The organism is Streptomyces litchfieldiae (assembly GCF_031845365.1).
GTDB lineage: Bacteria > Actinomycetota > Actinomycetes > Streptomycetales > Streptomycetaceae > Streptomyces > Streptomyces litchfieldiae.
Genome location: NZ_JAVREL010000008.1, coordinates 225,660 through 283,330 on the forward strand (window position 1 = coordinate 225,660; position 57,671 = coordinate 283,330).

At 71.4% G+C, this 57,671-nt stretch carries 50 protein-coding genes and 3 pseudogenes (2 of these 53 cut by a window edge); 26 read left to right on the plus strand and 27 right to left on the minus strand.

Annotated features, from left to right (window positions below):
- The 9 genes and pseudogenes from dxs to acnA all read right to left on the minus strand — a co-directional run.
- A protein-coding gene (gene dxs, locus RM590_RS16285; RefSeq protein WP_311705291.1) for a 1-deoxy-D-xylulose-5-phosphate synthase crosses the window boundary here: on the minus strand, positions 1–407 show its start. It extends 1,516 nt beyond the left edge of the window; only the first 407 of its 1,923 coding nucleotides appear in the window; its start codon is at positions 405–407; its stop codon lies beyond the left edge, outside the window.
- A 144-nt stretch (positions 408–551) separates the two neighbouring features.
- Positions 552–1,829, minus strand: a complete 1,278-nt coding sequence (locus RM590_RS16290; protein WP_394813873.1) for a sugar ABC transporter permease — start codon at positions 1,827–1,829, stop codon at positions 552–554.
- Between the two features lie 86 nt (positions 1,830–1,915).
- Positions 1,916–2,689 (minus strand): annotated as a pseudogene (locus tag RM590_RS16295) (ATP-binding cassette domain-containing protein); the annotation flags it as partial.
- Between the two features lie 144 nt (positions 2,690–2,833).
- Complete coding sequence (locus tag RM590_RS16300) at positions 2,834–3,934, minus strand: sugar ABC transporter substrate-binding protein (RefSeq protein WP_311705292.1); 1,101 nt, start codon at positions 3,932–3,934, stop codon at positions 2,834–2,836.
- A 272-nt stretch (positions 3,935–4,206) separates the two neighbouring features.
- Complete coding sequence (locus RM590_RS16305) at positions 4,207–5,391, minus strand: ROK family transcriptional regulator (RefSeq protein ID WP_311705293.1); 1,185 nt, start codon at positions 5,389–5,391, stop codon at positions 4,207–4,209.
- Positions 5,392–5,557: 166 nt separating this feature from the next.
- Positions 5,558–6,421, minus strand: coding sequence for a carbohydrate ABC transporter permease (locus RM590_RS16310; RefSeq protein ID WP_311705294.1), 864 nt, complete (start codon positions 6,419–6,421; stop codon positions 5,558–5,560).
- 26 nt (positions 6,422–6,447) lie between these two features.
- On the minus strand, positions 6,448–7,473 hold the full coding sequence (locus tag RM590_RS16315; RefSeq protein ID WP_311705295.1) for a carbohydrate ABC transporter permease: 1,026 nt from the start codon (positions 7,471–7,473) through the stop codon (positions 6,448–6,450).
- Positions 7,474–7,489: 16 nt separating this feature from the next.
- Positions 7,490–8,908, minus strand: coding sequence for an N-acetylglucosamine/diacetylchitobiose ABC transporter substrate-binding protein (gene ngcE / locus RM590_RS16320; protein WP_311705296.1), 1,419 nt, complete (start codon positions 8,906–8,908; stop codon positions 7,490–7,492).
- A 200-nt stretch (positions 8,909–9,108) separates the two neighbouring features.
- Positions 9,109–11,829: an aconitate hydratase AcnA gene (acnA, locus tag RM590_RS16325; protein ID WP_311705297.1), complete on the minus strand. Its 2,721-nt coding sequence runs from the start codon at positions 11,827–11,829 to the stop codon at positions 9,109–9,111.
- Between the two features lie 311 nt (positions 11,830–12,140).
- Here acnA and RM590_RS16330 point away from each other — a divergent pair, with 311 nt between their 5' ends.
- Entirely contained in the window at positions 12,141–13,670 is a 1,530-nt protein-coding gene (locus RM590_RS16330) for a helix-turn-helix domain-containing protein (RefSeq protein ID WP_311705298.1), read from the plus strand.
- An 833-nt stretch (positions 13,671–14,503) separates the two neighbouring features.
- Complete coding sequence (locus tag RM590_RS16335) at positions 14,504–15,013, plus strand: MarR family winged helix-turn-helix transcriptional regulator (RefSeq protein WP_311705299.1); 510 nt, start codon at positions 14,504–14,506, stop codon at positions 15,011–15,013.
- 22 nt (positions 15,014–15,035) lie between these two features.
- Here the strand turns inward: RM590_RS16335 and RM590_RS16340 are convergent, their stop codons facing one another.
- From RM590_RS16340 to RM590_RS16360, 5 genes are all read right to left on the minus strand, one after another.
- On the minus strand, positions 15,036–15,461 hold the full coding sequence (locus RM590_RS16340) for a PPOX class F420-dependent oxidoreductase (protein ID WP_311705300.1): 426 nt from the start codon (positions 15,459–15,461) through the stop codon (positions 15,036–15,038).
- A 75-nt stretch (positions 15,462–15,536) separates the two neighbouring features.
- Positions 15,537–15,932, minus strand: coding sequence for a nuclear transport factor 2 family protein (locus RM590_RS16345; RefSeq protein WP_311705301.1), 396 nt, complete (start codon positions 15,930–15,932; stop codon positions 15,537–15,539).
- 25 nt (positions 15,933–15,957) lie between these two features.
- Entirely contained in the window at positions 15,958–16,740 is a 783-nt protein-coding gene (locus RM590_RS16350) for an MBL fold metallo-hydrolase (protein WP_311705302.1), read from the minus strand.
- Positions 16,741–16,872: 132 nt separating this feature from the next.
- On the minus strand, positions 16,873–17,115 hold the full coding sequence (locus RM590_RS16355) for a VOC family protein (protein ID WP_311705303.1): 243 nt from the start codon (positions 17,113–17,115) through the stop codon (positions 16,873–16,875).
- Between the two features lie 488 nt (positions 17,116–17,603).
- Positions 17,604–17,939, minus strand: coding sequence for a winged helix-turn-helix transcriptional regulator (locus RM590_RS16360; protein WP_311705304.1), 336 nt, complete (start codon positions 17,937–17,939; stop codon positions 17,604–17,606).
- A 63-nt stretch (positions 17,940–18,002) separates the two neighbouring features.
- On the opposite strand from RM590_RS16360, the gene RM590_RS16365 reads away from it, so the two are divergent.
- Entirely contained in the window at positions 18,003–18,845 is an 843-nt protein-coding gene (locus RM590_RS16365) for an NmrA family NAD(P)-binding protein (protein ID WP_311705305.1), read from the plus strand.
- Between the two features lie 530 nt (positions 18,846–19,375).
- Here RM590_RS16365 and RM590_RS16370 read toward each other — a convergent pair.
- Positions 19,376–20,440: a LacI family DNA-binding transcriptional regulator gene (locus RM590_RS16370; protein ID WP_311705353.1), complete on the minus strand. Its 1,065-nt coding sequence runs from the start codon at positions 20,438–20,440 to the stop codon at positions 19,376–19,378.
- Between the two features lie 216 nt (positions 20,441–20,656).
- Here RM590_RS16370 and RM590_RS16375 point away from each other — a divergent pair, with 216 nt between their 5' ends.
- The 3 genes from RM590_RS16375 to RM590_RS16385 all read left to right on the plus strand — a co-directional run bounded on the left by RM590_RS16375 (position 20,657) and on the right by RM590_RS16385 (position 25,409).
- A complete protein-coding gene (locus tag RM590_RS16375) occupies positions 20,657–22,219 on the plus strand; it encodes an alpha-L-arabinofuranosidase C-terminal domain-containing protein (RefSeq protein ID WP_311705306.1) in 1,563 nt (520 codons plus the stop codon).
- A gap of 915 nt (positions 22,220–23,134) precedes the next feature.
- Positions 23,135–24,109 (plus strand): TerC family protein, encoded by a 975-nt coding sequence (locus tag RM590_RS16380; protein WP_311705307.1) that lies wholly within the window; start codon positions 23,135–23,137, stop codon positions 24,107–24,109.
- Positions 24,110–25,103: 994 nt separating this feature from the next.
- Positions 25,104–25,409 carry a PadR family transcriptional regulator gene (locus tag RM590_RS16385; protein ID WP_311705308.1) on the plus strand — a complete coding sequence of 102 codons (306 nt, stop codon included), beginning with the start codon at positions 25,104–25,106 and terminating at the stop codon, positions 25,407–25,409.
- Positions 25,410–25,518: 109 nt separating this feature from the next.
- On the opposite strand, the pseudogene RM590_RS16390 reads toward RM590_RS16385, so the two are convergent.
- A pseudogene (locus RM590_RS16390) lies at positions 25,519–26,773 on the minus strand (APC family permease).
- 301 nt (positions 26,774–27,074) lie between these two features.
- On the opposite strand from RM590_RS16390, the gene RM590_RS16395 reads away from it, so the two are divergent.
- Positions 27,075–29,108 (plus strand): PhoX family protein, encoded by a 2,034-nt coding sequence (locus RM590_RS16395; RefSeq protein ID WP_311705309.1) that lies wholly within the window; start codon positions 27,075–27,077, stop codon positions 29,106–29,108.
- A gap of 59 nt (positions 29,109–29,167) precedes the next feature.
- Here the strand turns inward: RM590_RS16395 and RM590_RS16400 are convergent, their stop codons facing one another.
- From RM590_RS16400 to RM590_RS16410, 3 genes are read right to left on the minus strand one after another with little or no spacing between them, the layout of a single operon-like run.
- Complete coding sequence (locus RM590_RS16400) at positions 29,168–30,058, minus strand: MauE/DoxX family redox-associated membrane protein (protein ID WP_311705310.1); 891 nt, start codon at positions 30,056–30,058, stop codon at positions 29,168–29,170.
- Between the two features lie 15 nt (positions 30,059–30,073).
- Positions 30,074–30,715 carry a cell wall protein gene (locus RM590_RS16405; RefSeq protein ID WP_311705311.1) on the minus strand — a complete coding sequence of 214 codons (642 nt, stop codon included), beginning with the start codon at positions 30,713–30,715 and terminating at the stop codon, positions 30,074–30,076.
- Between the two features lie 20 nt (positions 30,716–30,735).
- Positions 30,736–31,161: an RlpA-like double-psi beta-barrel domain-containing protein gene (locus tag RM590_RS16410; protein WP_311705312.1), complete on the minus strand. Its 426-nt coding sequence runs from the start codon at positions 31,159–31,161 to the stop codon at positions 30,736–30,738.
- A gap of 399 nt (positions 31,162–31,560) precedes the next feature.
- Between RM590_RS16410 and RM590_RS16415 the strand changes: the two genes are divergently transcribed.
- Positions 31,561–31,836 (plus strand): hypothetical protein, encoded by a 276-nt coding sequence (locus tag RM590_RS16415; RefSeq protein WP_311705313.1) that lies wholly within the window; start codon positions 31,561–31,563, stop codon positions 31,834–31,836.
- A 27-nt stretch (positions 31,837–31,863) separates the two neighbouring features.
- Here RM590_RS16415 and RM590_RS16420 read toward each other — a convergent pair whose 3' ends face one another.
- Entirely contained in the window at positions 31,864–32,709 is an 846-nt protein-coding gene (locus RM590_RS16420) for a GNAT family N-acetyltransferase (RefSeq protein ID WP_311705314.1), read from the minus strand.
- 197 nt (positions 32,710–32,906) lie between these two features.
- Between RM590_RS16420 and RM590_RS16425 the strand changes: the two are divergent.
- Positions 32,907–33,116, plus strand: a pseudogene (locus RM590_RS16425) (DUF3099 domain-containing protein); the annotation flags it as partial.
- 4 nt (positions 33,117–33,120) lie between these two features.
- Here RM590_RS16425 and RM590_RS16430 read toward each other — a convergent pair.
- Positions 33,121–34,386, minus strand: a complete 1,266-nt coding sequence (locus tag RM590_RS16430; RefSeq protein ID WP_311705354.1) for an Nramp family divalent metal transporter — start codon at positions 34,384–34,386, stop codon at positions 33,121–33,123.
- 109 nt (positions 34,387–34,495) lie between these two features.
- Between RM590_RS16430 and RM590_RS16435 the strand changes: the two genes are divergently transcribed.
- The 11 genes from RM590_RS16435 to RM590_RS16485 all read left to right on the plus strand — a co-directional run bounded on the left by RM590_RS16435 (position 34,496) and on the right by RM590_RS16485 (position 47,310).
- Positions 34,496–35,335: an isocitrate lyase/PEP mutase family protein gene (locus RM590_RS16435; protein WP_394813874.1), complete on the plus strand. Its 840-nt coding sequence runs from the start codon at positions 34,496–34,498 to the stop codon at positions 35,333–35,335.
- 73 nt (positions 35,336–35,408) lie between these two features.
- Positions 35,409–36,161 carry a Clp protease N-terminal domain-containing protein gene (locus RM590_RS16440; protein ID WP_311705315.1) on the plus strand — a complete coding sequence of 251 codons (753 nt, stop codon included), beginning with the start codon at positions 35,409–35,411 and terminating at the stop codon, positions 36,159–36,161.
- Positions 36,162–36,215: 54 nt separating this feature from the next.
- A complete protein-coding gene (locus tag RM590_RS16445) occupies positions 36,216–37,694 on the plus strand; it encodes a 3' terminal RNA ribose 2'-O-methyltransferase Hen1 (RefSeq protein ID WP_311705316.1) in 1,479 nt (492 codons plus the stop codon).
- A complete protein-coding gene (locus RM590_RS16450) occupies positions 37,691–40,255 on the plus strand; it encodes a polynucleotide kinase-phosphatase (protein ID WP_311705317.1) in 2,565 nt (854 codons plus the stop codon). The genes RM590_RS16445 and RM590_RS16450 overlap by 4 nt, the downstream gene beginning before the upstream one ends.
- Before the next feature lie 202 nt (positions 40,256–40,457).
- A complete protein-coding gene (locus RM590_RS16455) occupies positions 40,458–41,783 on the plus strand; it encodes an ABC transporter substrate-binding protein (protein WP_311705318.1) in 1,326 nt (441 codons plus the stop codon).
- Entirely contained in the window at positions 41,780–42,712 is a 933-nt protein-coding gene (locus RM590_RS16460) for a carbohydrate ABC transporter permease (RefSeq protein WP_394813875.1), read from the plus strand. Before RM590_RS16455 ends, RM590_RS16460 begins: the two co-directional genes overlap by 4 nt.
- Complete coding sequence (locus RM590_RS16465; protein WP_311705319.1) at positions 42,709–43,611, plus strand: carbohydrate ABC transporter permease; 903 nt, start codon at positions 42,709–42,711, stop codon at positions 43,609–43,611. Before RM590_RS16460 ends, RM590_RS16465 begins: the two co-directional genes overlap by 4 nt.
- 8 nt (positions 43,612–43,619) lie before the next feature.
- Positions 43,620–44,525, plus strand: coding sequence for a 5-dehydro-4-deoxyglucarate dehydratase (locus RM590_RS16470; protein ID WP_311705320.1), 906 nt, complete (start codon positions 43,620–43,622; stop codon positions 44,523–44,525).
- 70 nt (positions 44,526–44,595) lie between these two features.
- Positions 44,596–45,837, plus strand: a complete 1,242-nt coding sequence (locus RM590_RS16475) for an arginine deiminase (protein WP_311705321.1) — start codon at positions 44,596–44,598, stop codon at positions 45,835–45,837.
- A 55-nt stretch (positions 45,838–45,892) separates the two neighbouring features.
- Entirely contained in the window at positions 45,893–46,807 is a 915-nt protein-coding gene (locus tag RM590_RS16480; protein WP_311705322.1) for a hypothetical protein, read from the plus strand.
- A 56-nt stretch (positions 46,808–46,863) separates the two neighbouring features.
- Entirely contained in the window at positions 46,864–47,310 is a 447-nt protein-coding gene (locus tag RM590_RS16485) for a hypothetical protein (RefSeq protein WP_311705323.1), read from the plus strand.
- 73 nt (positions 47,311–47,383) lie between these two features.
- Here RM590_RS16485 and thpR read toward each other — a convergent pair whose 3' ends face one another.
- Positions 47,384–47,947, minus strand: coding sequence for an RNA 2',3'-cyclic phosphodiesterase (gene thpR, locus RM590_RS16490; protein ID WP_311705357.1), 564 nt, complete (start codon positions 47,945–47,947; stop codon positions 47,384–47,386).
- Between the two features lie 82 nt (positions 47,948–48,029).
- Here thpR and RM590_RS16495 point away from each other — a divergent pair, with 82 nt between their 5' ends.
- The 5 genes from RM590_RS16495 (at position 48,030) to RM590_RS16515 (ending at position 53,240) form a co-directional block, all read left to right on the plus strand.
- Entirely contained in the window at positions 48,030–48,449 is a 420-nt protein-coding gene (locus tag RM590_RS16495) for an archease (RefSeq protein ID WP_311705324.1), read from the plus strand.
- Between the two features lie 10 nt (positions 48,450–48,459).
- Positions 48,460–49,890: an RtcB family protein gene (locus RM590_RS16500; RefSeq protein WP_311705325.1), complete on the plus strand. Its 1,431-nt coding sequence runs from the start codon at positions 48,460–48,462 to the stop codon at positions 49,888–49,890.
- 125 nt (positions 49,891–50,015) lie between these two features.
- Positions 50,016–51,014 carry an ornithine carbamoyltransferase gene (gene argF / locus RM590_RS16505; RefSeq protein ID WP_311705326.1) on the plus strand — a complete coding sequence of 333 codons (999 nt, stop codon included), beginning with the start codon at positions 50,016–50,018 and terminating at the stop codon, positions 51,012–51,014.
- A gap of 85 nt (positions 51,015–51,099) precedes the next feature.
- Entirely contained in the window at positions 51,100–52,278 is a 1,179-nt protein-coding gene (gene chrA, locus RM590_RS16510; RefSeq protein WP_311705327.1) for a chromate efflux transporter, read from the plus strand.
- A 317-nt stretch (positions 52,279–52,595) separates the two neighbouring features.
- Entirely contained in the window at positions 52,596–53,240 is a 645-nt protein-coding gene (locus RM590_RS16515) for a hypothetical protein (RefSeq protein ID WP_311705328.1), read from the plus strand.
- 33 nt (positions 53,241–53,273) lie between these two features.
- Here the strand turns inward: RM590_RS16515 and RM590_RS16520 are convergent, their stop codons facing one another.
- The 3 genes from RM590_RS16520 to RM590_RS16530 form a co-directional block, all read right to left on the minus strand.
- Positions 53,274–53,780, minus strand: a complete 507-nt coding sequence (locus RM590_RS16520) for a cysteine hydrolase family protein (RefSeq protein WP_311705329.1) — start codon at positions 53,778–53,780, stop codon at positions 53,274–53,276.
- 117 nt (positions 53,781–53,897) lie between these two features.
- A complete protein-coding gene (locus tag RM590_RS16525) occupies positions 53,898–54,326 on the minus strand; it encodes a hypothetical protein (RefSeq protein WP_311705330.1) in 429 nt (142 codons plus the stop codon).
- Between the two features lie 143 nt (positions 54,327–54,469).
- Positions 54,470–55,165 (minus strand): YqeB family protein, encoded by a 696-nt coding sequence (locus RM590_RS16530; RefSeq protein WP_311705331.1) that lies wholly within the window; start codon positions 55,163–55,165, stop codon positions 54,470–54,472.
- Between the two features lie 178 nt (positions 55,166–55,343).
- On the opposite strand from RM590_RS16530, the gene RM590_RS16535 reads away from it, so the two are divergent.
- Positions 55,344–55,844, plus strand: a complete 501-nt coding sequence (locus RM590_RS16535; protein WP_311705332.1) for an RICIN domain-containing protein — start codon at positions 55,344–55,346, stop codon at positions 55,842–55,844.
- A gap of 397 nt (positions 55,845–56,241) precedes the next feature.
- Here RM590_RS16535 and mmuM read toward each other — a convergent pair whose 3' ends face one another.
- The gene (gene mmuM / locus RM590_RS16540; protein WP_311705333.1) at positions 56,242–57,117 is read right to left on the minus strand and encodes a homocysteine S-methyltransferase; all 876 of its coding nucleotides are present in this window, start codon (positions 57,115–57,117) and stop codon (positions 56,242–56,244) included.
- Positions 57,114–57,671, minus strand: the 3' portion of a protein-coding gene (locus RM590_RS16545; protein WP_311705334.1) for an LLM class F420-dependent oxidoreductase. The gene runs 369 nt beyond the window's last position; the window shows 558 of its 927 coding nt (coding positions 370–927); the start codon falls outside the window, past its right edge; the stop codon is at positions 57,114–57,116. Before RM590_RS16545 ends, mmuM begins: the two co-directional genes overlap by 4 nt.

A 57,671-nucleotide genomic window follows, 5' to 3' on the forward strand; every position in this document is an offset into this window, starting at 1 on the left:
CTGCCGGTGCCGCGCAGCTCGTTGGCCTTGGCGAGGCCGTCGGCCCAGCCCAGCACGGTGGACGCGTGGCTGTTCTCGATGACGTCATGCTCGGACTCGGCGCGCGAGGGGTATCCCGACAGGCCGCCGCGGGCGCGCAGCGCGGAGAAGTCCCGCCGCCCGGTGAGCAGCTTGTGGACGTACGACTGGTGACCGGTGTCCCACAGGACGCGGTCGGTGGGCGAATCGAACACGCGGTGCAGGGCGATGGTGAGCTCGACGACACCGAGGTTGGGGCCCAGGTGACCGCCGGTGCGGGCGACGGCACCGATGAGGAAGGAGCGGATTTCCCCTGCCAGCTCGGTCAGTTGCTCGGGGGTGAATCGGTCGAGATCGCGCGGTCCCGAGATACGGGTCAGCAGCGGCACCGTTCCTCCTAGCGGTTGTGGCTCGTGAGGCCGTTTGACGAGTTTAGTGTCGTTCGCTGGCTTCATGGTCTCAGGATGCGAGATAGGTCACCAACGGCGTGACCCGGGCCGCGTAACGCGACCCGGGTCGTTGTGCGCGCCGGGTCAGGTGCGCCCGGCCGTGCGCTGGGTGCGCCGGGAGACGGAGTCCAGAACAACCGCGATCAGCAGGACGGCGCCCGTGATCATGTAGGAGATCTCACTCGACATGTTCATCAGATTGAGCCCGGTCTCGATGGACTGGATGACCAGCGTGCCGAGCAGCGCGGACCAGATCCAGCCCCGGCCGCCGAAGAGGCTGGTGCCGCCGATGACCGCGGCCGCGATCACGTTCATCAGCAGGTTGCCCGAGCCGAGGCTCTTGGCCGCGCCGCCGTTCTGGGCGGCCAGGAACAGGCCGCCGAACGCGGCCAGGGTGCCGGCGATGGTGAAGACGGTCAGCCGGACGCGTTCGACGTTGATGCCGGCCCGGCGGGCGGCCTCCGCGTTGCCGCCGACCGCGAAGATCTGCCGCCCGTAGGTGGTGCGGCGGACCATGAAGTCGGCCAGCAGCAGCACGGCCAGGAAGATCACCAGCGCCAGGGGCAGGCCGCGGTGCTGGTTGAGGGTGTAGGCCGTGATGAACGCCGCGGCGGCGACGAGCCCGCCGCGCAGCAGGATCTCGCTGCGCGGCCGGGTGGGCAGCCCGGCGCCCGCCCGGCGGCGCTCATGGCGCCACAGGGCCAGGACATAGCCGCCGGTGATGACGGCGGCCAGCGAGTAGGCGGCGGAGATGTCGCTGAAGTAGAAGCCGTAGATGTCGCGGACCAGGCTGTCGCGGGGGATGTTGAGGGTGCCCTCCTCGCCCATCACCCAGATCTGCACGCCGCTCCAGCCCAGGAAGCCGGCCAGGGTCACGACGAAGGCGGGGACGCCGATCCTGGCGAAGAAGAAGCCGTGGATGGTGCCGACGACGGCGCCGGCGGCCAGGGCCAGCAGGATGGCGAGCAGGTCGTTCACGCCGTGACTGACCGAGAGCACTCCCCAGATCGCGGCGGACAGACCGGCCATGGAGCCCACGGAGAGGTCGATCTCGCCCAGCAGGAGGACCAGCACGATGCCGACGGCCATGATGCCGGGGCCGGCGATGTAGATGGCGATGTTGCTGAGGTTGCGCGGGGTGAGGAAGGTGCCGGTCTCGACCTCGAAGATGATCGCGATGATGATGACGCCGAACACGACGGGGATCGAGCCGAGTTCGCCGCCGCGTATCCGGCGGCGGAAGTCCTCCAGGTAGCCGGCGAGCCCCTTCTCCCGCACCAGCAGCCGGGGGTCGGGGGCGATGTCGGCCGCCGGCGCCGGGTCGTTCTGCCGCGGCTCGGTGGCTGTCTTTCCGTCGCTCACGATGCCTCCTTCGGGCTGTCCGTGGTGTCGGGGGTCCCGGCCGCGTCACCGGTGGCCTCGGGGGTGCCCTCGGCCTCTTCGGTGGCGGCCTCCCGGGGGGTGCGGCGCTGCCGGCGGACGACGGCGTTGTCCGCGGCGCCCGTGATGGCGGAGATGATCTGCTCGCCGGAGGTGGTGGCGGCGGGAAAGACCCCGTTGTTGCGGCCCAGTCGCAGCACGACGATGTCGTCGGCGACGGCCTGGACGTCCGCCATGTTGTGGCTGATGAGGATGACGGCGAGCCCGCGGTCGCGCAACCGCTCGACCAGGTCGAGCACTTGGGCGGTCTGCTCGACGCCGAGGGCGGCGGTGGGCTCGTCCAGGATGACCACCTCGGGCGAGCCGACCAGGGCGCGGGCGATGGCCACGACCTGGCGCTGGCCGCCGGAGAGCGAGGCCACCGGGATGCGCACGCTGGGGATGCGGATGGACAGCGTGTCCAGCAGTTCCCGGGAGCGCCGCTCCATGGCGACCTGGTCAAGCACGTGTCGGTGGCGGATCTCGCGGCCGAGGAACAGGTTGGCGACGACGTCGAGGTTGTCGCACAGGGCCAGGTCCTGGTACACGGTGGCGATGCCCAGCTCCTGGGCGTCGTGGGGGCGGGTGATGCGGACGGGCTCGCCCTTCCAGGAGATCGTCCCGGAGTCGATGGGGTGGACTCCGGCGATCGTCTTGACGAGGGTGGACTTCCCGGCTCCGTTGTCGCCCACCAGGGCGGTCACTTCGCCGGGGCGGATCTCCAGATCGACGTCGGTCAGCGCCTGCACGGCGCCGAACCGCTTGGAGACGCCGCGCAGCGCCAGGACGGGTGCGGCGGTCAACTGAACCTCCTTGCGTGGGTGGGCCGGCTCGCCCTCCGCCGCCCGCGCGAGTGGTGGCGGCGGGCGGCGGAACGGGCGGGCCGGTGCCGGGACGTCCGGGCATGGACGGGTGACGGTCCCGGTGGGTGGGGCGTTTGCGCCGGATCAGCCGAGGCCGATCTCCTGGCACGCCTGGGCGTATTCGGCGGTGCAGATGTCCTCGACCGAGTAGAAGTCGTCGGCGACGACGGTGTCGGCGATGTTGTCCGCGGTGACGGCGACGGGGTCCAGCAGCGTGCTGGGGATGCCCTCGTCGGTCGGGCTGTCCACGCTGTCGGGGGTCAGGTCGGAGAAGTCCTCGCCGCGCATGAGGCGGACGGCGATCTCCGCGGTGATCTCCGCCTCGGGGCGCAGCGCCTTGTAGATCGTGAAGGTCTGCTCGCCCGTGACGATGCGCTGGAGGCCTGCGAGTTCGGCGTCCTGGCCGCCGACGGGGACGCCGGTGATGCCGGCGGCGTTGAGGGCGGTGACGACACCGGCGGCCATGCCGTCGTTGGCGACGTACACGCCGTCGAAGCCGTCGGGGCCCAGGGAGTCGATGGCGGCGGTCATCTCCTCGTTGGCGAGGGCGCCGTCCCAGCCCTCGATGTCCTGCTCGTAGACGACCTCGGTGGTGCCGTCGAGCACGGAGTGGGCGCCGTTCTTGAAGAGTTCGGCGTTGGGGTCGGTGGGCGAACCGTTGATCATGACGACGCGGGAGCCCTCGGCGTCCTCGCCCAGCGACTCCAGCATGGTCTCGCCCTGGAGCTGGCCGACGCGCTCGTTGTCGTAGGAGACGTACGCCTCGATGGGGCCTTCGGCCAGCCGGTCGTAGGCGACGACGGGAACGCCCTCGGCGGCCGCGTCCTCGACCCAGGACGCGGTGGCGGAGGCGTCCACGGGGTCGAGGATGATCACGTCCACGCCCTGGGTGAGCAACGCGTCGAACTGCCGCTTCTGGGCGTTGGTGTCGTTGCTCGCGTTGGAGTGCTCGACCTCGCAGTCCGGACAGAGTTCGGCGATCTTGTCCTCGATATACGGCCGGTCGAAGGTGTCGTACCGAGTGGTGACATCGTCCGGCAGGAGGAGACCAATGGTCCCGCCGCCGTCGCCGTTCGACTCTTCTTCGCCGTCGTCACCGCCGCCGGCCTCGCCACAGGCGGCGAGGGCAATCGTGAGGGCTATGGATGTGGCTCCGATTGCGAAAAGTCGCAGGTGTTGACGCATAGTTGCTTTCGCCTCCCGGTAGGGCCGCGCCGTCGCGGCCGTGGGTCGGCAGAGAGCTAACTCCGCACCCTCGCTTGTCGTCAATACATAAAGCCGGGAGCTATCAAACCGATACCTTCCCTTACGGCTGAAACGAAGGTTTCGGTGGCCAATTCCCGGACGGAAAAGGGCGCACTCGGCGTGGACTCCTGAGGGATTTTCTTTTCTTCTGTGCGTTTACTTTTTGATCGCCGAATGATCGCGAAGGGCGCTCGTTCCGGCGGGCGGGCCGCTCAGGCCGCGGCGCCCACCGGGCCGAGCAGCATGCCGTCACCCATCTCGCGCAGCACCAGCGCGAGCGCGCCCAGCACCTCGGCCCGGCCGCCCAGCGCCCCGGGCACCAGCGAGAGCTGACGCGCGGCGCTGGGGATGGCGTACCGGCCCACCGAGTCGCGGATCGGGCCGAGCGCGATCTCGCCCGCCTCGGCCAGGTCGCCGCCCAGGACGACGCGGCTGGGGTTGAGCAGGTTGCACAACTGGGCCACGCCGGTGCCGATGTGGCGGCCGATGTCGGCGATCACCCGCCGGCAGCCGGGGTCGCCCTCGCGGGCGAGCTGGACGACGCGGTGCATGGTCAGCTCCGGGCCGTGGCTGGCGTGCAGCAGGGGCAGCACGTGGCGGGCCGCGGTGAACGTCTCCAGGCAGCCGCGGTTGCCGCAGCGGCAGACCGGGCCGGACTCGTCCAGGGTGATGTGCCCGATCTCGCCCGCCGTGCCGCCCGGACCGCGGTAGATCTGGCCGTTGATCACCAGTCCGGCGCCCACGCCGCTGGCGACCTTGATGTAGGCCAGGTCCCCCGAGCCGCGCCCGCTGCCCCAGACCAGCTCGCCCAGCGCGCCGAGGTTGGCGTCGTTGTCCACGTGGACCCGGACGCCGGTGCGGGCGGCCAGCTCCTCGCGCGGGTTGGTGCCGCGCCAGCCCGGCAGGATCGCCGTGGAGCCCAGCGCGCCGGTCTCCACGTCGATCGGCCCGGGCACGCCGAGCCCAATGCCGATGATCTTGCTCCGGTCCACGCCCGCCATGGCGAGCAGCCGCCCGACCAGCTTCTCGGCGCGGTCGAAGCCCTGGTCGGCCGAGGCGTCCACGTCGAACGGCTCGGCCTCCTCGGCGAGCACCTGGTGGGCCAGGTTCCCCACGGCGACGCGCAGATGGGAGTGGCCGAAGTCGACGCCGACGACGATGCCCGCGTCGCTGGACAGCGAGACGCTGCGCGCCCGGCGGCCGCCGGCCGAGGTGGTGCGCACCTCGATCGTGCCCAGATCCTTCAATTCCCGAACAATGTTGGACACCGTGGCCGCGGACAGTCCGGTGGTCCGCGCGATGTCCGCCTGGGTCAGCGAACCAGCGGCACGCACGGCACGCACCACACGTTCCAGGTTGGCTCGGTGCAGCGAGGACTGCGACCCCGGAGTCTCCACGGCTCACTCCACTTCGGTCTGCGGGCGGGCGCCACGGTGGGCCCGCCGGCCGCTCCGACAGCGGTAGGAGACGGCGCCGGGCCCACTATATGAACTGAAGGGCTGGCGTGGGAGAACAGTGGGGAAACCGCTTGCGCCCGGGCCCCGGACGCGCTCCGCTTCCCGGCTACCGCACCGCTCCCGCCGTCAGCCCGCTCTGCACCTGCCGCTGGAAGGTGACGTAGACCACCAGCACGGGCAGCATCGCCATGGTCACGCCCGCGTAGAGCGCTCCCCAGTCGCCCTCGTAGCCCTGCTGGACCATGAGCGCGGCCAGGCCCTGCGGCAGCACCGCGTCGTCCGGGTCCCCGACGTTCAGCACCCGGGGCAGCACGAACTGGTTCCATTGCCCGAGGAAGTTGAAGATCCCGATACTGATCAGGCCGGGCTGGGCCATCGGCATCATGATCTGGAAGAACGTCCGGGAGTGCGAGGCGCCGTCCAGGGTGGCCGCCTCCTGCACCGCGGTGGGCAGGGTGCGGAAGAAGGACACCAGGAAGAACGTGGTGAACGGCAGCGAGTAGGCGATGTAGACGATGATCAGGCCCTGCCGGGTGTTCAGCAGCCCGAAGTTGTTCAGGATGAAGAACAGCGGGACCAGGGCCAGGAACACCGGGAACATCATCCCGCCGACGAACAGCAGGTGGATGAACCGGTTGCCGCGGAACGTGAAGCGGGCCAGCACATAGGCCGCCATGGAACCCAGCAGCATCGTCCCGGTCAGCGAACCCGCCAGGATGATCAGCGAGTTCACGGTGTAGCGGCCGATGTCGGCGTTGGTCCAGGCGTTGCTGAAGTTGTCCCACTCCAGGCTGGTGGGCAGGCCGAACGGGTCCGAGATCAGCTCCGAGTGGGGCCGGAGGCTGGAGATCACCACCCAGATCAGCGGCCCGGCGGCCATGATCACCCACAGCACCAGGAACGAGTGGGCGAAGACGTTGAGCACGCCGCCGGAGCGCTCTCCGGCAGCGGTGGGCCGCTGCTCGCTCATGCGAAGGTCTCCCCCAGGTGAGGCGTTCAGAACTCGATCCTTTCCCGTCGGCCCACGAGCATCATCAGCACCGCGAAGGCCAGAGTGACAAGGAAGAGGGCCACGCCGATGGCGGTGGCGTAGCCGGCCTGACCGTCCCGGAACGCCTTCTCGAAGAGATAGCTCGGCACGACGTCCATGCCGTGCTCCGGGATCATGACGTTGACCAGCGCGAACGAGTCGAGGGCCTGGATGCCCATGTAGATCCAGCCGGTCCGGATGGTGTCCCAGGTCAGCGGGAAGGTGATGCGGAAGAACGTCACCGACCGGCCGGCGCCGTCCAGCAGCGACGCCTCGTAGATCTCCCTGGGGATCGAGCCCATCGCCGCGGAGAACAGCACCACGTAGAAGCCGACGAACGACCAGCACAGCACGGCAAGCACGCACCAGCGCGCGAGGTCGCCGCCCAGCCAGTCCTCCTGCCGCCAGGAGTCCAGGCCGACACTGCCGAGCCCCTCGTTGAGGATGCCGCTGCGCGGACTGTAGATGCGCGACCAGATCACCGCGACGACCGCGATGGACAGCACCTGCGGAAAGAAATAGACGATCTTGTAGAACCCGGTGCCGAAGACGCCGGACACCGCCTGGCTCCGGCCGCGCCGGCCGCCGGCGTTCAGCATGAACGCGATGAACAGACCGAGCGCGAGAGTGATCACCGGTGCCAGGACGACCAGCACCAGGCTGTTGACCATCGCGTCCCAGAACTTGTCGTCGTTCCAGAGCCGTTCGTAGTTCTCGAAACCCGTGAAGTTGTAGTTGGCGCTGTAACCCGTCCAGTCCGTCATCGAGTAGAAGAACGCCTGGAGAAACGGTGAGACAACAAAGAGCAGATAGACCAGCAGCGGGAGAAAGAGGAACCAGACTATGAATCGGTACTGATCGAGCTTCCGGTAACGCCGGTCGTATCTCACCCGGGCCGGGGTGAACCGGGGCGGCAGGAAGAACGCCGCCGCCAGGTGCAGTCTCGTGCTGGGGGGCAGGCTTTCGCCGCCCCCGTCCTTCCGGACTTCCATACCGCCCCTCCCCCGGTCAGACGTGCTGGAACTTCTGGATGGAGTCGTCCTGCGCCGTGGCGTCGGCGGCCTGCTGGCAGCGGTTGATGGCCTCGTCCGGCTCGATCTCACCGGCCATCATCGCGGCGACGGCGCCGCCGATCTCCTCGTTGTTGAGCTGCCGGTACCAGTCGGGCAGCCGGGGGATGACGATGTTGTCGCCGGCCGCGGCCAGCGTCTCCTGGGCGCTGGACAGGCCGGGCGGCAGCTCCAGGCCGTCGGCCGCGCCCCGCACACAACTCAGCGAGGAGACCAGCTCGGTGAAGTTCCGCGCGGACTCGCGGCCCAGCATGATGCGGAGAAACTCAAGCCCGCCGGGGACGTTGGGCGCGTCGGCGGGGATGATGAACGGCTCGCTGGCCGACGCCCACAGCGTCTCGAACGGCATGGCGTCGGAGGAGTCCAGGCTGGTGGGCGGGCCCACGGCCATGTCGAAGTCGGCCGGGGTGTTCTTCCGGGCCTCGTTCTCCACCCAGGAACCGTTGGGGATGAACAGGGCGTTGTACTTGTTCCACTCGTCCTGGGACTCCTCGTGCGTCAGCCCCGGGCTGCCCTGGAGGACGTAACCGCGCGCGGTGAGTTCGTAGTACGCCTCGAAGGCGGCCTTGACCGCGTCGTGGCGCCAGGCGTTGGGCTCCAGGTTGTCGATGGCGCGCAGGACGTCGGCGCCGCCGATCTTCCCGATGAAGGGGTACAGCGTGAAGTTGAAGTAGTAGGGGTACTGGCCCGCGTAGGTCCAGCCGGCCATGCCCTGCTGCTTGGCCTTCTCGCAGACGGCCAGCATCTCGTCCCAGGTGCGCGGGTACTCCACCTCCAGGCGGTTGAGCGCGGTGCGCGAGTACCACTGGCCGTACACGATGAAGGCGTAACTGAGGCGGTAGACCGCGTCGCTGCCGAACTGCCCCATCTCGATGGTGCCGGGCATCAGCGTCTCCCGCACCGTCACGCCGGGGTCGTCCAGGGACGGCGCGTCCAGCAGCTCGGTCAGGTCGAGCACCTGCTCGTTGCGGATCAGCGCGGCGATGTCCATGGCGTCCGCGCCGGAGTTGTCGATGACGTCCGGCGGGTCGCCCTGCACCATGCGGGGCTGGAGCCGCGTCTGGATCTCGGTGGTCTTGACGTGCTCCACCGTGCCGTAACTGCCCTGGTAGATCTTCTCGGCATCGAGCGCGTACTGGTCCCCGAAGCCGCCGTCGAAGATGACGACTTCGAGCTCCGCGTCGGCGCTCACGCCGAACGGGTTGGCGTCGGTGGACTCCTCGCGCTCGACGGAATCGTCGTCGCCGCCGCCGCTGGCGCAGGAGGTGAGTGCGCTGACCGCCGGCACGGTGAAGAGGCCCGCGGCAGCGGTTCTTCCCATCAGGGCACGGCGGTTGAGGTACGGACCGGAATTCATGTTCGAGTCCTCGCCTTCAATAAAGGACGCGGGCGGTGGTGGCCGCCGGATCCCCGACAGGTATAGTCCACTTGGCGCGGGCGGGGAAGATCGCGGACCGAGATCGCGAACAGGCTTTTCCGAGTTGAGATCTACGCGACACACATGCGAAGGCCGCCCTCCCCCGGTGGGGAGGACGGCCTTCGCCCGTACCGCGTGGGCTACTTGGCGAGCAGCGACCGCAGCACGTACTGCATGATCCCGCCGTTGCGGTAGTAATCCGCCTCGCCGGGGGTGTCGATCCGCACCGTCGCGTCGAACTCGACGCCGGTGTCGGTGGTGACCTTGACGGTCCCTGGGATCCCGCCGTCGTTCAGCGCGGTGACGCCGGTGAGGGAGAACGTCTCCTCGCCGGTCAGGCCGTAGGAGGCGGCCGAGTGGCCGGCCGGGAACTGGAGCGGGAGCACGCCCATGCCGATCAGGTTCGACCGGTGGATGCGCTCGTAGGACTCGGCGATCACCGCGCGCACGCCCAGCAGCGCGGTGCCCTTGGCCGCCCAGTCGCGCGAGGAGCCGGAGCCGTACTCCTTGCCCGCGAGGACGATCAGCGGCACGCCGGCGGCCTGGTAGTTCCGCGAGGCGTCGTAGATGAACGACACGGGCGCGCCGTCCTGGGTGAAGTCCCGGGTGTAGCCGCCCTCGGTGCCGGGCGCGATCTGGTTGCGCAGCCGGATGTTGGCGAACGTGCCCCGGATCATCACCTCGTGGTTCCCGCGGCGGGAGCCGTAGGAGTTGAAGTCGCGGCGCTCCACGCCGTGCTCGGTGAGGTACTTGCCGGCGGGGGTGTCGGCCTTGATGGCACCGGCCGGCGAGATGTGGTCGGTGGTGACCGAGTCGCCGAGCTTGGCCAGCACCCGGGCGCCCTCGATGTCGGTGACCGGCGCCGGCTCCGTCGTCATGCCCTCGAAGTACGGGGGCTTGCGGACGTAGGTGGACTCCGGGTCCCACTCGAAGGTGGAGCCCTGCGGGATCTTCAGGGCGTTCCACTGGGCGTCGCCGGCGAAGACGTCGGCGTAGCTCTGGCCGAACATCTCCTGGCCGATGGCGGAGGCGACGACCTCCTCGACCTCCTGCTCGGTGGGCCAGATGTCCCGCAGGTAGACCGGCTTGCCGTCCGGGTCGGCGCCCAGCGGCTCGGAGGTGAGGTCCACCTGCATCGAGCCGGCGATGGCGTAGGCGACGACGAGGGGCGGCGACGCCAGGTAGTTCATCTTGACGTCGGGGTTGATGCGGCCCTCGAAGTTCCGGTTGCCGGACAGGACGGAGACCACGGCGAGGTCGTTGTCGTTGACCGCCTGGGAGATCTCCTCCGGCAGCGGCCCGGAGTTGCCGATGCAGGTGGTGCAGCCGTAACCGACCAGGTTGAAGCCGAGCTTGTCGAGGTACGGGGTGAGGCCGGCCCGGTCGTAGTAGTCCATGACGACCTTGGAGCCGGGCGCCAGCGTGGTCTTGACCCAGGGCTTGCGGGTCAGGCCGCGCTCCACCGCCTTCTTGGCCAGCAGGGCGGCGCCCACCATCACCGAGGGGTTGGAGGTGTTGGTGCAGGAGGTGATCGCGGCGACGGTGACGGCGCCGTGGTCGATCTCGAACGTGGTGCCGTCGGCCATGGTGACGGAGACCGGGTTGCTGGGCACGCCGTTGCTGACGGCGGGCGGGTCGGAGGCCGGGAAGGACTCCTTGCTCGCCTCGTCCGCGTCGGTGGAGGGCACGTGGGCGCGGACGTCCTCGGCGAACTTGGCCTTGGCCGCGGTGAGCGCGATCCGGTCCTGGGGGCGCTTGGGCCCGGCGATGGAGGGCACGACGCTGGAGAGATCCAGCTCCAGGTACTCGGAGAAGTCGGGCTCGCGCGCCGGGTCGTGCCACAGGCCCTGGGCCTTGGTGTACGCCTCGACCAGGGCGAGCTGCTGCTCGTCGCGGCCGGTGAGGCGCAGGTAGTTGATGGTCTCGGCGTCGATCGGGAAGATCGCGGCCGTGGAGCCGAACTCCGGCGACATGTTGCCGATGGTGGCGCGGTTGGCCAGCGGCACGGCGGCCACGCCCTCGCCGTAGAACTCGACGAACTTGCCGACGACGCCGTGCTTGCGCAGCATCTCGGTGATGGTCAGCACCAGGTCGGTCGCGGTGGTGCCGGTGGGCAGCTCGCCGGTGAGCTTGAAGCCGACGACGCGCGGGATGAGCATGGAGACCGGCTGGCCGAGCATGGCCGCCTCCGCCTCGATGCCGCCGACGCCCCAGCCGAGCACGCCCAGGCCGTTGACCATGGTGGTGTGCGAGTCGGTGCCGACGAGCGTGTCGGGGTACGCCTGGCCGCCGCGGACCATCACGGTGCGGGCCAGGTGCTCGATGTTGACCTGGTGGACGATGCCGGTGCCGGGCGGGACCACCTTGAACTCGTCGAACGCGGTCTGGCCCCAGCGCAGGAACTGGTAGCGCTCGCGGTTGCGGCCGTACTCCAGCTCGACGTTCTCCTGGAAGGCGTTGGGCGTGCCGAACTTGTCCGCGATGACGGAGTGGTCGATCACGAGCTCGGCCGGCGCCAGGGGGTTGATCCGGGCAGCGTCGCCGCCGAGCTCCTGCACGGCCTCGCGCATCGTGGCGAGGTCCACGACACAGGGCACACCGGTGAAGTCCTGCATGATCACGCGGGCCGGGGTGAACTGGATCTCCTGGCTGGGCTGGGCGTTCGCGTCCCAGCCGCCCAGTGCCCGGATGTGATCGGCGGTGATGTTCGACCCGTCCTCGGTACGGAGCAGGTTCTCCAGCAGCACCTTCAGGCTGTATGGCAGGCGGGCCGACCCCTCCACCTTGTCCAGCCGGAAGATCTCGTACGACTCGTCGCCCACCCGCAACGTGCTGCGGGCGTCGAAGCTGTTCGCCGACACGACTGTCTCCTTCAACACATGATTCGCGCGTACTACCGCATCCTGCCGTTCGCACCGTGTCGGGGCTCGCTAAGGTGACCCTAAGTAAGCCGCCGTGGAGATGCGTGCGGCAGCGCCGTCCTGTCATCAGATATCTCGATGTCGAGATAACCCTAACTCATGGGCGACACGACCTCATCAGCCCCGTGCTCGCCGCGTGCGGGCGTGTCGCCGGGGATCCGCCGCACACGACTACCCCTCGAACGGCGTGTCGTCACCCGAACGGCCGCCCCTGACGAGCGCGATCTCATATCTGAGATAGGGTCGAGCGCATGATCGACGACTACCTCGCCCGGATCGGACAGCTCATTCGGGACGCACGTCAACATCGCGGCTGGACCCAGGTGCAGCTCGCGGAAGCACTCGGGACCAGCCAGAGCGCGGTCAACAGAATCGAGCGGGGGAATCAGAACATCAGCCTTGAGATGATCGCCCGCATCGGTGAGGCGCTGGACAGCGAGATCGTCTCGCTGGGCTACGCCGGCCCGATGCATCTGCGGGTGGTCGGGGGCCGGCGGCTGCACGGCAGCATCGACGTGAAAACGAGCAAAAACGCGTGTGTCGCGCTCCTGTGCGCCACCCTCCTCAACTCGGGCCGCACCGTCCTGCGCCGCGTCGCCCGCATCGAGGAGGTCTTCCGGATCCTGGAGGTGCTGGGCTCGATCGGCGTCCGCAGCCGGTGGATCAACGAGGGCGCCGATCTGGAGATCGTCACCCCGGCCGAGCTGAACCTGGACGCGATCGACCTGGAGGCGGCGCGGCGCACGCGCAGCATCATCATGTTCCTCGGTCCGCTGCTGCACCGCATGGACCAGTTCCGGATCCCCTACGCGGGCGGCTGCGACCTGGGCACCCGCACGGTTGAGCCGCACATGCAGGCGCTGCGGCGGTTCGGCCTGGAGGTCACCGCGACCGAGGGCATGTACCACGCCACGGTCAACCGGCAGATCACGCCCGGCCGGGCCATCGTGCTGACCGAGCGCGGCGACACCGTGACGGAGAACGCGCTGCTGGCCGCCGCCCGGCACGACGGCGTGACCGTCATCCGCAACGCCTCCTCCAACTACATGGTCCAGGACCTGTGCTTCTTCCTGGAGCAGCTCGGCGTGCGGGTGGAGGGCGTGGGCACCACCACGCTCACCGTGCACGGCGTGCCGGAGATCGACCGGGACGTGGACTACTCGCCCTCCGAGGACCCGGTGGAGGCGATGAGCCTGATCGCCGCGGCCGTGGTCACCGAGTCGGAGCTGACGATCCGCCGGGTACCGGTGGAGTTCCTGGAGATCGAGCTGGCCGTGCTGGAGGGCATGGGCCTGGACCACGACCTCGGCCCGGAGTACCCGGCGGACAACGGCCGCACCCGGCTGGCCGACCTCACGGTGCGGCCCTCCAAGCTGGAGGCGCCGATCGACAAGATCCACCCGATGCCGTTCCCCGGGCTGAACATCGACAACGCGCCCTTCTTCGCGGCCATCGCCGCCTCGGCGCACGGCTCGACACTGATCCACGACTGGGTCTACGACAACCGGGCCATCTACCTGACCGACCTGAACCGGCTGGGCGGCCGGCTCCAGTTGCTGGACCCGCACCGGGTGCTGGTGGAGGGCCCGACCCGGTGGCGGGCGGCCGAGATGATGTGCCCGCCGGCGCTGCGGCCCGCGGTGGTGGTGCTGCTGGCGATGATGGCCGCCGAGGGCACCTCGGTGCTGCGCAACGTGTATGTGATCAACCGCGGTTACGAGGACCTAGCCGAGCGGCTGAACTCGGTGGGCGCGCAGATCGAGACGTTCCGCAACATCTGACCGACCCCCGCCGTCGCACCCCCTCCGGCCCGCGGAAACGCTGGGCCGGAGGGGTGCGCCGGTGCCTGTGGGACTTCTCTGGGATTTTCCGCCGAGCCTGAGCCGTTCGGGTCGCGCCCGAAGACCGCGTCAACGGCGGCCGCTCCCCGTGCCCCGGCGCGTGGCAGAAAGTGCGCGTACTTGCGCAGCATGAATCCGGGATCCGCGTGACCGAGCCACTGGGCCACCGACACGATGGACTCACCGGCCTCGAGCTGCTCGGACGCATAGAAGTGACGCAGGGCGTGGAATCCGTGCCCCGAGGAAGGTTCCCGGACTCGGGGAATTCCCGGGGATTCCTGCTCCAGAGGCGCGATCACGCCAGCTCGGGCCAGGGGCAGGCTTCCAGACGTACGAGGTGAAGTAGTTCCGGTTGATCGCCCGTCGCTCTCGTCCTGTCGTGAAGAGCGCGTACGACCTGGGCCGCCAGCGTTGCTTCCTCCGGAAGGTCTGAGGTTCCGGTGGAACCGTGGCCTGGCCGCCCTGAGCAAGCTCTACCGGGTCGACCGCGCGTACGTCGCAGTGAACCCGGTCGTGATGCGGACGGTGATGGGCCGGTACAGCAAGGCGGTGTCGGTGCCGGACGCTCATGCGAAGCATGCCAGGGCCTGCAATGCCCGCTGGCCTGAACCGGTCACTGGTTCGGCGGGGATGCCACCCATCCTTGTGCCCCATTCAAAGGGGCGCCCGCGCTGGTCGCCCCCCTTCCCGCTTCGAGCGCGTCTGCCCCGGGTGTGGGCCGCCATGACCTACAATTAATCATCCATGGAATATAATTCTTCGGAAGATGAGTGATGGCTGATCTGAAGCAGATGTACCGGGAGCTGGTCTCGCTGGAGATCGAGCTGTGGAATGGCATCGAGGGGCGGTTGCGGGCGGAGTACGACCTGCCGCTGACGTCGTTCGAGGTGCTGCATCTGCTGTTGCGTCGGCCGGGGCTGCGGATCCAGGACATCGCCGAGGAGTTCTCGATCACGGTGGGCGGCACGAGCAAGGTGATTGACCGCCTGGAGGCGGCGGGCCTGTGTGGGCGTCGTGCGAATCCGAGTGACCGGCGTTCCTCGATTGTCCAGCTGACGGCTGAGGGGCAGAAGCTGGTGGACGGGGCGGTGAAGGTGTTCGAGGACGAGCTGGAGTTGCGGATCGGGTCGGTGATTTCCGAGCAGTCCGTGCGGGAGGTGACCACGGTCCTCAATACGCTGCGGGCAGCCGGACGGGCTCTGGACGCGGAGCGGAAGGCGCGGGGCCGGACGCCGGTGCCGGCGATGCCGGCGTTGAAGCAGCCCGGTCGGCCGGCCTCGTGAGCCACGGCGTTTCCGAAGTCCTTCAGTCGGCGGTGCCGTCAAAGGCGATGACTTTGTCGATGTGGGCGCGGACGAGGAGGTTGCCGGGGCCGCCGTTGCGGGCGGCGTATTCCTGGGTGCGGTCTTCGCCCATGTAGCGGGCGCCGAGGAGGCCGCCCCAGCGCAGCATCTCGTCGGGGTTCTCGGAGGTCTCGGCGTGTCCTTGGAGGGTGACGAACGCGCATGGGGGGCGGTCGTCGTCGACGCAGAGGGCGAAGCGTCCGTCGCGGGCGAGGTTGCGGCCTTTGACGCCGTCCTTCTCGGTGGTGAGCACGATGTCGTCGCGGTCATGAAGAAACCAGACCGGGGTGACGTGCGGGCTGCCGTCGGCTCGGACGGCCGACAGCTTCCCGGCGCGGGTGCCGTGCGTGACGAACGCCCGCCGCTGCTCGTCGGTCATCTTCCGCATGCGGTGCCGTTCACGCTGGTGGGGACCCGGCCGTGTGCCCCGAGGCCGGGGTCGGCCTCGGGGCGGGCCCGGGTTTCAGCGGCCCCAGAAGGCGTCTTCGGCGCTCTGGTCGCTGGAGAAGAGCCACGTCTCGGTGATCTTGCCGTTCTGGATGCGCAGGATGTCCACGCCGTCCATGGCCATGGAGGTGTCGCCGCGGCGGCCGGTGAAGTGGATGTGGGCGGCGACCAGGTCGCCGTTGCCCATGAGCGAGTGGATCGTGTCGATGGCGAAGGTGCCCTGGCTGGCTTCCAGCATGCTGCCCAGCATCTGGAAGACGGCGCCTTGGCCCTTGTGCTCGCCGGAGAACTGGTTGGTGCCCGGCTGGTGCCAGACGATCTCCTCGTCGAGGAGGTCGCCGAGGGTGGCCATGTCTCCGGTCTGCACGGCCTGGAAGTAGGCGCGAGCGAGGTCGATGTTCGCAGTGGTCATCGTGGTCTCCGTGGGTTCGGTCGGGTTATCGGGCGAAGTCGAGGCGGTGGGCCAGGTCGGCCTTGGTGAAGGCGGCTTCGATCTCGGCGCGGCCTTCCTTGAAGTGGGCCCAGCTGTCGTAGTGCGCGGGGACGACGCGGCGGGCGCCGAGTGTCTTCGCGGCCTCGGCGCCCAGGGCGCTGTCGAGGGTGAGCAGGGCGCCGTCGAAGGCGAAGGGCATGCGGGCGCCGCCGAGGAACAGGATCGCGGTGTCCACCGGGGCGAACTTTTCGGCGATCTCCTTGACATGCTCCAGGGCGGCGTTGTCTCCGCTGACGTAGACCGAGGGCAGGTCGTCGGAGGTGAGCATGAAGCCGACGACGTCACCGGAGATCGGCTCGCAGCCCACGGGGCCGTGCCTGGCGGGCACGCCGGTGACGGTCACGGTGCCGCCGTCGGGCCGCCCGAGCTCGGTGGTCTGCCAGAAGGCGAGACCGCGGGCGTTGCCGCCCAGGCGGCCGGCGCCGCTGACCGTGGTGAAGACGACCGGCACCTCGGCCAGGAGGGCACGGCCGGCGTTGTCGAGGTTGTCGTCGTGCTCGTCGTGGGAGAGCAGAACGGCGTCGACGCGGCCGAGGTCGGCGGCGTTGACCGGCGAAGGGTCGGTCTTGACGAGCTTGTGGTCGCCGGGGAGGGGCATGGGGTACTCGCCGGGCGGGTCGAAAGTCGGGTCGGTGACGAACCTGAGCCCGCCGTACTCGAAGAGCACGGTGGGGCCGCCGTAGACGCGCGCGGGGATCTTTTCGCTGATGGCGCTGGCGCGGGACATCGGGGAACCTCCCGGTCGGGGGAATAGTGGTACGTGGCCCCGCTGAGGCGGGAGGCGGGGCGGAAGAGGCGCGGGCCGCGGGGCCCTGCCATGGGCTGCCGCGCTCTGGCGGGGCACCCGGTCAGATCGGGCCTACTGGGCGGGTACGGAGAAGACGCCGAAGTGATTGCCGGCGGTGTCCTCCAGCCGGGCGAAGGTGAAGCCCGCGGAGTCGGAGACCGGTTCCATGAGGACCTCGGCCCCGAGCTCCTGGCCGGGTGTTGGTGTTGAGGACGTGCTTCCAGTCGAAGAGCTCGCCGTAGAACTCCTTGACCTTCTCGGCTGGTCGGTGCCGAACTCGAACCAGGCGACCGAGTTGAAGGCGGGGACAGTCATGACAGCACTCCTTACCCCCACGAGAGGGAGAAATATGACCTTCTGACGCAGGGTGAATCCAGATGGTGACCGCCCCGCGGGTGACCTCACGAGAACCCGGCGGGGGGCGGGCTCCGAACCGGCCGGTGTCCACCAAAGCACTTCCATTCCATAGAAGCAACTTCCATGGATTATTGTTCCACGGATAGGGCTCGGTGGTCTTCGGCCGACCGGCCCGTGGGCAGCACAGGACCCCGGCGCGTCGGACGCGAACGGCCGGGTCGGCAGGAAGGAAACGGTCATGGAGCCGGTCGAGATCGAGGCGAAGACCCTGATCCAGAAGTCGAAGGCCCCGTCGAACGACTACGTCATCAACCCCTACACCGGCTGTGTGCTGGGCTGCGGCTGCGCTTCGGGGAGGTCGTCCATCACGACGACAACGACGCCCTGCGGCACAGGCTCGCGTCCTCGGCGTGACCCGTGTCCGTGCCGCCGGGCCAGGCGTTGCGTCAGGCGGTGACGGCGGCGTCGGGATCCGGCACCGCCATGGCCCAGGTCCCCATGGCCTCCAGGACATCGCGCAGCCCCTCGCCGAGAGGGGTCAGCTCATACTCGACGCGCGGCGGGATCTCCGCGTAGGCCGTGCGGGTGACGATGCCGTGCCGCTCGAACTGGCGCAGCCGACTGGTCAGGGTGTGCGGGCTGATGCCGGGCAGGGCCTCGCGCAGTTCGGTGAAGCGGTGGGGGGCCTTCAGGAGTTCCCGCACGATCAGGGTGGCCCACGGGCCGTTGAGCAGGGTGAGGAACCGCGCGACACCGCACTCGGGAAGGCAGGGGTTGGACATTTTTCGAGCCTAGCCCATTAGTGCAGTTGATGTAACTGATGCATCGCATGCACTAATGGCGGCATGACCTACGTGATTCATGGCGCCACCGGCGCCCAGGGTGCCCCCGTCGTCGCCGCTCTCGCCGCCGCGGGAAAGTCCGTGACCGCGGTGACCCGCAACGAGCACGCCGTCGTGGACGGCGCGCACGTCGTGTCCGCCGCCTACTCCTCCGCCACCGACCTGACCGACACCTACCGTGGTGCCGCAGGGGTCTTCGTCCACCTGCCGGTGGCCTCGGAGGAGGACCGCCGGCTCTTCGCGGCCAATATCCTCACCGCTGTCCGCGAGGCCCGGCCGGACCGCGTCGTGTTCTCCACCAGCGGCTTCCCGATCGACCCCGCCATCGGCGGTGCCGCCGCGACCCTGGCCGCCGGTCTGGCCGACGGCAACGTGTCCCACGCGGTGGTCGCGCCCGAGCTGTACCTGGAGAACCTGCTCATGCCGTACGTCATCGACTCGGTCCGCGAGCGCGGTGTACTGCCCTACCCGATCCGCGCCGACTTCCCCGTCTCCTGGGCATCCCACCTGGACATCGCCGATGCCACCGTCGCCCTGTTCGAACACACGGACCTCACCGGCGTGGTCTCCGTCGGACAGTACCCACCGATCACGGGCCCGGACCTGGCCGAGGCGTTCGGCACCCGGCTCGGACGGGACGTGGTCTTCGAGCCGATCACCCCCGAGGAAATGCGTACCTCGGTCGCACCCCTGATCGGGAAGGACGCGGCCGCCGACATCGCAGCGGCCTACCAGGCGATGAGCGCCATGCCGAACCGCTCGATCACACCCGAGAACTCCGCCCAGAACCTGCTGGACATCACCCCCCGGACCACAAGCCAATGGCTGGCCGACATCGGCCTCTGACCGCAGCCACTGTCGGCTCCGGCCGAGCAGGCAGGGCTTGGCGAACCGCCGTTCTCCACGGACGGCCCGCCAAGCCCTGAAGTCCTGCCGAGCGCCGCGCCAGGACCCGCCCCTCCAACACGCTGAATATGACAGGGAAGTCCAGTTCCCTGCCAAGTCAGCGTGTTGGGATCTCCCGATCCGCGTGGCGTGCGGTATCTCCTCGCCGCGTGCTCGCGGGGAGCGCGTGCGCAGTGCTGGCTGGATCGGCCTCGCTGCTGGCGATCGGCAAATGGCCCGCCGATGCCCCGGCGCACGTACCGGAACGGCTCGGATCCCGTCCGGTCCTGTCCAAGCGTCTGGTCCCCCTCGGAGTCACAGTGCGCCGTCTGCTGACCCGGGTCGACGGCGACGCGCCGGACCGGGCCGTGCGCGGCTGGCTTGCCGACCGACGCCCAGCCGGCGCAGCGGCCGGCTGGCTGCAGGCCGGTTGGTCTGGGCCTCTATGGTGTGCTGCCGGTCGGTGGGGGCGGCCCCCGGGGAGGAGTCCGTCAGGCGCGCCGTGCCGGTGGTGGGGCCGTTGACGCACGTTGGGCGATTCGTCCGTGGAGTACGGTGCGTGAGGCGGCTGCGGAGGGGGTGTCGATCAGGGTGTGAACGGCCTGAGCGGCCATGCGTCCGAGTTCGAACTTGGGGACGACGAACGTCGTGAGCGGTGGCGACAGGAGTGTGCTCTGCAGCACGTCGTCGGTACCGATGATGGAGATGTCACGAGGAATCTCCAGGCCGGCCTCGGCGATGGCGGTGTAGGCGCCCATGGCGCTCTTGTCACTGACGGCGTAGACGGCTGTGGGCGGTTCGGGAAGATTGAGGAGTTTTCGCATCTGCTGATACCCCTTCACCGGGGCCCCGGCTTCCTGCGGGGGCGTGAGCTCGGGTACCGGCGTCAGCCCTGCCTCCAGCAGCGCCGCATGGTAGCCGCGCCGCCGGTCGGTGAGGCTGACGTAGCAGGTGGAGCCCACGAGCATGCCGATCCGTCGGTGTCCGAGTTCCAGGAGGTGCTGGGTACACCGGTAGCCGGCGGTGAAGTTGTCCGCGACGACCGCGTGGATGCCGGTGTCGTGGTCCAGGTAGTTCTCCAAGAGCACCACGGGCACGTCGGTGGCGAGGATGCGCTGGACCGCGGCCTCGTCGATGTCGCCGCCGTTGGCGACGATCATGCCGTCGACGCCTCGCCCGGTCAGGGACCGCAGGTCCGAGATCGGATCGTCGTGGGGGCGGTAGAGGTGGAGGAGCATCTGCAGCCCCTGGCCGCGCAGTCCGTCCTCGACCCCGGAGACGACCTCCGCCATGAACCCGTCCTGAGCGGCGGCGGGTGAGAGCGCCTCCATGACCAGCCCTACGATCCTGCGCGGCTTCCTGGTGTCCGCCGATCGGCGCGGGGGCACGTACTGCAGCGCTTCGATCGCCTGGAGAATGCGCTTTCTCCGCATGTCGGAGACGCCTGGCTTGCCGTTCACGACGAGGGAGACGGAGGACAGCGGCACCCCGGCGGCCTCCGCGACGTCTCGCAGGGTGACGGGCTTCCCCGTCCGTGCAGCCTGCACCTCTGCCATGCACCCATCCGCTCGCTGCCGATCCGGCCCCAACGCGAAGAGGTTACCACCGTTGACCCGAACGACGCGCGAACGGAGATGCGAACAAGCAGCTCCCTGTTCTCGAAAATTCCACCGCCGAATCTTGCGAACACTGGATGGGCGTTCTAGCCTCCGTCCCGCGGGCCGTGTGGGCCCTCATCGTCGACTCGGAGTAAGTCCGGGGAATGAAGCACCATGCCGGCAGACCCCGCTGCGGTCATCGACGTGTCACTCGCGCGACCGGGTGTCGCATACTCCCGCAACCTCTTCGGCCACTTCATCGAGCATTTCCATCGCCAGGTGTACGGCGGCCTCTACGACCCGGGCTCGCCGCTGAGCAACGAGCGCGGGTTCCGCGAGGACGTGATCGAGGCGATGCGCGAGCTACGGCCGTCCGTGGTCCGCTGGCCAGGCGGCTGCTTCGTCTCCAGCTACCACTGGCGCGACGGTGTGGGGCACCCTCGCCGACCGCATTACGACAAGGCGTGGCGGGTAACGGATCCCAACACGTTCGGCACCCACGAGTTCGTCGCCTGGTGTGAGGCGATCGGCGCCGCCCCGTACATCTGCACCAACGCGGGGACCGGAACCGCCGAGGAGATGAGTGACTGGGTCGAGTACTGCAACCTTGCCCAAGGCAGTCACTGGAGCGCGCTGCGCACGGACAACGGTCACCCGGCACCGTTCGCCGTCCCGTTCTGGAGCATCGGCAACGAGAACTACGGCGACTGGGAGATGGGCGCCAAGACCCCGCAGGAATGGGCGAACCTGGTGCGGGAGTCGGCCAAGATGATGCGGCGCGTCGACGAGTCCATCGTCCTGCTCACCGCGGCCCGAGCGGATCTCGAATGGACCTTGCCATTGCTGCTGGCCGCCGGCCGCTACCTGAACATGGTGTCGATCCATGGCTACTGGGACTCACTGGCCGATGTGAACCAGCCCAGCGCCTACCTCACCGCCATCAGCCGCTCCCTCGACCCGCAACGGGAGATCCAGCACACGATCGACATCATCGGGGCGGCCGCCCTGACCGGACAGGTCGGCATCGCCTTCGACGAGTGGAACCTCCGCGGCTGGCACCACCCCTGGGGCAACAGCGACGCCGCGGTCCGCGCCCGGGACGCCAACGACGACAACACCACCTACACCATGGCCGACGCCCTGTTCTCCGCCAGTTTCCTCAACGCATGCCTGCGCCGAGGGGATGTCGTCAAGATGGCCAACATCGCTCCCAGCATCAACGCCCGAGGCCCTCTCTTCGTCCACCCGGAAGGCATCGTCCGGCGCAGCACGTTCCACGTCATGGCCATGTACGCCAACCAGCTCGGCGAGCGAGTCCTCGAAACCCACGCCGCAGCCTCGGACCTCGAAGCCGCCTCCGTCCCGGTGATCGACTCACTGGCCACCATCGACTCCACAAATACCCGCGTCACCCTCTCGCTGATCAACCGCGAGCCGAACTCGGCGGTCCCCTGTGAAGTGCGCATCGCCGGGCATCCCGTGGATGGCAGCCACCAGGCGACCATTCTCGACGGACCCGGCGCCGACACCTACAACGACATCGACCGGCCCTCCACGATCACCCCCCGGAGGTCGAAGCTGGACTTCCGCTCGGGACACGTCGCCCTCCCCCCGCACTCCCTCACCATCTGCGACATCGACCTTCCCCTTCACCACACCGAAGGAGACATCGACGCCGGACGCATCCTCAGCGGCGACTGGCAGCTGTCGACCACCGGATGGCACAAGACCTCCTGAGACATAGCCCAGGCTCCGCCGGTCGCCGACGATGGCGACGCTGACGGCCGCTCCCGTAGACCCATCCGCTTTCCGCCTTCCGCTCAGGCACGGTCCTCGTACGCCATGAAACGTCGTCCGCCCCAGCTGACCGCTTCAGAGGACGGCTTGAGGAAGCCTCCGAAGTCGCTCGGCTGCGGGCTACTGCTCGCCCGGAGCCGGCCCGAGGGCCGGCAAAGCGGTGTTGTGGGTGGCGGCGCGCTTGACGGGCTTGGTGGGGGCGCGCAGAGTACGCCGACGGCGCTCGGACATGACCGGTTCCTTTCAAGGGCAGGAGCTGAGGGAAGAAGACGAACGGGCGAGGGCACGCCGCAGACGCCGCCTCCCCGGCCCTGTCAGGTCCTGGTCCGGGCGACGCCCTGCGGCATGCGACTGGGAGGTTCACCGCTCATCGCGGACGTCACCCGCCTTTCGATGCGTGCGGCAAGGGCGTCGCGCATCGTATAGCGCCCGGGCGAACCCCGGAATCCGGCGAACCGTCGCACCATTCGGATGATCAGGCACGAGGCGAGGCGCACTTCCCTCCGCGGTTTCTCCTCGCCAGAGGTGGTGGACGCCTCAGTGCTTGTCTTCACCGCGGGTGGCGGCGGGCTGCCGGGCGACAGCCCGGCGTACGCGGTCAGCCATCGCACGATGCGCGGACCGCCCGAGCTGGGCGCCGCACCCGTTCGGACTGTGGGTAGGCCGACCTGCGGCTGCGCAGCCGTTGACCCACCAGCCGGGAGACCCGTCACCCAGCTGGCCAGAGCGCCGGCTCTGATCTGACGCCCCATACCAGGACATGACCATTAGTTCACCTGTTCATGGTGGAAGTTGCTTGTTTCCATGGCAACGCTGACAATCGCCCCACCTGCACCACCTAGACCAGGAGCACCAGTGAACGTCTCGCTCACCGTCTGGCTGCTGACCGTGACGGTCCTGTGCGCGCTCGTCGCCGTGGACTTCTTCATCGGCCGCAAGCCGCACGACGTGTCGATCAGGGAAGCCGGCATCTGGACGGTGGTGTGGGTCGTCCTGGCCTGCCTGTTCGGGCTCGGGCTCTTCGTCTTCGGCGGCGGCCAGCCGACCGGCGAGTTCTTCGCGGGGTATATCACCGAGAAGTCGCTGAGCGTCGACAACCTCTTCGTCTTCGTCCTGATCATGTCGAGGTTCGCGGTGCCGTCCCACTACCAGCAACGCGTGCTGATGATCGGCGTCATCATGGCGCTCGTTCTGCGCGCCGGGTTCATCGCGGCTGGCGCAGCCATCATCTCGGCGTTCTCCTGGGTGTTCTACATATTCGGCGCATTCCTCATCTGGACCGCCTGGAAGCTGATCCAAGATGCGCGGACGGGTTCGCACGACGGGGAGTACGAGGAGAACAAGCTGCTCAAGTCCATCGAGCGCCGCTTCAGCGTTGCGGACCGCTACCACGGCACCAAGCTGTTCGTCATTGAGAACGGCAAGCGCGCGATGACCCCGATGATGGTCGTGATGCTGGCGATCGGCTCCACGGACGTCCTGTTCGCGCTCGACTCGATCCCCGCCATCTACGGCCTGACGCAGGACCCGTACATCGTCTTCACCGCCAACGCCTTCGCGTTGATGGGTCTGCGGCAGCTGTACTTCCTCATCGGCGGCCTGCTGAAGAAGCTGGTCCACCTCTCCTACGGACTGTCGATCATCCTCGGCTTCATCGGCGTCAAACTGATCCTGCACGCGCTGCACGAGTCCGGCGTCCACGTGCCGGAGATCTCCACCCCCTTCTCGCTCGGCTTCATTGTCCTCGTCCTGGCCGTCACGACCGCCACCAGCCTGCGCGCCGCGAAGCGGCAGGAGGCCGAACCGGGGAAGGCGGGTGGCCGAGCGTAAGGAGCAGGCCACACGCTTGGTCCTGCCGGATCTATTCCTGCCAACCTTCAGGCACCGGGAGGGCCTGGCCAAACGGCGGGCGACGCTGCTGTTCAACCCCGCTCGGGGGCACAGGCGACGGCGTGGCATGGTGCCGCGCGAACAGTTCGCTTTGGCCTGGAAGACACGACTGCCGCGGCCCGCGCCACGCCCGTCCGTGTGTACCCCCATTACCTTCGAGCGCGAATGCACCCTCGGAAGCTTCGGGAAAGTTTCACCGCCGACGGACCTACCCAGCCACGGATGACCATCCCTGGGACCTGCCCTTCCTTGGCGTAGCACAGCAGCAAGGTCCGCTGGGCACCTTCTACTGTAGGAGCTTTCGGGCCCGAAGAACGATGGCGTTCACCCCCGCCCGGGCGAAGGTGAACCGGAACCTGAGCACCTGGCAGCCAATTGGCTCCGGCAGCCCCGCACACATAACCTGCCCGCGGCCACTCCACAACCCAGGATTCCTATGTCGCGCGACATAGACTGACGTTCACAGAGCGCGGTGGTCGAGGGCCGTGTTCGACTTCGACCCCAATCGCATCGACAAACCGCACTCACCCACAGAGAGTCACCTCTCCCCGCACGCAGGCGGAACGATTGCACTTCGAAGAGCCGGACGGCTGTGGGAGTTCTCTGGGACTTTCGGCCGCATCAGAGAGCAAACACGAAGAAAGCCCTGAAAGGGCGTATCCGCAGGTCACCGGCATGCTGGTGCTTAACGCAGCAGGTCAGGGGACTGGCTGGTCTCTTCCGCAACATCTGATCGCCCCCCGTCGTCGCACCCCCTCCGGCCTGCGGAAACGTTGGGCCGGAGGGGGTGTGTCCAGTTTTCGGGTCAGCCCGCCGTTGGTCCAGCCCTTGCCGATGGCCGATACGGCGGGCGGCACGGGCCGGCCAGGCATAGAATCGGTGCCCGATATCGGATTCGTCACTGCCTGGGCCAGGCGGGGGAAGCGGGCGAGAAGTGCGGGAGTTTCAGCGCGGCGCGGTGCGGCTGCACATCCTGCACCACGCGGCCGAGGAGGAGATCCACGGCGCGTGGATGACCGAGGAACTGGCCCGGCACGGCTACCGGATCAGCCCCGGCACCCTGTACCCGACGCTGCACCGGCTGGAGGCCGACGGCCTGCTGGTCTCCGAGCAGCGCGTGGTCGACGGCCGGGCGCGGCGGGTGTACCGCGCCACCAAGGCCGGACGGCAGGCGCTGGCCGAGGACCGCAAGGCCCTGGCGGAACTGGCTCGCGAAGTCCTCGGCGACGACGCCCCCTGACGCGCTTCCACACCGCCTGGCGGTCGGCGACCTGCCACCTCGGGGTGCGCGGAAGCCGGGCGCCGGGATGCCGGCCTCATCGAACGGGCCAGGCGCGCGTCGTACGCGGCTACGCCCTCCGGCCGGCCACCACGCGACGCGCCCCATAGGCGGCGGCACCCACAGCCAGCACAGCGGCCCCGGAGATCACCGAGTCGAGCGGCAGGGCGAAGGCCAGCACCCCGCAGCCGGTCAGCCCCACAACGGGGATGATGCGGGCCGGGCGGCCCTCGTCCGGGGTGAGGGTCCAGGCGGAGGCGTTGGCGATGGCGTAGTAGGCGAGCACGCCGAAGGAGGAGAAGCCGATCGCGCCGCGCACATCCGCCGTCGCGGCGACCACGAGCTCGGCGCGGTGGGGCACGGCGAACCGGGGGTGGACGGCGGCCAGCGCGTGGGGCAGGTGCCGGTCGCGTGCCATGGCCAGCGTGGTGCGCGAGACGCCGAGAATGAGGGCGAGCAGGGAGCCGAGCGCGGCCACCGCCGCTCCGGCCCGGACGACCGGCGCGAGCCAGTCGGCGCCCGCGGCCCGCACGGCGTCCGACAGCGGCGCGGTGGCCTCGCCCAGACCGCCGTTGCCCAGCACGGCGAGCACCGCCACCGTCACCGCCGCGTACACGACGAGGGTGATGCCCCAGGGCGAGCGGGATGGCGCGGGGGATGGTCCGGGCGGGGTCGGTGACCTCCTCGCCGAGGGTGGCGATGCGCGCGTATCCGGCGAAGGCGAAGAACAACAGGCCCGCCGCCTGGAGCACCCCGCCGACGGTGGCGTCATCGCCGACGTCCAGCCGGGCGGCTTCCGCTGTGCCGGAGGTGAGGGCGGCGATCACCACGGCGACGAGCACGGCCAGGACGACGGCGACGATCCCCCGGGTCAGCCAGGCCGCCTTCTGCACTCCGGCGTAGTTCACCGCGGTCAGCGCCACCACTGCCGCGACCGCGACCGCGTGTGCCTGGTCGGGCCAGACATAGGAGCCGACCGTGAGCGCCATGGCCGCGCAGGAGGCGGTCTTGCCGACCACGAAGCCCCAGCCCGCCAGATAGCCCCAGAAGTCGCCCAGCCGCTCGCGGCCGTAGACGTAGGTACCGCCCGAGGCCGGGTACCGGGCGGCCAGTCGCGCGGAGGAGGTCGCGTTGCAGTAGGCGACGACTGCCGCCAGCGCGAGACCGAGCAGCATCCCGGACCCGGCAGCCTCTGCGGCCGGGGCGACCGCGGCGAAAATCCCCGCGCCGATCATCGACCCCAACCCGATCACCACGGCGTCGAACACCCCAAGCCGCCGCCGCAGTTCCTCCGGCGTCCCGGTGGCGGTCGATGGCTTGCTCATGAGACCTGCTCCCTCGGCGGCACGACGAGCACCTTTGACGAAATCCGATATCGAAAGACGATAGAGGGCTCCGCGGCGCCGGCGCCACCGAGGTACCGGTCGGGAGCGAGCGCGGGAGGGCCAGGAGTCGTTCGCCGGTTGTTCACTCGCCCGTTGGCGGAGTCGGACGCGATTGCACCTAGCGTCCTGCATCGACACCAATCGATCCATCAGTGGCGGGTTTCGACCCTCCACGGACCATCCTGGAGGTGCCGTGCGCCACCCATCCTCCGAATCTGACGACAGACGGAACAAACGGGTCGTGCCGTTGCCGCTGCTCGCCTCGCATCCCGGCGGGCGCGCAGCGCTCACCTGCCGGTACCGCTGTGGTGACGCGTGCAGCCACCCGGCGCCGAACGCCTCGGACAACGCCTATTTCGGCGATCTCATCGCCAGGGCCGTCTCGCGCCGCTCGCTCCTGCGGGCCGGGGCCGTGGTGGGCGTGGCCGCCGGTGCCGGCGGAGGCGTGCTGGCCGGGACCGCGTCCGCGGCCCGGGGTGGCGGCGGCGGGGCGCGCGGGCTGGGCTTCGAGCCGGTGGCGCCCAACACCGCCGACGCGCTCACCGTGCCGCCCGGCTACCGGCAGCAGGTGGTGATCCGGTGGGGCGACCCGGTGCTGCGTGGCGCGCCCGAGTTCGCCCCGGCCCGTCAGACGGCGGCGGCGCAGGCGGCCCAGTTCGGCTACAACTGCGACTACATGGCGCTGCTCGACCTGCCCCGGGAGCGCGACGCCCGGCTGCTGGTGGTCAACCACGAGTACACCAGCGAAGAGGTGATGTTCCCCGGGTACGACCCGGACAACCCCACCCGCGAGCAGGTGGAGATCGCCTGGGCCGCGCACGGCCTTGCCGTGGTCGTCCTCGCCGAACACCGCCGCTCCGGCAAGCTCACGCCCGTCGCCGGGCACCGGCTGAACCGCAGGATCACGGCGACGACGCCGTTCGAGTTCACCGGCCCGGCCGCCGGCAGCGACCTGCTGAAGACCTCTGCCGACCCCACCGGCACCACGGTGCTGGGCACGCTGAACAACTGCGGTGGCGGCACCACCCCTTGGGGAACGGTGCTCTCGGGCGAGGAGAACTTCAACCAGTACTTCGGCAACGCCGCCTCCGTGACCGACCCGACCACCAAGGCCCGCCTGGCCCGTTACGGCATGTCCGGCGGCGCGAGCGAGCGGAAGTGGGAGCGCTTCGACCAGCGGTTCGACCTGGCGGCCGAGCCGAACGAGGTCAACCGGCATGGCTGGGTCGTGGAGATCGACCCCTACGACCCGACCTCCACGCCCCGCAAGCTGACCGCGCTGGGCCGTTTCAAGCACGAGGCCGCCGAGCCGCGCCTGACCCGGGACGGGCGCGTGGTGGTCTACATGGGCGACGACGAGCGGTTCGACTACTTCTACAAGTACGTCTCGACCCACCGCATGATGAGCGGGACCAGCCGACGGGCGCGACGGCACAACCGCGGCCTGCTGGAGGAGGGCACCCTCTACGTCGCGAAGTTCACCGGCAACAGCCCGGCCGAGGAGATCGACGGCACCGGCGCCCTGCCCGAGGACGGCGAGTTCGACGGCAGCGGTGAGTGGATACCGCTGGCCAGCGGCGACAGGTCCTTCGTCGACGGCATGACCGCCGAGGAGGTCTACGTCTTCACGCGGCAGGCCGCCGACAAGGTGGGCGCGACGAAGATGGACCGGCCCGAGGACGTTGAGCCCAACCCGCGCACCGGCGCCGTCTACATCGCGCTCACCAACAACACCCGCCGCGGCGCCGCCGGCCAGCCGGGCCCGGACGAGGCCAACCCGCGCACCAACAACAAGCACGGCCAGGTCGTCGAGGTCATGGAGTCGCGCAACGACCCGTCCGCGACGCGCTTCACCTGGCGGCTGCTGCTGGTCTGCGGCGACCCCAACGACCCCGGCACGTACTTCGCCGGGTTCGCCAAGGACCAGGTCAGCCCGATCTCCTGCCCGGACAACCTGGCCTTCGACCCGCACGGCAACCTGTGGATCTCCACCGACGGCAACGCCCTGGGAGCCAACGACGGCCTCTTCGGCGTCGCGCTGGAGGGCAGCAACCGGGGACAGGTCAAGCAGTTCCTCACCGTCCCCGTCGGCGGGGAGACCTGCGGGCCGATCGTGGAGGAGCACCGCGTCCTGGTCGCCGTCCAGCACCCGGGCGAGGTGGACGGCTCCAGCCACGAGAATCCCGGTTCTCACTGGCCGGACGGGCCCGGCACGCTTCCTCGCCCGTCCGTGGTGAACGTGACACGGACGGACGGCAGGCGCATCGGCTCCTGAGGCGCCGCCGCGGAAGCGGCCGCGGCGGGCCCCTGCCCGCCGCGGCCGTTCCGTCGTGGTCAGCCCGCGAGCGGCAGTTGGGTGCGCGGCCGCGCCACGAGGTCGGGGGTCACCACCTCGGCGGTCTCCTGGTCCACCACGCTCACCCTGATCACCCGGCCCGCCGGGCGGTCCAGATGCGCGCCGGCGTCCATCGCGAACAGCACCGAGACCGGCCGGTCCCGGCCGCCCTCGCGGTGCGCGCCGGTGTAGTGGAGGATGCGCCAGCCGTCCTCGTCCCAGTGCTCGACCAGCCCTGACCGGATGAGCGGGGACGCCGTCTCCCAGGCCAGCGACCTCTCCAGCAGCTCGACCGAGGCGGCCACCGGGACCGCGCCGGAATCGCCGCCCAGCGGATGGCCGAACAGCCGCAGCCGCAGGCGGCGCAGCGGCACCTGCCAGCTCCGCTCCGGCGCGGCCGACAGATACGCCAGCACGGCGGCGCCGACGGCCAGCACCCCGGCCGCCGCGCCCGGCCGGTCGGCCGCCGCCGACCACCAGGGCCGCCCCGCCGCCGCGGCACCCGCCCCGCCGGCCGCGACCAGCCCGGCGCGGGCGAAGGAGTGCCAGGTCAGGGCCGCGTTCTCGCTCGCCGTGCAGCCGCAGGACGACTCCGGCGCCACGGCCTTCGCGTAGCCGAGGTACCCGAGGAAGCCGGCGCCGAGCGCGGCCGTGGCCAGCCCGGGCGCCATGGCCCGGGGGAACGCCAACAGCCCGGCGGCCAGCAGCACTTCGACCGCGCCGGTGGCGCGCAGCACCAGCGCCGCACGGTCCGGTCCCCGGACCAGCCGGGGCAGGGCGGTGCGGGCCGCCTGGGCACGCAGGTTCCGGCTCGCCAGTTTGGCGGCGCCGGTCCGGGCGAGCAGCCCGCCGAGGAGCAGCGGGAGCAGGCTCGCGGTGAGTGAGAGCATCTGGATCACCCGCCCTCAGTGTCCGACGGTCACGCGGACGAGATCGATGGAGCCGTCCGAGGGCCGCCAGGCGCCCAGCACTTGGGCCGGCTGGCCGATGCGCAGCCGGGACAGGTCGGAGGTGAGCGCGCTACCCGCGTAGGAGGCGGCCGTTTCGGGGATGGTGCGGCCGACCAGCTCGTGGTTGCCGTGGGAGAGGTGGAGGCGTTCCTTCTGGATGCCGCGGATCGTGGTGTAGAGGTTCACGATGTTGACCCAGACGGCGTCGGCCGCGATCGTGCCGTCCGGCATCTCCACTCCCCGCGCGTAGAGCCCGTCCCCGACCTCGATGGCCCCGGCGGTGGTGGGGCGGGCCTTCCAGACGCTGGTCGCGTTGGTGAGCTGGATGTGGTGCGTCTCCCCGTGGGAGCCGGCAACGTGGAGCACGCTGCCCTTGATGGCGCCGATCCGCCCCTCGGCGAACGAGGTGTGGGTGACGGCGGGGTCCAGGGACGGGCCGGGGGCGGCGAACGCGGCGTCGGCGTCCAGCGCGCCGAGCGCGGAGGCGCCGACGATGGTGGCCCCGCCCAGGGCGGCGGAGGTGAGGAAGCCGCGCCGGCCGAACCGGTCGGGCCCGGCCGCGGAGGGCGTCCGGGAAGAGCTCGTCGAGCGTGTCATGGGGGTCTCCTCCTGCCTCTTCACTCGGTGATGACGACGGGCAGCACGCCGGAGCTGAGGCTGCCGATGGCCGAGAAGGCCGCGGGCGTCAGGTCCAGCACGCGGTTGATGCGACAGGTGCCGCCGCAGCAGGTCTGCTCGCCGCAGAAGCTTCTGGTGCGCGGGCCGCAGTCGGTGATGGTGATGCAGACGGTGGCGCCGGAGCACTGGTGTCTGACGTTCATGACGGAGCCGCAGCCCCGTCGGACGATGCCGCCCTCGCCGCACAGGTCGGGGCGGGTGATGTCCCAGCACGCCTGCGAGGCGTTGGGCCAGGCGCCGTGGTTGGCGGCCGAGCGGCAGTTGCCGCAGGCACCGCCGCCGGCGCTGCCGCACGGACCCCAGGCGGCGCCGCAGCAGAACCAGGTGGTTTCCCCGGCCCAGAGCGCGTTGGTGGAGCAGGCCACGGTGAACTCCCTTCGGAGGACGCGAGAACGCTCTCTTTTTGACCTGCACATGACATCTCGACGACATGATCCGCGGCGGGACGAAAGGCGCGCGGGGTGAACGGTGGGAGGACTTCCACCCGATGCCGGAACCTGTGGGGGGACGTCGGGGCAGGGAAGGCGGAGCGTCGGACCCGCCCATAATCCCCCGGCGCGGGGCGGCGACGCCAGAGGGCCAGGTGACCGCCATTGGTCCGATGTGTGATGGCACCGGGCCGAGGCGCATACTGAGGAAGGACGCGATCCGGTCTCGAATCCCCGTCAGTTCGGTCAATTCCGCCGGCCTGCATGACCCGGGGCCAGACGGGGGACAGTGATCGAAGAACCGGTGAACACCCGGCTGCGGTGAGGAGTTCCGTCATGGACCAGGCACTGGACAACAGGCTGGACAATCGGCTGGACCACAAGGCCACGCGGCACACACTCGTACTCTTCGGCGTCACGTTCGCACTGGCCGTGCTCGCCTCTCCCGTCTTCGTGCTGTACGAGCTGCTGCTCGGCGCGTTCGGCCTGGTGTTCACGGGCATGCTCACCCGGGGCCGGGAGGGCACGAAGGCCCGCGCGGCCACCGTCGTCTTCGCCGGACTCCTGGCGGGCAGCCTGCCGTATCTGGCCGCCGCGCCGTTCGTGTCCTGACGGCGCGCGCCACGCGACCGGATTGCGTCAGGACAGCTCCAGGGCGACCCGGTCGAACACCGGGCGGTAGCCGATGCGCTGGTAGACCGCGTTGCTGGTGGGGTTCGCCAGGTCGGTGAACAGCACCACCTCCGCGGCCCCTTCGCCCCGGGCCCGGCGGCTGGCGGCGGCGGTCACCGCCCCCGCGTAGCCGTGCCGCCGGTGCTCCGGCGGGGTGTACACGAAGGCGATCCGCACCGCGCCCGCGATGAGACGGGTGGCGGAGGCCATGGACACCGGCGCCCCGTCCGGGCGTTCCCACAGGACGAAGCCGTCGTGCGAGAGCCGGTCGTCGACCGTGTCGGCCAGGGCCGTGGTGGGCGCGCCGACGTCCGCCATGAAGCTCTCCGTCCAGGAGAGCAGCAGGTCCCGGTCGGCCGGGCCCGCGATCCTGGCCCGCCCCTCCGGGGCCGGGTCCGGCGGCACCAGCGTGCCCAGCCGGTACAGCCGGGTCTCATGGGTCACCCGCGCGCCCGGGCCCCAGGCCGCGGCGAACGCCTCGGCGGGCGCGCGCGGCAGTTCGACGGCCGTCGGCGGGGCGTCGCCGGCCGCCGGCCCGGCCAGCAGCTTCGCCAGCGGCGCGACGGCCGCGTCCGGCAGGTGCGTGACCTGGACGGCGCGCGGCGGGGTCTGGAACAGCGCGGCCCCCACCGAGCCGTCCGCCTCCCGCCACCAGCCGAAGAGGGACGGCGCGTCGCCGTACACCGTGGCACCGCGGGTCCGCAGCATGTCGGCGACGGTGAGGTGAATGGTGTGCTCGGCGGGCCGGGACCGCAGGAAGTCCCCGGCCGCGGCCAGATAGACGGTGACGTCGTGGGTGGTCGTCCAGGTCATGCCGCCCATCGTGGCCAGGCGGCGCCCGCCCCGTACAGCGAATAAACGGGAACGCCCGTACGAGTGATTCCCCGGGCGAGGGACAACTGGTCACGGACGGGGTGGCGTAGAACGGAAGGCAGTCGTTCAGCCCCGTCGGGGAGACCGCCATGGAGGACCAGTGAGCATCCGGCCCGGCCCCCGCGGCCCGGAATAGCCGGCGCGTCGTGTACCAGCGTCGGCGGCGCCGTTACTTCGTGCTGATGACCATCTGTCTCGTCCTGTTCGTCGGGGCGTGGACCGTGGTGCGGCTGTGGTCGGTGCCGCTCGCCATCGCCATGTGCGTGGTCGCTGCGGCGATCCCGCCGGTGGCGGCCATCGCGGCCAACCGGCGGGAGCCGGACGACCGGTGGTGGGACGAGCGGTAGGGGCTCACCAGGGCAGATCGCGGATCTGCTGGACGCACAGCACCAGGAACAGCACCCCGGAGCCCAGCAGCATGACGTTGCTGAGCGGGCCGTTGCGCCAGCGCGCGGGCACCCGGTCGGTGTTGAGCAGCCAGAGCAGGGTCAGGGCGAGGAACGGCATGAAGAACGCGCCGAGGACGCCGTACGTCAGAACCAGGCCGATCGGCTCGTCCAGCCAGAGCAGGGCCATCGGGGGAAAGGTCAGCCACAGCAGGTAGGCGCGGAACGGCTGGGAGCGCTCCCGGTCCTGCGGGGGCACGGCCCGGGCGGGCCAGGTGCGGCCGACGAAGTCGGTGAACAGCAGGCTGACGCCGTGCCAGACGCCGACGACCGAGCTGAACGAGGTGGCGAAGAAGCCGATCAGGAACAGGTCGGCGGTGAGCGGGTCGAAGCGTTCCTCCATAACGTCGCCGACGTCCACCAGGCCCCGGTCGCCCTGGCTCAGGGCGATGTCGGCCGCGTGCAGCAGCTCGGCGCCGATCACCAGCATGGCGATGACGAACAGGCCGGTGGTGGCGTAGGCGACCCGGTTGTCGAGGCGCATCATCGGGATCCAGGCCGGGCCGCGCCAGCCCTTCGCGGTGACCCAGTAGCCGTACGCGGCCAGCGTGATCGTGCCGCCGACGCCGCCGATCAGCCCGAGGGTGTAGATCACGGAGCCGTCCGGGAGGGCCGGCCACAGCCCGGCGGCCAGCGCGCCGGGGTCCGGGCCGACGCGGATCGCGATGCCGACGACGACCACGAACATGACGCCGACGAGGCCCATCATGAGCTTCTCCACGACCGCGTACCGGTTGAACCAGACGCAGGCCAGGCCCAGCAGCCCGGACACGATCCCCCAGGTGCGCAGGGAGGGGCCGTCGGGGAAGAGCGCCACGAGCGGCAGCGCGCTGGCCGACATGGCGGTCGCCCCGTAGACGAAGCCCCAGACCACGATGTAGACGCCGAAATAGCCGACGGCCCACCGGCCCAGCGAGTCCCAGCCGTCGAAGATGGTGGTGCGGGTGGCCAGATGCCAGCGCCCGGCCGCCTCGGCCAGCGAGATCTTGATCAGGCAGCCCAGCACGGCGGCCCACACGAGCGTGTACCCGTAGCGCTCGCCCGCCACGGCCGTCGCGACCAGATCGCCCGCGCCCACACCGGTCGCCGCGACCACCAGGCCCGGTCCGATCAACCGCCAGCGGCTCGCGGGGAGTTCGGTGTCCTCATCCGTCTTCGCCACAACGGGGATCCTGCCCAGCGGCGGCCGTCTGATACGCGAAGGCGAACGGTGGGGGCGGGCAACGGTGGTGTCCGAATCCCGCCGGACCGCGCGTGCGGGCGGCTGATGTACTGCCCTCATGACACAGATGACGCACATCGCCGACCGGGCCCGGCTCTTCCACTCGCTGCACCGCGCGGGCGACCCGCTGGTGCTGCCCAACGCCTGGGACGCGGCCAGCGCCCGGATCGTGGCGCGGGCCGGGGCCGCAGCCGTCGCCACCACGAGCTCCGGGGTCGCCTGGGGACTGGGCGCGGCCGACGGCGACCGGCTGGACCGGGACCTGGCACTGGAGTTGACGACGCGGGTGGCCGCGGCGGTGCCGGTGCCGGTGACGGCGGACATCGAGAGCGGGTTCGCCGAGGACGCCGACGGCGTCGGCGACACCGTGCGCCGGGTGGTGGCCGCGGGGGCCGTCGGCGTGAACCTGGAGGACACCCACCACCGCGGACCGCGGCCCCTGCGTTCGGCCGCCGACCAGGCCGCGCGCCTCGCGGCGGCGCGCCGGGCCGGCGACGAGCTGGGGGTGCCGGTCTTCGTCAACGCCCGGGTGGATGTGTTCCTGCGCGACACCGGCGAGCCGGGCGAGCTGCTGCGGGAGACGCTGGAGCGCGCCAAGGCGTATGTGGCGGCCGGCGCGGACGGGATCTTTGTGCCCGGGGTGACGGATCCGGCGGTGGTCGCGCGGCTGGTGGCCGGCCTGGACGCCCCGCTCAACGTCATGGCCGGGCCGGGCGCGCCGCCGGTGGCCGAGCTCGCGGCGGCGGGGGCGGCCCGGGTCAGCGTGGGCTCCGGGCTGGCCCAGGCGGCCTACGGGGTGGCGGACCGCGCCGCCCGCGAGCTGCTGACGGCGGGCACCTACACGGAGTTGGCGGGCGGCCCGGGATTCGCGGAGCTGAACGCGCTGATGGACGAGTGACGTTGGGGCCCTGGACGACATCTCCCCATGGGGTTACATTGGGGGTACTTCATAACCCCAAGGGGAGGACTCCGTGGTGCCGAAGATCAACGTCTATCTGCCCGACGACCTGGCCGAGGCGGTGAAGGACGCCGGGATCCCGGTGTCCGCCGTCTGCCAGCGCGCCCTGGAAAGCGCCGTGCGCCGGATCGCCGCGCTCCGCGAGAGCGTCGCCGGCGGCGAGTTCGACCCCGAGGACCCGGCCAGCCTGACGCAGTACACGCAGCGCGCCCGGAACGTGGTCAAGCGCGCCCAGGACCTGGCCCGCGCCGAGGGCGCGCCGCTCGTCGCCACCCGCCATCTGCTGGACGCCCTGCTGGCCGAGGAGGGGAACCTCGCGCTGCGCGTGCTCTCGGCACTGGAGATCGCCCCCGCCGCCGTGCGGCGGGAGCTGACCCGCCGCGCCGAGATCGAGCAGGGAACCGAGGGCGGCGGCCCGGCGTTCAGTTCCGCGGCGGCCGGCGCCCTGGAGCTGACGGCCACCGAGGCCGTCGGCCTCGGGCACAACTACGTCGGCTGCGAGCACCTGCTGCTGGGCCTGGTCGGCGAGCCGGAGGGCGTCGCAGGGCACACCCTGCGCGCGTTGGGCGCCGAGTACCGGGCCACCCGCCGCGCGATCAGCGCGGCCGTGGCGGGCTTCGTCCACCTCCGGGCCCAGGAGTCGGCCGCCCAGGCGCCCCCGGTCGACAAGGAGCAGTTCGCGCGGCTGCTGTCGGCCGCCGTCCAGCGGGAGCTGGCGCCGATCGTCGGCCGCCTGGAGCGCCTGGAACAGCGGCAATCGCTGTAGCGACACTCGGAAATGAATGCGCGCGGGCGGTCGGCACCCTGCATACTCAAACGGGTGTTCCTGACGATATCGGCCGCCGGTGGCGCCGGCCGCCCCGCCACCGATCTCGGCTTCCTGCTGCACAAACACCCGGAAAAAGCCCAGGAGTTCAGCACATCCGCCGGCCCCGCGCACGTGTTCTACCCCGAGGCGGACGCCGAGCGCTGCACGGTGGCCCTGCTCCTGGACGTCGATCCGGTGGCGCTCGTCCGCAACCGGGGCCGCGGCCGGGGCGCGGCGCCCGACGCCACCCTGGCACAGTACGTCAACGACCGCCCCTACGCGGCGTCCTCGCTGCTGGCCGTGGCCCTGGGCCAGGTCTTCCGCACCGCGCTGCGCGGCCAGTGCGACGCCCGGCCCGAACTGCCCGCGCGGGCGTGGCCGTTGCGGATCCAGGTGCCGGCGCTGCCGGCCCGCGGCGGGGCGGACGTGGTGCACCGGCTCTTCGAGCCGCTGGGCTGGACGGTGGAGGCGCGGCCTGTATCCCTGGACGAGGCGTTCCCCGAGTGGGGCGACAGCCGCTATGTGCGGCTCACCCTCACCGGCTCCGCCACGCTGTCCGCCGCGCTGCGCCAGCTCTATGTGCTGCTGCCGGTGCTGGACGCGGCCAAGCACTACTGGATCACGGCCGAGGAGGTGGACAAGCTGCTGCGCGCGGGCGACGGCTGGCTCGCCGGGCACCCGGAGCAGAAGCTGATCGTCGGCCGCTACCTCGCCCACCGCACGGCGCTCACCCGCAAGGCGCTCGCCCACCTCGAACTGGCGCGGCTGGCCGAGTCGGACGACAGCGCGGCCGAGGAGCTGGACAACGCGGTGGACGACGAGACGGACGGCGAGAACGCGCCGGTGCCGCTCGCCGTCCAGCGGCGCACCGCCATCCTGACCGCGATCCGGGAGACCGGCGCCACCCGCGTGCTCGATCTGGGCTGCGGCGGCGGGCAGTTGCTCGACGCGCTGCTGAAGGACCAGCGGCTGACCGAGGTCGTCGGCATGGACGTCTCGGTCCGCGCCCTGGCCGCCGCCCACCGGCGGCTGCACACCGACCGGATGCCGGAACGGCAGCGCGCGCGGCTGACGTTGATCCAGGGGTCGCTGATGTACACCGACTCCCGGCTGAAGGGCTATGACGCGGCGGTCCTCAGCGAGGTCGTCGAGCACGTCGACCCGCCGCGGCTGCCCGCGCTGGAGTACGCCGTCTTCGGCGCGGCCCGGCCCGGCGCCGTCGTGGTGACCACCCCCAACGCCGAGTACAACGGCCACTGGGAGTCGCTGCCGGCGGGCGAGTTCCGGCACGCCGACCACCGGTTCGAGTGGTCGCGCGCCGAGTTCGCCGCCTGGGCCGGCGGCGTCGCCGAACGGCACGGCTACGACGTGACGCTCCGCCCGGTGGGTCCCGAGGACCCGGTGTCGGGGCCGCCCACCCAGCTCGCCCTGTTCATCCGCCGCACCGACCGAGAGACCACCGACCGAGACGACAAGGAGGCCGTCGCATGACGGACCTCACCGTGCCCGACCTGTCGCTGGTGGTGCTGATCGGCACCACCGGATCCGGCAAGTCCACCTTCGCGCGCCGGCACTTCCCGCCCACCCAGATCGTCTCCTCCGACGTCTGCCGGGGGCTGATCGCCGATGACGAGAACGACCAGAGCGCCACCCCCGACGCGTTCGAGCTGCTGCACTACCTCGTGGGGAAGCGGCTGGCCACCGGCCGGCTCACCGTGGTGGACGCCACCAACGTCCAGCGCGAGTCGCGCCGTCAGCTCGTCCAGCTCGCGCGCGACCACGACGTGCTGCCCGTCGCCATCGTGCTCGACCTGCCCGAGCAGGTCTGCGCGGAACGCAACGCCGCCCGCCCCGAGCGCGCGGACATGCCCGCGCACGTCGTTCCGCGCCAGCGGCGCGAGCTGCGCCGCTCGCTGCGCGGCCTGGAGCGCGAGGGCTTCCGCCATGTGCATGTGCTGCGCGGCGAGACGGAGGTCGCCGAGGCCACCGTCCGGCTGACCCGCCGTTTCAACGATCTGCGCCACCTGACCGGCCCGTTCGACATCATCGGCGACGTCCACGGCTGCCGCGCCGAGCTGGAGACGCTGCTGTCCGGCCCGTTGGGCTACGCGATCGAGCGCGACGGCGCGGGCCGCGCGGTGAACGCGCGCCACCCGGACGGCCGCACCGCGGTCTTCGTCGGCGACCTCGTGGACCGCGGCCCGGACACCCCCGGCGTGCTGCGGCTGGTGATGGGCATGGTGGCCGCCGGGACCGCGCTGTGCGTGCCGGGCAACCACGAGAACAAGCTGGGCCGTTACCTCAGGGGCCGCAAAGTGACCCTCACCCATGGCCTGGCGGAGAGCGCCGAGCAGTTGGCCCGGGCCGACGCCGACGACCCCGGATTCGGCGCGCGCGTGGGCGCGTTCATCGACGGGCTGGTGTCCCACTACGTGCTGGACGGCGGCGGGCTGGTGGTCAGCCACGCCGGTCTGCCCGAGAAGTACCACGGCCGCACCTCCGGCCGGGTCCGTTCGCACGCGCTGTACGGGGAAACGACCGGCGAGACGGACGAGTTCGGGCTGCCCGTCCGCTACCCCTGGGCCGAGGACTACCGGGGGCGGGCGGCCGTGGTGTACGGCCACACGCCGGTGCCGCGCGCCACTTGGCTGAACAACACCCTGTGCCTGGACACCGGTTGTGTCTTCGGCGGCGCGCTGACCGCGCTGCGCTGGCCGGAGCGCGAAATCGTGGACACCCCGGCCGAGCGCGTCTGGTACGAGCCGGTGCGCCCGCTGGCCGCCGAGACGCCCGGCGGCGCCGACGGCCGCCCGCTGGACCTGGGCGACGTGGCCGGCCGCCGCGTGGTGACGACGCGGCACCTGGGCCGGCTAACGGTGCGCGAGGAGAACGCGGCGGCGGCGCTGGAGGTGATGAGCCGCTTCGCCGTGGACCCCCGGCTGCTGCTCCACCTGCCGCCGACGATGGCGCCCTGCGCCACCTCCGCCGAGGAGGGCTATCTGGAACATCCGGCCGAGGCGTTCGCCGCCTACCGCGGGGACGGCGTGCGCGAAGTGGTGTGCGAGGAGAAGCACATGGGCTCCCGGGCCATCGCCCTGGTGTGCCGCGACGCCGGGATCGCGCGGAAGCGGTTCGAGGCGCCGGAGGGCATGCGCGGGGTGGTGCACACCCGCACCGGCCGCCCGTTCTTCGAGGACGCCGGGACGGCGGATCAGGTGCTGGACCGCCTCGCCGCGGCGATCGGGGCGGCCGGGCTGTGGGACGAGCTGAACACCGACTGGGTACTGCTCGACGCGGAGATCCTCCCCTGGTCGCTGAAGGCCGGCGGCCTGCTGCGCGAGCAGTACGCGGCGGTCGGCGCGGCGGCGCGGGCGGTGTTCCCCGACGCGCTCTCGGCGCTCGCGGCGGCGGCCGGGCGGGGCGTGGATGTCGGCGCGCTGCTGTCCCGGCAGCGCGAACGGGCCGCCGCCGCCTCGGCGTTCACCGACGCGTACCGGGCGTACTGCTGGCCCACCGGCGCCGGGCTGGAGGGGGTGCGGATCGCTCCGTTCCAGATCCTGGCCGGCGAGGGCCGCTCGTTCGCGACGCTCCCCCACGACGAACAACTCGCCCTGATCGACCGGTTCGTGGACCGCGACCCGCTGCTGACCGCGACCCGGCGGCTGGCGGTGGACACCGCCGACGAGGCGTCGGTGGCGGCCGGGATCCGGTGGTGGCTGGATCTCACCGCGGCCGGCGGCGAGGGCATGGTGGTCAAGCCGCGCCTCGCACATGTGCTCGGCGCGGACGGGCGGCCGGTCCAGCCGGGCCTCAAGTGCCGGGGCCGGGAGTACCTGCGGATCATCTACGGCCCCGAGTACACCCGCCCCGAGCACCTGGCGCGGCTGCGCGAACGGCCCCTGGGCCACAAGCGGTCGCTGGCGCTGCGCGAGTACGCGCTCGGCCTGGAGGCCCTGGACCGGCTGGCCGAGGGCGAGCCGCTGTGGCGCGTGCACGAGGCGGTGTTCGCGGTCCTGGCACTGGAGTCGGAGCCCGTCGACCCGCGCCTGTGAGAACGACAACCTGAGCAACGTTCACATACGTATACCCCCGGTGCGCCAGCGCCGGGGGTAAGCGCTTGTCGGAACATTTTCGGAGAAACCCCTGACAGAACCGGTGTTGTCCGGAGTCTTGACCCGGCTCGGAGCGGCTCCCTACGGTGCTCAGGCATTTACAGGGATGAAGCATGTTCATGAACTTGAACCGGGAGCTGCCATGCTGAGACCACCCCTGATCCGCACCCCCGTGGCCGTCGCGGCGATCGCCGCAGTCCTGGGCACCCTGACCGCCTGCGGGTCGGACGACGAGGGCTCGGGCGGGTCCGACGGCCCGCTGGAGGTCTGGACGCGCAGCGCCGACGCGCCCGCCGCGACGTATGAGCGGGTCTTCGAGGCGTTCACCGAGCGGACCGGCATCGAGATCGACTACCAGCCGGTGGTCGAGTTCGACACGCAGATCCAGGGCCGGGCCGCCTCCCGCGACCTGCCCGATGTCTTCATCAACGACAGTGCCTCCCTGGGCACTTACCAGTCGCAGGGCTGGCTGCTGCCCATCGACCGGGAGTCGATCGCGGGCGGCGACAGCATCTCCGAGGAGAACTGGGACGTGACCCGGGGCGTGGACGGCGAGTACTACGGAGTGCCGTTCTCCCGGCAGGCGTTCGTCACCATGATCCGCAAGGACTGGCGGGACAACGTCGGGCTGCCGGTGCCCGAGACCTGGGAGGACCTGGCCGCGCTCGCCGACGCGTTCGCCACCCAGGACCCGGACGGCAACGGCCAGGACGACACGTTCGGCATGGTCGTGCCCGGCACCACCGAGCGCGGCTACATCGCCTGGTGGGCCTCGTCCTACATCTGGCAGGGCGGCGGCGACTTCCTCGCCGAGGCCGGGGACGGCCGCTACGAGTCCGCCTTCGACTCGCCCGGCACCATCGAGGCGGTCAACTGGATCAAGGAGCGGTTCTGCACCCCGGGCCATGTCCAGCCCGGCGCGCTCACCTCGACCACGCTGGACGCCCGGCACTTCAACAACGGCGAGGCCGGCATCTATGTGACCGGCCCCTACAACCTGGCCGCCTACGACGACGCGCCCGGCCGGGACACCTTCGAGGTGATCCCCACGCCCGCCGGGCCGGCCGGCACCACCACGCTGGCCGAGGGCGAGAACATCTACTTCGGCGCCGGCTCCGACAAGACCGACGCCCAGCGGCAGTTGGCCGAGTTCCTGATCTCGCCCGAGGCGCAGCAGATCGCCATGGCCGTGGAGGGCGACTCCGAGCCGGTGGTCCGGCTGCCCGTCAACACCGAGCTCAGCGCGGGCGAGGTGCGGCAGGACGAGCGCTGGGACCTGGTCCAGGAGCAGTACGACACCGATGTGCGGACGTTCCCGTCGGCCATCGACTTCACGCCCGTCAAGCAGGCGGTCGCCGAGGGGCTGAACGCGATCATGTCCGACTGCGGCAGCGATGTGGCCGCGGGCGTCGCCCAGATCGACGAGGACATCACGGCCGAGCTCGAGGCGCAGGACCTGCTGCCGTGACCGCGCCCGCCGCCGCGCGCCCGCCGGCGAAGCCCGCCCCGCCGTCCCGCGCCGCCCGGCGCCGGCGGTGGGGGCGGGCCTGGACCCCGTGGCTGTTCCTGGCCCCGGGCCTGCTGCTCGCGCTGTTCTTCAAGTTCATCCCGATGATCGAGGGCATCCGGCTCAGCCTGCACGAGGTGCAGCCGTTCCTGGGCGACCAGTGGGTCGGGCTGGACAACTACGAACAGGTGCTGAACGACGACCGCTTCCAGGAGGCGTTCGGGCACACCCTGCTGCTCGGCCTCGGGCAGACGGCGGGCGCCATCGTCGTCGGCTTCCTGCTGGCGCTGCTGCTGGAGGGGCAGGCCCGCACGCTGTGGCTGATCCGCACGGCCGTCTTCCTGCCCGTGGTGACGGCGCTGGCCGTGGTCGGCGAGATCTGGCGGCTGCTCTACCTGCCGACCGGCGACGGGTTCGTCAACTCCGTGCTGGGCTTCCTCGGTTTCGGGCCCCAGCCGTTCCTGGACAGCCCGGACACCGCGCTGTGGTCCGTGATGGCCGTCGGCGTCTGGATCGGCGCCCCGTACAACATGGTGATCATCCTCGCCGGACTGGCCGGGGTGCAACGTTCGCTGTACGAGGCCGCCGCCGTGGACGGGGTGTCCCTCTGGCAGCGGCTGCGGTACATCACGCTGCCCGCGCTGCGGCCGGCGCTCACCATCGTGCTGACCCTGGCCGCCATCCGCGGCCTGCGGATCTTCACCGAGGTCTATGTGCTCACCGGCGGCGGCCCGGCCGGCTCCACGGAGGTGTGGATGACCCGCGTCTTCTCCCTCGGCTTCGAACGCAACGACATCGGCGTGGCGTCGGCCGGTTCGATGCTGCTGCTGGCCGTGACCCTCGTGCTGACGGTGACCGTCCGCCTGCTGAGCCGCGAGAGGAAGTCATGAGCACCCTCACCCGGCGGGCGGCGGCGACCCGCGCCACCCCGACCCGTTTCGACACCGCCCTGGCCTGGTCGCCGCGGCCCGGTCCCGGGCTGGTCCTGCGGATCCTGCTGTGCGCGCTGGCGCTGTTCGTGTTCGCGGCGCCGTTCCTCATCATCATCACCGGCGCGTTCAGCGAGCACGCGCAGGCGTCCAGGCTGTCGCTCCTGCCGACCGAGACCACCCTCCAGAACTTCTCCGTCGCGAGCGACCGGGGAATCTGGGAGTACTTCGCCAACTCGCTGGTCATCGCCGGCGGCGGGCTGCTGCTCCAGATGACCGTCTCGGTGCTGGCCGCCTACGCGCTGGCCCGCCGCAGGTTCCGCGGCCGGGCGCTGGTGATGGGGCTCTTCCTGCTCACCATGATGCTGCCGGAGGAGATCATCGCCGTCCCGCTGTCCGTGGTCCTCGGCGACCTGCCGGTGCTGGGACTCGACCTCAAGGGCACGGTGTTCGGGGTGATCCTCCCGGTCGGGGCATGGGGGTTCTCGGTGCTGGTCATGACCGAGTTCATGAAGGAGGTCCCCACCGAGATCGAGGAGTCCGCGCGGCTGGACGGCGTGGGCGAGTTCCGCATGCTGTGGCAGATCGTCCTGCCGCTGTGCCGCCCCGCGCTCGGCGTCATCGGGATCTTCGGCTACCTCATGATCTGGGACCAGTACCTGCTGCCGATCATCGCGGCCAACAGCCCCGACGACTACACCCTCACCGTCGCCCTGTCGATCCTGCGGGCGGACGTCGAGGTCGGCTCGGGCGTGGTCCTGGCCGGGGCGCTGGTCGCTCTCGTGCCCAGTCTCATCGTCTATTTCTGCCTCCAGGGCTCACTCGTCCGCGGGATCACCGCGGGCGCGACCAAGGGATGACCACCGCGATGAAGTTCCAGGGAATCCTCTTCTTCCCCGTCACGCCCTTCGCCGAGGACGGTTCGGTCGACGAGCAGTTGCTCGCCCGGCACATCCGGCGGGGCGTCGAGTCCGGGGCGGGCGGCGTGTTCGTCGCCTGCGGGACCGGCGAGTTCCACGCCCTGTCCCCGGCCGAGGTGGGCGCGTGCGCCCGCGTCGCGGTGGCCGCCGCCGGGGGCCGGGTCCCCGTCGTGGCCGCCGCGGGCGGGCCGCTGCCGCTGGTGCGGCAGCAGGTCGAGCGGCTGGCGGAGGCGGGTGTGGACGGGCTGCTGCTGCTTCCGCCCTATCTGGTGAACGGCCCGCAGCCGGGCCTGGTGGACTACGTCCGGGCGGTCACCTCGGCCGGCCCGCTGCCGGTGATCGTCTACCAGCGGGCCAACGCGGTGCCCACCCCGGAGACCGCCGTCGAACTGGCCCAACTGCCCGGCGTCGTCGGCCTGAAGGACGGCGTCGGGGACATCGAGCTGATGCACCGCACCGTCCGCGGCGTGCGGCGGGCCGCCGGCGCGGACTTCCAGTTCTTCAACGGGCTGCCCACCGCGGAGATGACCGTGCACGCCTACCGGGGGCTGGGCGTCCCGCTGTACTCCTCGGCGGTGTTCGCCTTCGCCCCGGAGATCGCGCTGGCCTTCCACCGGGCGGTCGGCGAGGGCGACGAGGAGACGGCGGGGCTGCTGCTGGACGAGTTCTACGTGCCGCTCGTCCGGCTGCGCAACGAGCGCCCCGGGTACGCCGTTTCGCTGGTGAAGGCGGGCGTGCGGCTGCGCGGCCTGCCGGTGGGCGGCGTCCGCGCGCCGTTGCTCGACCCCACCCAGGACCATCTGAACCGGCTGGCGGAGCTGCTGGAGCACGGGCTGCGGCTGGTGCCCGCCTGACGGAGCCACGGGCGGCCGTCGGTCGGCGGGTCCCGCGGCGGCGCGGCGCGGGCGTCGCAGAATGGAGCCCATGACCTTCCATGTCGACTCGGAGACCGGGCGGCTGCGCCGCGTGATCCTGCACCGCCCCGGGCTTGAGCTGAAGCGGCTCACGCCGACGAACAAGGACGAGCTGCTGTTCGACGACGTGCTGTGGGTGCGGCGGGCCCAGCAGGAGCACGACATCTTCGCGCAGCTCCTGCGCGACCGGGGTGTCGAGGTGCACCTCTTCGGCGAGTTGCTGGCCGAGAGCCTCGACATCCCGGCGGCGCGGGCGCTGGTGCTGGACCGCGTCTTCGACGAGCGGGAGTACGGGCCGCTGGCCACCGACCGGCTGCGGGCCGTCTTCGACGCGCTGCCGACCGCCGAGCTCGCCGAGGCGCTGGTCGGCGGCATGACCAAGCGGGAGTATCTGGAGCGGCACGCGGAGCCGGTGTCGGTGCGGTTCCACGTGATGGACATGGACGACTTCGTGGTGCACCCGCTGCCCAACCACCTCTTCGCGCGCGACACCTCGGCCTGGGTGTACGACGGGGTGGCGATCAACGCGATGCGCTGGCCGGCCCGGCAGCGCGAGAGCGTCCACTTCGAGGCGGTGTACGGGTACCACCCGCTGTTCACCGTGCCGGTGGCGGGCTCGTTCCACACCTGGTCGGAGGGGCAGGGCGAGCACCCCTCGACGATCGAGGGCGGGGACGTGCTGGTCATCGGGAACGGCGCGGTGCTGGTGGGCCTGAGCGAACGGACCACGCCGCAGGCCGTGGAGCTGCTGGCGCGGCGGCTGTTCGCGGCCGGTTCGGCGCGGGTGATCGTGGCGCTGGACATGCCCAAGCGGCGGGCGTTCATGCACCTGGACACGGTGCTGACGATGGTGGACGGGGAGACGTTCACGCAGTACGCCGGGCTGGGGATGCTGCGTTCGTACACCATCGAGCCGGGCTCCGGCGAGCAGGAGCTGAAGGTCACCGACCATCCGCCGGAGCACATGCACCGCGCGATCGCCGCCGCGCTCGGCCTGGACCGGATCCGGGTGCTGACGCCCGTGCAGGACGTGCGCTCGGCGGAGCGGGAGCAGTGGGACGACGGATGCAACGTGCTGGCCGTCGAGCCGGGCGTGGTCGTCGCCTACGAGCGCACGGTGACCGCCAACACCCATTTGCGCGACCACGGGTTCGAGGTGCTGGAGATCCCGGGCAGCGAGCTGGGCCGCGGCCGGGGCGGGCCGCGCTGCATGAGCTGCCCGGTGGAACGCGACGCGGTGGGCGCGGGGTAGGGCGCCGGACAGGCGGGGTTGCGCGTCACCGAGAGTTGGGGTTCGATGCGATCCCGTGACGGTGACCGCTGCGCTGCGCAGGACCGCGCTCCGCTGCCTTCCGGTGGCGCGGCGGGCGCTGCTGACCTGCCTGCTGGCGGGCGGATTCGTTCTGCTCGGCGGCCTGTTGGCCGACCGGGCGCAGGCGGCGGAGGGTAATGTCCCGGCGGCCGTCGCCGAGTTGACCGACGCGGTGGCGGCCGGGCCGGTGGTGACCGAGGCGGCGGCCGAGGTGGTGGACGAAGCCGCCGTCGCCCCGCCCGGTGCCCCCGTGGCCGACGGGCCCGCCTCCCTCGGGGAGGTGGTGGACGCCGCGGTCCCGGCCGGGCTTCGGGAATCGGTGCCGGCGGACGACGCCACGCGCACGCTGCCCGCGCCGCCCGGACTGCCGCCCCTGCCGGGGGCGTTGCCCGAGATCCCCTCCCCCGAGCCGCCGGAGCGGCCCGCCGCGCCGGACGCGGAGCCCCGGCCGCCCGCCCCGGCGGCGGACGGCGAACGCGCCGGTTCCGGCGGCGAGCCGGCCGGTCCTTCCTCGCGCGAGCACCGGCCCGGACCGGTCCGGGCCCCCGGCGCCGGACGGCGGCCCCGCGCCGGCGTTCACTCCCGCGCCCGCACCGGCCGGCGCCGGCCCGGTGCTCGACAACGGCGGGAACCCGGCCGGGCCGCCGCCGTTCGCCCCGGCCGATCAGTACTCCCGCACCGGACAGTGCGGCGGCGACCAGACGCCGCGCGGCAAGGACCAGCACGCGGTCTGCGCGGCGCGGGTCATTCCCCTGCCCGCGTTCGCCGCGGCCTTGCCCGGATTCGCGGCCGCCTCGCTTCTCGAACGCCCTCACGACTTCCGCCCGCTTCCCGGCTGACCGGGCGTCCGCGCGTTTCTCCCAACGCGCTGACGCCCCGTCGGTTTTCCCAACAGAAGCGGAAGTCATAGAGAAGTCCGACCAACAGATCGTGGAAATCCTGGCTGCCTTTGACGCCACGGAATCCGTGTATTCCGCAGCCAAAATCGCCGACTGCGATCCGAAGACCGTGCGCCGCTATGTCGAGGCCCGGAACGCGGGCCGGCCGGTCGCCGGTCCGGTGCGGCGTGCCCGGCTGACGGACGCCCAACTGGCGAAGATCGAGGAGTGGGTGGAGCGTTCGCAGGGGCACATCAGCGCGCGCCGGGCCCATGAGTGGCTGGTGAGCCTGGGGTACTCCGGCAGCGAGCGCACCACGCGGCGCGCCGTGGCCGAGGCCAAGGAGCGCCGGCGGCACCCGGGGAACGCGGCGCCGCGCCCCTGGATAGCCGAGCCGGGGCTGTGGGCGCAGTTCGAGTGGACCGGCGGGCCGCCGGTGGCCGGGCCGGACGGGGTGCCGCGGCCCGGAGTCGGTCGTCCTCGACCCGCCGGGCGTCGTCGCCTCCCTGTGCACCACGGACTGATCGCCGGCTGATCCGTTCCGCACCGAGATCGCCGGGGCGCCGCCCGTACCCCCGCCGGGTGGCGCCCCGGCCCCGTTCCCGGCCTCAGCGACCCAGCGGCCACACCCCCAGCGTCTCGTAGCGGGGCCGCCCGCCGGGAACGCCGTCGGTCGGCAAGTGGCTGCGCAACAGGGCGACTTCGGCCACCGTCCAGCGGATGCCGACGAAGCCGTCGAGCCCGGCCGCGAAGGGGCCGAGGTCCACCCGGGAGTGGTTGCGGGCGAGCGTGAGATGGGGCCGGTGGGCGCGGCGTTCGGGCATGTCGAGTCCGGTCCGCCGGGCCGCCGCCGTGGCCGAGTCGGCCAGCCGCACCAGCACGTCCCGGTCGCCAGCCACACCCGCCCACAGCACCCGCTGGGCGAACCGGCCGCCGCCGGCCAGCCACACCTCGCCCGGGACCTGCCGCCGGACGGCGCGGGCCAGCCGGGCGCCCAGCTCGGGCACGGCCTCCTCCGGCACGTCCCCGTAGAAGGCCAGCGCGAGGTGCCAGCCCGCGGGCTCGGTCCAGCGCAGCCGCCCGGCGCCCGGCAGAGTGCGCAGCCCGGCCACCGCGCCGCCCAGCTCGTCGAGGGCCGGTGCGGGCGGCACCACGGCGGCGAAGAGTCGCATCCGGCTCACCCGGCCAGTGTCCGCCCGGACGCGCGCCGGCGCCCGTTCTGCGCCGCGCGCCCATCGGGGCGACGATGGGGTGATGGAGCAGCGTGCCGGACACCGCAGTGTGCCGCACACCGCCGACCTGCGCGTCGAGGCGTGGGGGCCGGGCCGCGAGGAGTGCCTGACCGAGGCGGTACGCGGCGTCGTCGAGGCGTTCGCCGACATCGGCGGCGCGCAGGCGGTCCGGGACCGGGAGAGCACGGTGCGCGGCGAGCGGGACGAGGACCTGCTGGTGGCGCTGCTGGACGAGGTCGTCTACCAGCTCGACACCAAGGGCGAGATCCCGGTCGAGGTCCGGCTGAACGCGGTGCCCGGGGGTGTGCGGGCCCTCTTCCGGACGGCCGACATCGGGACGGTGCCGTTGATCGGGGCGGCGCCCAAGGCGGTGACGCTGCACGGGCTGGCGATCGGGCGGGGAGCCGACGGCTGGTCGTGCGCGGTGACGCTCGACGTGTGAGGAGGCGTTCATGTCCGATTCCGTGGTGGAGCTCGTCGAGGACGGCCCGTGCCGGTTCCGCATCCCCCGGCGGGCCGGGATGCGGGTGGACGGCGTGGTGTTCGCCACCCCGGGCCTGCTGCCGGAGATGGCCGGCGACCAGGCGCTGAAGCAGGTGGAGAACGTCGCGAAGCTGCCCGGGATCGTGGGCGCCTCGTACGCCATGCCGGATGTGCACTGGGGCTACGGCTTCCCGATCGGCGGCGTGGCGGCGACCGACACGGAGGCCGGGGGCGTCGTGTCGCCGGGCGGCGTGGGGTTCGACATCTCGTGCGGCGTCCGGCTGCTGGCGGCCCGCTGCGACCGGGAGGCGCTGGACGACCACCTGGAGCTGCTGATGGACGCGCTGGGCCACGCCACCCCGCGCGGCGCGGGCAAGGGGGCGGTGTGGCATCTGGGCCGGTCGGAGCTGCGCGAGGTGCTGGCCGAGGGCGCCCGGTACGCCGTCGAGCAGGGGCACGGGGTGCAGCGCGACCTGGACCGCTGCGAGGACGAGGGGGTGCTGGAGGGCGCCGCGGCCGAGGGCCTGAGCGACCGGGCGCTCCAGCGCGGCCTCGGCCAGTTGGGCAGCCTCGGCTCGGGCAATCACTTCCTGGAGGTGCAGGCGGTCGACGCCGTCTACGACGAACGGGCCGCCCGGGCGATGGGGTTCGCCGAGGGGCAGGTCTGCGTGATGATCCACTGCGGGTCGCGGGGCCTGGGGCACCAGGTGTGCACCGACCATGTGCGCAAGATGGACCGGGCCATGGCGCGGTACGGGATCGAGGTGCCCGACCGGCAGCTCGCCAGCGTCCCGGCGGACTCGCCGGAGGGCGAGGAGTACCTCGCCGCCATGGCCGCCGCCGCCAACTACGCCCGCGCGAACCGGCAGTTGCTCACCGAGTCCGCGCGGGGTGTGTTCCGCCGGATCGTCGGCGCGGACTTGGACCTCGTCTACGACATCTCGCACAACCTGGCCAAGATCGAGGACCATCAGGTGAACGGGGACCGGCGGCGGCTGTGCGTGCACCGCAAGGGCGCCACCCGCGCGCTGCCCGCCGGGCACCCCGATCTGCCCGAGGACCTGGCGGAGGTGGGCCAGCCGGTGCTGATCCCCGGCACCATGGGCACCGCCTCGTATGTGCTGACCGGGGTGCCGGAGGGCGAGGCGTGGTACTCCACCTGCCATGGCGCGGGCCGGGTGCGCAGCAGGCACCAGGCCGCGCGGGAGGTGCGCGCCGGCCGACTGCGCGGCGAGCTGGCGGAGGCCGGCATCACGGTGCGTGCCGGGACCGCGCGCGGGCTGGCGGAGGAGGCGCCGCTGGCCTACAAGGACATCGACGAGGTGGTGGCGGCGAGCGAGGGCGCCAAGCTGTGCAGCAAGGTGGCCCGGTTGGTGCCGATCGGCGTGGTGAAGGGCTGAGGAACCCGGGGCCGGGAACGGCGGTGTTCCTGTGCGACGGGAAAACACCTGGCCACCCAATGCATAGTCATGTAGATTGATGCATACAATTTCAGCAATTGACCCGCACGACGTACGGAGCCGCCATGGCGACAGAGCTTTCGGGCCGCCACTTGCTCAAGGAGCTGGACCTCACCCCCGAGGAGTTCCGCTCCCTGACCGGCCTGGCCGCCCAACTGAAGGCGGCCCGCCGTTTCGGCACCGAGACCAGGGCGCTGACGGGCAAGCACATAGCGCTGATCTTCGAGAAGAGCTCGACGCGCACCCGCTGCGCGTTCGAGGTGGCCGCGGCCGACCAGGGCGCCGCCACCACCTGTCTCGACGCGGCCGGCACGCACATCGGCAACAAGGAGTCGGCGCGGGACACCGCCCGCGTGCTCGGCCGGATGTTCGACGCCATTCAGTACCGGGGCGCGGCGCAGAGCACCGTCGAGGAGCTGGCGGCACACGCGGGCGTGCCCGTCTACAACGGCCTCACCGACGACTGGCACCCCACCCAGATGCTGGCCGACGTCCTCACCATGACCGAGCACAGCTCCAAGCCGCTGGAGTGGATCTCCTACGCCTACCTCGGCGACGCCCGGAACAACATGGGCAACTCCTACCTCGTCACCGGCGCCCTGCTCGGCATGGACGTGCGGATCGTCGCTCCCCGGGCGCTGTGGCCGGACGCCGCCGTGCGCGCCGAGGCGGAGAAGCTGGCCGAGCGCACCGGCGCCCGCGTCACGCTCACCGAGGACGTGGCGGAGGGCGTGCACGGCACGGACTTCGTCGCCACCGACGTCTGGGTCTCGCTCGGCGAGCCCGCCGAGGTCTGGGACGAACGGATCGCCCTGCTGCGGCCGTACGCGGTGACCATGGACGTGCTGCGCGCCACGGGCAACCGGGACGTGAAGTTCCTGCACTGCCTGCCCGCGTTCCACGACCTGGGCACGGCGGTCGGCCGCCAGGTCCACGCGCGGCACGGCCTCACCTCGCTGGAGGTCACCGACGAGGTCTTCGAGTCACCGCACTCGGTCGTCTTCGACCAGGCGGAGAACCGGCTGCACACGATCAAGGCACTGATGGTCGCCACCCTGGGCTGACCTCGGGGAGCACGGCGGCACCGAACGTTCATCCGCCGCCGGTAGGGTCCGGAAACCCGTTCCTCCGCACCCCCAGGAGCCCCATGTGCGCCACCGCGTGTCGCTGAGCACCATCGCCCGGGAGTGGGGGCGCATCGGCGTCCTCGGCTTCGGCGGTCCACCCGCGCACATCGCGCTGCTGCGGGAGTTGTGCGTGGAGCGGCGGGGCTGGGTCGAGGCGCGCGACTTCGAGGACGGCATCGCCGCGACCAACCTGCTTCCCGGGCCCGCCTCCACGCAGCTCGCGATCCTCAACGCTTGGTGGCTGCGCGGCGCGTGGGGCGCCGTGGTGGGCGGGGTGTGTTTCATCGTGCCGGGGCTGGCGCTGATCCTCGCGCTGGCCGCGCTGTTCCTCGCCGGGGATCCGCCGAGCTGGATCAACGGCGCGGCGGCCGGGGCCGGATCGGCGGTGGCAGCGGTGGCCGTCCAGGCCGGGGGGCGCATGATCCCCGACAGCCTGCGCCGCGCGGCCGACCGGCCGGCCCGGATCCGCTGGGGCTGCTACTTCGCGGTCGGCGCCGCCGCGACCGTTCTGCTCGGGCCCTGGCTGGTGCTGGTGCTGCTCGCCACCGGTCTGGTGGAGGTGGCGATCCGGCGCGGACGCCGGCGCCCGAGCGCGGCCGACGCGCCAGCCGGCGGCACCGGCCAGCTGTGGCTGCTGCTGGCCCTGGTGCCCATCAGCGCGGCGCTCGCCGCGCTGTCCGCGCTCACCTGGGTCGCGTACAAGGTGGGCGCCCTGTCCTACGGCGGCGGCTTCGTCATCATCCCGCTGATGCAGGCGGACTCGGTCGACCGGTACGGGTGGCTGACGGACGGCCAGTTCCTCAACGCCGTGGCCCTGGGCCAGATCACCCCCGGTCCGGTGGTGCAGACGGTCGCGGTCGTCGGATACGCGGCGGCCGGGCTCGGCGGCGGACTGCTGGCCGCGGCCGTGGCGTTCGGCCCCTCGTTCCTGCTGATCACCCTGGGCGGCGGCCAGTTCGAGCGGCTGCGCGCCCTGCCCGCGGTGCAGTCGTTCTTCGACGGCGCCGGACCGGCGGTGATCGGCGCGATCTGCGGCTCGGCGATCCCGCTGGCCCTGGCGCTGCGACACGCCTGGCAACTCGCCGTGCTGACCCTCGCGCTCGTGCTGCTCCTGGCGCTGCGCCGGGGCGTGGTGAGCACGCTGCTGATCGCCGGAGGGCTGGGCGTGGCGGCGGCGCTGGCCGGCTGGGCGGTCACCTGACGCCCACCGACACGGCGAACAAACGCCGCCTTCGTGGAGGTCATGACCGCTCCGGCACATCCCCTTTACACTGAGCGACGTGGGGCGGACCCGGCCCCGGGGCGTCGCGTGGCGTCCTCGGTGGGGCCAAGGGCCGGTTGTCGCCGCGGAGTTGGGACCCGCGGCGGAAGGGGGGCCGGATGTCGCCGGGCGGAGTTTCGCCGTCGCCAGGGGCGGTCGGCGGGTGGGCCGTTGCCGTTTCCCACGATCACTCGCGGGCGCACCGCACGCCTCCCCGGAGCCGCCGGCCCGCGAATCCATCGAACGAAGGACATCACGTGCGACGTACAGCCGCTGTTCTCCTGTCCCTGTGCGGTCTGCTGAGCGCCATGACGCTCACCACGACCGCCGCCAGCGCGAGTTCATCCGGTGCCGGCGAGTCGCCCGCGGCGGCCGGCTGGAGGGTCGTCGACACCGAGCTGCTGAACGAGCTGCTCGTCGAGGACGGCCTGGCCCCCCTCGACGAGAGCGCCGACGAGCCCCAAGAGGTGCCCTACGCCATCGAGTCCGTGCGCAACGGGCTGGTCGTCGCCTCCGAGCAGCGCCTCGCCGAGCCGTACACCGGCCTGCTGCGGGCCCGTTCGGCCACGTGGAGCGGGAGCTGGGAGCTGTTCGACATCTACTGGGACGACACGCGCGGCACCGTCTCGCTGAGGTCCAACGCGAATGGCCTGTATGTCGCGGCGGAGCGCAACTACACCGGCGCCGCCAGCGGCGTGCTGCGCGCCCGCTCGGAGAGCATCGGCGGCTGGGAGCGGTTCGTCCTCTGGTACGACGAGACGACCGGCCGCTTCTCCTTCGAGTCGCGGGCCATCGGCCTCTTCGTGGCCACCGAGCTCAACGCCACCGGCACGCTGCAGAACGCCCTGCGGGCCCGCTCCGACTGGATCAACGGCTCCTGGGAGGAGTTCAACCTCTACTGAGGGGCGCGGCCGGGCGGCGGGCCACCGGGCCGGTCAGCGGCGGCTTCCGTCGCCGGCCGGCCCGAACTCCACCGACTGCGGGTCCACCACCAGCGCGCCGGCGGCCCGCAGTTCGGCCTCGACCTCGCGGGGCACGCCGGGCGCGTGCGTGGCGTGCGCGCCCCGGGCCAGGACGACGCGGTGGCCACGGTCCAGGGCCGTCAGGGCGGTGGCGCGCACGCCGATCTCGCTGCGCGTGCCGGCGACCACGACCTCGGCACCCACCGGGAGCAGTGCGGCGAGGCCGGTCCCCGCGAACGCGTCGGGCCCGGTCCGGTCCACCACATGCTCGCCGTCGGCCGCCTCGGTGGCCGGCTCACGGCCGGGGACACCCGGCGCGCCCGCGCCGGCGTCGCGTACGTGGACGACGAGGGCGCCGGCGGACCGCGCCCGTCGCACCAGGCCGTCGATCGCGGCCGTGACCGCCGCCGCGCCGGGCAGGGGATCGGGCGGGAGCGGCGCGTTCTTCTGTTCGTCCAGGAGAAGCAGCACGGTGGCCATCTCCGCAGACTAGCAACCTCTCGTTTCGCTCAACTCTCCACCCTGGCAACGGGGTTGGGCCAGCGGACCCGGTCCCGGGCCGTCCGGGCCGCCGCCCTGCCCCTGTTTCCCGGCGGCTCAGCCACGGGGCGGCTCGGGGCCGGTCGTGGTGTGGGTGGTGACGTTGCCGTAGATGGTGCCCGCGGCGACGGCGCCCGGGCCGGAGGCGGTGATGGTCGTCCGCGGCGCCGGCGCGGCGGCCGCCTCGGCGGTCAGCGCCCGCAACTCGGCGGCGGCCTCCGGGTGCTGGGCCAGCAGCTCGGCGAAGCGCGTGGCCCACTGGGCGGTCAGCGTCTCGTCCACGCCGGGCACAGAGCCGGCGCGGGCGGCGGTGAGCACCCCCTGGGCGCCGTCCAGCCCCTGGGCCACGTCTTCCTCCTGCTCCGGCCGGAAGCGGTGCCACAGGCCGACCACCCGGTTTCGGGTGCCGGTCCAGGCATCGGTGCACATCAGGGTGATCACACTCTGTGCGGCGGTGGTCGCCAAGAGAGCCAGTTCAGCGCTCATGTGTCCTCCAGGAAACCTGATGGTGCGCTGGAAATCAGCCGATCTCGCGTTGCTCCGTAATCATCAGCTTACGCGAGGCGTCCGACAGAGTGACCGAGTCGATGCCGGTCCGTGACCGAGCCGATGCGCCAACCCCCGCTTCGTCAGGGGCGGATCAGCGGGCGCCAGTACTGCTTGGCGGCGTCGTCGCGGACGACGAACCCCAGCCGCTGTATCTCCTCCCGCAGTTCGGTCGTGTCGTCGTCGTCCTTCTTCCGCAGCGCGGACTCCCGGGCCTTCAGCAGCGCGTTGACCGCGGGGGGCAGGTCGGGGGTCTCCGGGACCCAGCGCCGGTACAGCCCGGCGTGCGGGTCCCGGCCGGCCCAGGGGTAGAAATGCCGCTGGAAGCCGCGCGCGACCTGGGCCGCGCTGCCCTCGTGGGACTCGCGCAGCAGCTCGCGCGACGCCGGGTCGAGGATCACCAGCTTCCGGCCGTCGAGGAACACCGCGGCCACCTCGGGCCGGGGTATCACGCGCGACCGCCCGTCCTTCTCGATCACCAACCGGGTGTCCGAGACGGTCACCTTGAGGCAGGAGACGACCGCCAGCAGCGCCAGCCCGAGGCCGAGCAGCAGCCCCACGCCGCCCAGCACCAGGGCCACCCACCGCCCCTCGAACGAGGAGATCAGCTCGAACGGCCCCTGCATCGGCACCCACGGCCGCCCCTCCACCCAGTCCGCGACGGGCGGCGTGCAGAATCCGAGCACCGCCCCCAGCGCGGGCCCGCCCACGATGAGCAGCAACCGGTCCCCGAAGGTCAGCCCCAGCGTTGTCGTTCCCATGGTCCTGCCGGTCCTCATGCCCGCCACGCTATGTGTCCGGAACGCCACCGCACAGCTGCCGAAAGTCTCTGATCCGACTGCCTTTCGTCAACTTTGGTCGTACAGGCCGCCATCGCCGCGCCGCTGTCCGCGGTCGACGCGGAGCGCGCTTGCGCAGAGCATGGACATGACCAAGAGGCTCAGTACACTCCGCGCCATGAGACGGAACTTACCCCTCGCCGCCGGAGCCGCGGCGGCCCTCATCACCCTGACCACCGGCACCGCGCAGGCGGCCGACGCACCCCTGACCATGCTGATCGGCGACGCGTCGCTGTCGTTGTACGCGTCCGCCGCCCCCGCCGACGGCACGGCGAACGATCCGTATGTGCGCATGCTGCGGCTGGCCGGCGCGCCGGAGCAGCACTGGCAGTTCGCCGCGAACGGAGAGAGCACGACCATCGTCAACGTCGGGACCGGCGGCTGCCTCGGGATCGATCCGGCCGGTCTGCTCCCCTACGCCACCCTGAGCCACTGCACCGGGGACCGGACCCAGCTCTGGGACCTCAAGTGGGACGACATCGGAACGGTGTTCGTCAACGCCGGCACCGGTGAGTGCCTGACCCAGCCGCCCACCTTCACGCCGCCCGGGGCCGGCGACCGGCTGACGGTGACGCGCTGCGACGGCGGGGAGTCGCAGTCGTTCTCCATCGTCTGGTGAGACCCCCGTGGTGACGTCCGGGGTCGCGCTCTTGCGGACCGCGCCCCGGGCGTACGCGGGGAGGCGGCAGCACCGGTACGCGGTCCGCCGGGAGCACGCGCCGGTACCTCCGCCCTGCACCGCCGAGGTACCGGCCGGGCTCCCGTTGGGAGTCTGCCGGAATATCGGGCGAACTCCATCAGCGCACGGACACTTTCGGTCGCGATGCGTATCGCCTCAACTACCGAACGATGAATTTTCAAGCATTAAGACAGGGCCTGCCACCTGGCGGCTTCAACCTCGCTCCCCCACATTCCGGACGAGCCGGACTCCCCGGAACACGGCCGGAATTCACGCTGTCAACGCGCATCAACGCTGATGGCGAGGTCAGGGGCATATGCCGAGGGCCAGTTGGCGGCTAGGAGGCGCCGAGCGCGGTTGCCAGCCGGGCGATCTCGGCCGGGCCGACGCGGCAGCAGCCGCCGATCAGCCGGGCGCCGGCCCGCTGCCACTCGGCGGCCGACTCGGCGAGGGCGGCCGGGGACCCGCGCCACCGGCGGCGCCGCGCGTCCCACACCTCGCCACTGTTCGGATAGGCGACCGCGGGCTTGCCGGTGACCGCGACGGCCCGCTCCACCGCGGCCGTCACCTCCCCCGGAGCACAGCAGTTGACGCCGACCGCGAGCACCTGGTCGTTCCCCGCGGCCAGCCCGAAGGCCGTCTCCAGCGGCTGCCCGGCCCGAGTACGGCCGTCCGTGACGGTGTACGACAGCCACACGGGCACCCCGCAGCCGGCGGCGGCGCGCAGCAGCGCCTCCGCCTCCGTCACATCGGGCACGGTCTCCAGCGCCAGCACATCGGGCCCGGCCGCGGCCAGGGCCTCGACGCGGGGGCGGTGGAAGCGGACCAGTTCGCCCACGGTCAGCCCGTACCGGCCGCGATACTCGCTGCCGTCGGCCAGCACCGCGCCGTACGGGCCGACCGAGGCGGCCACGAACTCCGCCCCGGCGGCCCGGGCCAGCCACACGCTGTCGCCGAACAGCCGCGCCGCCGCCGCCCGCCCGATGCCGCGGCGGGCGAAGCCCTCGAACGACGCCTGGTAGCTGCTGGTGATGACCACGCGCGCGCCGGCGCGCACATAGGCGGCGTGCGCCGCGCGGATCGCGGCCTGGTCCTCGGCAAGCAGCCGTGCCGTCCACAGCTCGTCGCCGAGGTCGTGGCCCAGCGCCCGCAGCTCGTTGGACAGGCCGCCGTCCAGGACCAGGGCGCGCGTGCCGAGCGGCGGGGCGCTCATTCCGGCAACTGCGGCTTGACCTGTGCGGCGATCAGCTCCAGATGGTCCAGGTCGGACAGGTCGAGGATCTGGAGGTAGATCCGGGAGGAGCCGACCTCGGCGAAGCTGCCGATGCGGTCCACGACCTCGGCGGGCGAGCCGGCCAGGCCGTTGCGCTTCAGCTCGTCCACGTCCCGGCCGATGGCCGCCGCGCGCCGGGCCACCTCGGCGTCGTCCCGGCCGACGCACGCCACCAGCGCGTTGGAGTAGACGAGGTCGTCGGGCTTCCTCCCGGCCTCCTCCGCCGCCCGGCGCACCCGCTCGAACTGGGCGCCGCTGTCCTCCGCCGAGCCGAACGGGATGTTGAACTCGTCGGCGTACCGGGCGGCCAGCCGCGGCGTGCGCTCCTTGCCCATGCCGCCGATCAGGACCGGCACGCGGCGCTGCGCGGGCTTGGGCAGCGCGGGCGAGTCGGCGAGCTGGTAGTAGGTGCCGTCATAGGAGAACGTCTCGCCCTCCGGCGTCCCCCACAGACCGGTGATCACCGCGAGCTGCTCCTCCAGCCGGGGGAACTT

Bases quoted from the DNA above. Each gene is read 5' to 3' on its own strand.
- RM590_RS16330 (WP_311705298.1), top strand. From the start codon at position 12,141: ATGATCGACGACTACCTCGCCCGGATCGGACAGCTCATTCGGGACGCA.
- RM590_RS16340 (WP_311705300.1), bottom strand. From the start codon at position 15,461: ATGCGGAAGATGACCGACGAGCAGCGGCGGGCGTTCGTCACGCACGGC.
- RM590_RS16475 (WP_311705321.1), top strand. From the start codon at position 44,596: ATGACCTTCCATGTCGACTCGGAGACCGGGCGGCTGCGCCGCGTGATC.
- RM590_RS16405 (WP_311705311.1), bottom strand. From the start codon at position 30,715: ATGACACGCTCGACGAGCTCTTCCCGGACGCCCTCCGCGGCCGGGCCC.
- RM590_RS16495 (WP_311705324.1), top strand. From the start codon at position 48,030: ATGGAGCAGCGTGCCGGACACCGCAGTGTGCCGCACACCGCCGACCTG.
- RM590_RS16435 (WP_394813874.1), top strand. From the start codon at position 34,496: ATGACACAGATGACGCACATCGCCGACCGGGCCCGGCTCTTCCACTCG.
- thpR (WP_311705357.1), bottom strand. From the start codon at position 47,947: ATGCGACTCTTCGCCGCCGTGGTGCCGCCCGCACCGGCCCTCGACGAG.
- RM590_RS16355 (WP_311705303.1), bottom strand. From the start codon at position 17,115: ATGACTGTCCCCGCCTTCAACTCGGTCGCCTGGTTCGAGTTCGGCACC.
- RM590_RS16345 (WP_311705301.1), bottom strand. From the start codon at position 15,932: ATGACCACTGCGAACATCGACCTCGCTCGCGCCTACTTCCAGGCCGTG.
- RM590_RS16450 (WP_311705317.1), top strand. From the start codon at position 37,691: ATGACGGACCTCACCGTGCCCGACCTGTCGCTGGTGGTGCTGATCGGC.
- mmuM (WP_311705333.1), bottom strand. From the start codon at position 57,117: ATGAGCGCCCCGCCGCTCGGCACGCGCGCCCTGGTCCTGGACGGCGGC.
- RM590_RS16455 (WP_311705318.1), top strand. From the start codon at position 40,458: ATGCTGAGACCACCCCTGATCCGCACCCCCGTGGCCGTCGCGGCGATC.
- RM590_RS16530 (WP_311705331.1), bottom strand. From the start codon at position 55,165: ATGAGGACCGGCAGGACCATGGGAACGACAACGCTGGGGCTGACCTTC.
- RM590_RS16415 (WP_311705313.1), top strand. From the start codon at position 31,561: ATGGACCAGGCACTGGACAACAGGCTGGACAATCGGCTGGACCACAAG.
- RM590_RS16335 (WP_311705299.1), top strand. From the start codon at position 14,504: ATGGCTGATCTGAAGCAGATGTACCGGGAGCTGGTCTCGCTGGAGATC.
- RM590_RS16365 (WP_311705305.1), top strand. From the start codon at position 18,003: ATGACCTACGTGATTCATGGCGCCACCGGCGCCCAGGGTGCCCCCGTC.
- RM590_RS16400 (WP_311705310.1), bottom strand. From the start codon at position 30,058: ATGCTCTCACTCACCGCGAGCCTGCTCCCGCTGCTCCTCGGCGGGCTG.
- RM590_RS16310 (WP_311705294.1), bottom strand. From the start codon at position 6,421: ATGAGCGAGCAGCGGCCCACCGCTGCCGGAGAGCGCTCCGGCGGCGTG.
- RM590_RS16420 (WP_311705314.1), bottom strand. From the start codon at position 32,709: ATGACCTGGACGACCACCCACGACGTCACCGTCTATCTGGCCGCGGCC.
- ngcE (WP_311705296.1), bottom strand. From the start codon at position 8,908: ATGAATTCCGGTCCGTACCTCAACCGCCGTGCCCTGATGGGAAGAACC.
- RM590_RS16470 (WP_311705320.1), top strand. From the start codon at position 43,620: ATGAAGTTCCAGGGAATCCTCTTCTTCCCCGTCACGCCCTTCGCCGAG.
- RM590_RS16465 (WP_311705319.1), top strand. From the start codon at position 42,709: ATGAGCACCCTCACCCGGCGGGCGGCGGCGACCCGCGCCACCCCGACC.
- RM590_RS16375 (WP_311705306.1), top strand. From the start codon at position 20,657: ATGCCGGCAGACCCCGCTGCGGTCATCGACGTGTCACTCGCGCGACCG.
- argF (WP_311705326.1), top strand. From the start codon at position 50,016: ATGGCGACAGAGCTTTCGGGCCGCCACTTGCTCAAGGAGCTGGACCTC.
- RM590_RS16360 (WP_311705304.1), bottom strand. From the start codon at position 17,939: ATGTCCAACCCCTGCCTTCCCGAGTGCGGTGTCGCGCGGTTCCTCACC.
- RM590_RS16300 (WP_311705292.1), bottom strand. From the start codon at position 3,934: ATGCGTCAACACCTGCGACTTTTCGCAATCGGAGCCACATCCATAGCC.
- RM590_RS16525 (WP_311705330.1), bottom strand. From the start codon at position 54,326: ATGAGCGCTGAACTGGCTCTCTTGGCGACCACCGCCGCACAGAGTGTG.
- RM590_RS16535 (WP_311705332.1), top strand. From the start codon at position 55,344: ATGAGACGGAACTTACCCCTCGCCGCCGGAGCCGCGGCGGCCCTCATC.
- RM590_RS16500 (WP_311705325.1), top strand. From the start codon at position 48,460: ATGTCCGATTCCGTGGTGGAGCTCGTCGAGGACGGCCCGTGCCGGTTC.
- RM590_RS16520 (WP_311705329.1), bottom strand. From the start codon at position 53,780: ATGGCCACCGTGCTGCTTCTCCTGGACGAACAGAAGAACGCGCCGCTC.
- RM590_RS16315 (WP_311705295.1), bottom strand. From the start codon at position 7,473: ATGGAAGTCCGGAAGGACGGGGGCGGCGAAAGCCTGCCCCCCAGCACG.
- RM590_RS16370 (WP_311705353.1), bottom strand. From the start codon at position 20,440: ATGGCAGAGGTGCAGGCTGCACGGACGGGGAAGCCCGTCACCCTGCGA.
- RM590_RS16350 (WP_311705302.1), bottom strand. From the start codon at position 16,740: ATGTCCCGCGCCAGCGCCATCAGCGAAAAGATCCCCGCGCGCGTCTAC.